The sequence below is a fragment of the Microbulbifer variabilis genome (assembly GCF_020524905.1).
Classification (GTDB): domain Bacteria; phylum Pseudomonadota; class Gammaproteobacteria; order Pseudomonadales; family Cellvibrionaceae; genus Microbulbifer; species Microbulbifer variabilis_A.
Map to the genome: position 1 here is coordinate 57194 of NZ_JAIVKI010000007.1, position 57671 is coordinate 114864.

General features: G+C 50.2%; 50 protein-coding genes (2 of these 50 running past the window's edge). 31 read left to right on the plus strand and 19 right to left on the minus strand.

Annotation, left to right across the window (positions count from 1 at the left end):
• Nucleotides 1-86, plus strand: partial view of a hypothetical protein gene (locus tag LC073_RS10025; RefSeq protein WP_226646616.1) — the end only. It extends 118 nt beyond the left edge of the window; 86 of the gene's 204 nt are visible here — the last part of the coding sequence; its start codon lies off the left edge, out of view; the stop codon is at nt 84-86.
• Between the two features lie 16 nt (nt 87-102).
• On the opposite strand, the gene LC073_RS10030 is transcribed toward LC073_RS10025, so the two are convergent.
• On the minus strand, nt 103-1701 hold the full coding sequence (locus LC073_RS10030) for an isocitrate lyase (protein ID WP_226646618.1): 1599 nt from the start codon (nt 1699-1701) through the stop codon (nt 103-105).
• Nucleotides 1702-1815: 114 nt separating this feature from the next.
• Here LC073_RS10030 and LC073_RS10035 point away from each other — a divergent pair, with 114 nt between their 5' ends.
• From LC073_RS10035 to LC073_RS10070, 8 genes are all read left to right on the plus strand, one after another.
• Nucleotides 1816-2751, plus strand: coding sequence for a LysR family transcriptional regulator (locus tag LC073_RS10035; RefSeq protein WP_226646620.1), 936 nt, complete (start codon nt 1816-1818; stop codon nt 2749-2751).
• Between the two features lie 189 nt (nt 2752-2940).
• Nucleotides 2941-5115 (plus strand): malate synthase G, encoded by a 2175-nt coding sequence (locus LC073_RS10040; protein WP_226646622.1) that lies wholly within the window; start codon nt 2941-2943, stop codon nt 5113-5115.
• 660 nt (nt 5116-5775) lie between these two features.
• Complete coding sequence (locus tag LC073_RS10045) at nt 5776-7956, plus strand: FUSC family protein (RefSeq protein WP_226646624.1); 2181 nt, start codon at nt 5776-5778, stop codon at nt 7954-7956.
• Between the two features lie 17 nt (nt 7957-7973).
• Nucleotides 7974-8186, plus strand: coding sequence for a DUF1656 domain-containing protein (locus LC073_RS21935; protein ID WP_216646325.1), 213 nt, complete (start codon nt 7974-7976; stop codon nt 8184-8186).
• A 2-nt stretch (nt 8187-8188) separates the two neighbouring features.
• Complete coding sequence (locus LC073_RS10055) at nt 8189-9310, plus strand: HlyD family secretion protein (protein ID WP_226646626.1); 1122 nt, start codon at nt 8189-8191, stop codon at nt 9308-9310.
• Nucleotides 9288-10814, plus strand: coding sequence for an efflux transporter outer membrane subunit (locus tag LC073_RS10060; RefSeq protein WP_226646628.1), 1527 nt, complete (start codon nt 9288-9290; stop codon nt 10812-10814). Before LC073_RS10055 ends, LC073_RS10060 begins: the two co-directional genes overlap by 23 nt.
• A gap of 173 nt (nt 10815-10987) precedes the next feature.
• Nucleotides 10988-11872 (plus strand): arylamine N-acetyltransferase family protein, encoded by an 885-nt coding sequence (locus LC073_RS10065; RefSeq protein WP_226646630.1) that lies wholly within the window; start codon nt 10988-10990, stop codon nt 11870-11872.
• Nucleotides 11869-12438: a flavodoxin family protein gene (locus LC073_RS10070; protein WP_226646632.1), complete on the plus strand. Its 570-nt coding sequence runs from the start codon at nt 11869-11871 to the stop codon at nt 12436-12438. The genes LC073_RS10065 and LC073_RS10070 overlap by 4 nt, the downstream gene beginning before the upstream one ends.
• A gap of 90 nt (nt 12439-12528) precedes the next feature.
• On the opposite strand, the gene LC073_RS10075 is transcribed toward LC073_RS10070, so the two are convergent.
• From LC073_RS10075 to LC073_RS10110, 8 genes are all read right to left on the minus strand, one after another.
• The gene (locus tag LC073_RS10075) at nt 12529-13824 is read right to left on the minus strand and encodes an MFS transporter (RefSeq protein ID WP_226646859.1); all 1296 of its coding nucleotides are present in this window, start codon (nt 13822-13824) and stop codon (nt 12529-12531) included.
• Nucleotides 13817-15238, minus strand: coding sequence for an 8-oxoguanine deaminase (locus tag LC073_RS10080; RefSeq protein WP_226646634.1), 1422 nt, complete (start codon nt 15236-15238; stop codon nt 13817-13819). Before LC073_RS10080 ends, LC073_RS10075 begins: the two co-directional genes overlap by 8 nt.
• Before the next feature lie 345 nt (nt 15239-15583).
• Nucleotides 15584-16006 (minus strand): GNAT family N-acetyltransferase, encoded by a 423-nt coding sequence (locus LC073_RS10085; RefSeq protein ID WP_226646636.1) that lies wholly within the window; start codon nt 16004-16006, stop codon nt 15584-15586.
• A 1-nt stretch (nt 16007) separates the two neighbouring features.
• Nucleotides 16008-17162: a JmjC domain-containing protein gene (locus LC073_RS10090; protein WP_226646638.1), complete on the minus strand. Its 1155-nt coding sequence runs from the start codon at nt 17160-17162 to the stop codon at nt 16008-16010.
• Nucleotides 17163-17315: 153 nt separating this feature from the next.
• Complete coding sequence (gene purB / locus LC073_RS10095; protein WP_226646640.1) at nt 17316-18689, minus strand: adenylosuccinate lyase; 1374 nt, start codon at nt 18687-18689, stop codon at nt 17316-17318.
• A gap of 15 nt (nt 18690-18704) precedes the next feature.
• Complete coding sequence (gene hflD / locus LC073_RS10100; RefSeq protein ID WP_152453442.1) at nt 18705-19340, minus strand: high frequency lysogenization protein HflD; 636 nt, start codon at nt 19338-19340, stop codon at nt 18705-18707.
• Nucleotides 19341-19349: 9 nt separating this feature from the next.
• Complete coding sequence (mnmA, locus tag LC073_RS10105) at nt 19350-20495, minus strand: tRNA 2-thiouridine(34) synthase MnmA (RefSeq protein ID WP_226646642.1); 1146 nt, start codon at nt 20493-20495, stop codon at nt 19350-19352.
• A 97-nt stretch (nt 20496-20592) separates the two neighbouring features.
• Nucleotides 20593-21207, minus strand: coding sequence for a pseudouridine synthase (locus LC073_RS10110; protein ID WP_226646644.1), 615 nt, complete (start codon nt 21205-21207; stop codon nt 20593-20595).
• A gap of 149 nt (nt 21208-21356) precedes the next feature.
• Between LC073_RS10110 and icd the strand changes: the two genes are divergently transcribed.
• Entirely contained in the window at nt 21357-22607 is a 1251-nt protein-coding gene (icd, locus tag LC073_RS10115; RefSeq protein ID WP_226646646.1) for an NADP-dependent isocitrate dehydrogenase, read from the plus strand.
• A gap of 111 nt (nt 22608-22718) precedes the next feature.
• Here the strand turns inward: icd and cspD are convergent, their stop codons facing one another.
• A complete protein-coding gene (cspD, locus tag LC073_RS21810; RefSeq protein WP_319004720.1) occupies nt 22719-23021 on the minus strand; it encodes a cold shock domain-containing protein CspD in 303 nt (100 codons plus the stop codon).
• A gap of 280 nt (nt 23022-23301) precedes the next feature.
• Between cspD and clpS the strand changes: the two genes are divergently transcribed.
• On the plus strand, nt 23302-23682 hold the full coding sequence (gene clpS / locus LC073_RS10125) for an ATP-dependent Clp protease adapter ClpS (protein WP_226646648.1): 381 nt from the start codon (nt 23302-23304) through the stop codon (nt 23680-23682).
• 134 nt (nt 23683-23816) lie between these two features.
• Entirely contained in the window at nt 23817-26102 is a 2286-nt protein-coding gene (gene clpA / locus LC073_RS10130) for an ATP-dependent Clp protease ATP-binding subunit ClpA (protein WP_226646650.1), read from the plus strand.
• A 90-nt stretch (nt 26103-26192) separates the two neighbouring features.
• On the opposite strand, the gene infA is transcribed toward clpA, so the two are convergent.
• The 4 genes from infA to trxB all read right to left on the minus strand — a co-directional run bounded on the left by infA (nt 26193) and on the right by trxB (nt 28981).
• Complete coding sequence (gene infA / locus LC073_RS10135; protein ID WP_010130378.1) at nt 26193-26411, minus strand: translation initiation factor IF-1; 219 nt, start codon at nt 26409-26411, stop codon at nt 26193-26195.
• 127 nt (nt 26412-26538) lie between these two features.
• Nucleotides 26539-27258 (minus strand): arginyltransferase, encoded by a 720-nt coding sequence (locus LC073_RS10140; RefSeq protein ID WP_226646651.1) that lies wholly within the window; start codon nt 27256-27258, stop codon nt 26539-26541.
• Nucleotides 27251-27970, minus strand: a complete 720-nt coding sequence (gene aat / locus LC073_RS10145; RefSeq protein WP_226646653.1) for a leucyl/phenylalanyl-tRNA--protein transferase — start codon at nt 27968-27970, stop codon at nt 27251-27253. The genes LC073_RS10140 and aat overlap by 8 nt, the downstream gene beginning before the upstream one ends.
• 69 nt (nt 27971-28039) lie before the next feature.
• Nucleotides 28040-28981: a thioredoxin-disulfide reductase gene (gene trxB, locus LC073_RS10150; RefSeq protein WP_226646655.1), complete on the minus strand. Its 942-nt coding sequence runs from the start codon at nt 28979-28981 to the stop codon at nt 28040-28042.
• 422 nt (nt 28982-29403) lie between these two features.
• Here trxB and LC073_RS10155 point away from each other — a divergent pair, with 422 nt between their 5' ends.
• The 8 genes from LC073_RS10155 to LC073_RS10190 all read left to right on the plus strand — a co-directional run bounded on the left by LC073_RS10155 (nt 29404) and on the right by LC073_RS10190 (nt 38580).
• Nucleotides 29404-30441 carry a class I SAM-dependent methyltransferase gene (locus LC073_RS10155; protein ID WP_226646656.1) on the plus strand — a complete coding sequence of 346 codons (1038 nt, stop codon included), beginning with the start codon at nt 29404-29406 and terminating at the stop codon, nt 30439-30441.
• A gap of 164 nt (nt 30442-30605) precedes the next feature.
• The gene (locus LC073_RS10160) at nt 30606-32948 is read left to right on the plus strand and encodes a DNA translocase FtsK (RefSeq protein WP_226646657.1); all 2343 of its coding nucleotides are present in this window, start codon (nt 30606-30608) and stop codon (nt 32946-32948) included.
• An 85-nt stretch (nt 32949-33033) separates the two neighbouring features.
• Entirely contained in the window at nt 33034-33645 is a 612-nt protein-coding gene (lolA, locus tag LC073_RS10165; protein ID WP_226646658.1) for an outer membrane lipoprotein chaperone LolA, read from the plus strand.
• Nucleotides 33638-34981 (plus strand): replication-associated recombination protein A, encoded by a 1344-nt coding sequence (locus tag LC073_RS10170; RefSeq protein WP_226646659.1) that lies wholly within the window; start codon nt 33638-33640, stop codon nt 34979-34981. Before lolA ends, LC073_RS10170 begins: the two co-directional genes overlap by 8 nt.
• A 44-nt stretch (nt 34982-35025) precedes the next feature.
• Nucleotides 35026-35400 (plus strand): fluoride efflux transporter CrcB, encoded by a 375-nt coding sequence (crcB, locus tag LC073_RS10175; RefSeq protein ID WP_226646660.1) that lies wholly within the window; start codon nt 35026-35028, stop codon nt 35398-35400.
• Nucleotides 35401-35455: 55 nt separating this feature from the next.
• The gene (gene serS / locus LC073_RS10180) at nt 35456-36739 is read left to right on the plus strand and encodes a serine--tRNA ligase (RefSeq protein ID WP_226646662.1); all 1284 of its coding nucleotides are present in this window, start codon (nt 35456-35458) and stop codon (nt 36737-36739) included.
• Nucleotides 36740-36830: 91 nt separating this feature from the next.
• Nucleotides 36831-38216 (plus strand): siroheme synthase CysG, encoded by a 1386-nt coding sequence (gene cysG, locus LC073_RS10185; protein WP_226646665.1) that lies wholly within the window; start codon nt 36831-36833, stop codon nt 38214-38216.
• A 100-nt stretch (nt 38217-38316) separates the two neighbouring features.
• Complete coding sequence (locus LC073_RS10190) at nt 38317-38580, plus strand: hypothetical protein (RefSeq protein WP_226646667.1); 264 nt, start codon at nt 38317-38319, stop codon at nt 38578-38580.
• A gap of 129 nt (nt 38581-38709) precedes the next feature.
• Here LC073_RS10190 and LC073_RS10195 read toward each other — a convergent pair whose 3' ends face one another.
• Complete coding sequence (locus LC073_RS10195) at nt 38710-41010, minus strand: penicillin acylase family protein (protein WP_226646669.1); 2301 nt, start codon at nt 41008-41010, stop codon at nt 38710-38712.
• Between the two features lie 367 nt (nt 41011-41377).
• Between LC073_RS10195 and LC073_RS10200 the strand changes: the two genes are divergently transcribed.
• From LC073_RS10200 to LC073_RS10215, 4 genes are all read left to right on the plus strand, one after another.
• Nucleotides 41378-43930, plus strand: a complete 2553-nt coding sequence (locus LC073_RS10200; protein ID WP_226646671.1) for a TonB-dependent receptor — start codon at nt 41378-41380, stop codon at nt 43928-43930.
• 188 nt (nt 43931-44118) lie between these two features.
• Nucleotides 44119-45402 (plus strand): ergothioneine biosynthesis protein EgtB, encoded by a 1284-nt coding sequence (gene egtB, locus LC073_RS10205; RefSeq protein ID WP_226646673.1) that lies wholly within the window; start codon nt 44119-44121, stop codon nt 45400-45402.
• 1 nt (nt 45403) lies between these two features.
• Nucleotides 45404-46372 (plus strand): L-histidine N(alpha)-methyltransferase, encoded by a 969-nt coding sequence (egtD, locus tag LC073_RS10210; protein ID WP_226646675.1) that lies wholly within the window; start codon nt 45404-45406, stop codon nt 46370-46372.
• Between the two features lie 22 nt (nt 46373-46394).
• On the plus strand, nt 46395-46871 hold the full coding sequence (locus LC073_RS10215) for a DUF411 domain-containing protein (RefSeq protein ID WP_226646677.1): 477 nt from the start codon (nt 46395-46397) through the stop codon (nt 46869-46871).
• Nucleotides 46872-46931: 60 nt separating this feature from the next.
• On the opposite strand, the gene LC073_RS10220 is transcribed toward LC073_RS10215, so the two are convergent.
• Nucleotides 46932-48176: an SLC13 family permease gene (locus LC073_RS10220; protein ID WP_226646679.1), complete on the minus strand. Its 1245-nt coding sequence runs from the start codon at nt 48174-48176 to the stop codon at nt 46932-46934.
• A 118-nt stretch (nt 48177-48294) separates the two neighbouring features.
• Between LC073_RS10220 and LC073_RS10225 the strand changes: the two genes are divergently transcribed.
• Nucleotides 48295-49509: an MFS transporter gene (locus tag LC073_RS10225; protein ID WP_226646681.1), complete on the plus strand. Its 1215-nt coding sequence runs from the start codon at nt 48295-48297 to the stop codon at nt 49507-49509.
• A 198-nt stretch (nt 49510-49707) separates the two neighbouring features.
• Nucleotides 49708-50694, plus strand: coding sequence for a hydrolase (locus LC073_RS10230; protein ID WP_226646682.1), 987 nt, complete (start codon nt 49708-49710; stop codon nt 50692-50694).
• A 39-nt stretch (nt 50695-50733) separates the two neighbouring features.
• On the opposite strand, the gene LC073_RS10235 is transcribed toward LC073_RS10230, so the two are convergent.
• Complete coding sequence (locus LC073_RS10235; protein ID WP_226646684.1) at nt 50734-51780, minus strand: methyltransferase domain-containing protein; 1047 nt, start codon at nt 51778-51780, stop codon at nt 50734-50736.
• 250 nt (nt 51781-52030) lie between these two features.
• Here LC073_RS10235 and LC073_RS10240 point away from each other — a divergent pair, with 250 nt between their 5' ends.
• Together LC073_RS10240 and LC073_RS10245 are read left to right on the plus strand one after the other, a co-directional pair.
• On the plus strand, nt 52031-52663 hold the full coding sequence (locus LC073_RS10240) for an RNA polymerase factor sigma-70 (RefSeq protein ID WP_226646686.1): 633 nt from the start codon (nt 52031-52033) through the stop codon (nt 52661-52663).
• 4 nt (nt 52664-52667) lie between these two features.
• Nucleotides 52668-52862 carry a zf-HC2 domain-containing protein gene (locus LC073_RS10245; RefSeq protein WP_413231444.1) on the plus strand — a complete coding sequence of 65 codons (195 nt, stop codon included), beginning with the start codon at nt 52668-52670 and terminating at the stop codon, nt 52860-52862.
• Nucleotides 52863-52933: 71 nt separating this feature from the next.
• Here LC073_RS10245 and LC073_RS10250 read toward each other — a convergent pair whose 3' ends face one another.
• Nucleotides 52934-53437 carry a hypothetical protein gene (locus tag LC073_RS10250; protein WP_226646690.1) on the minus strand — a complete coding sequence of 168 codons (504 nt, stop codon included), beginning with the start codon at nt 53435-53437 and terminating at the stop codon, nt 52934-52936.
• Complete coding sequence (locus tag LC073_RS10255; protein WP_226646692.1) at nt 53434-54507, minus strand: DUF2092 domain-containing protein; 1074 nt, start codon at nt 54505-54507, stop codon at nt 53434-53436. The genes LC073_RS10250 and LC073_RS10255 overlap by 4 nt, the downstream gene beginning before the upstream one ends.
• A 220-nt stretch (nt 54508-54727) precedes the next feature.
• Between LC073_RS10255 and LC073_RS10260 the strand changes: the two genes are divergently transcribed.
• From LC073_RS10260 to LC073_RS10270, 3 genes are all read left to right on the plus strand, one after another.
• Nucleotides 54728-55135 carry a hypothetical protein gene (locus tag LC073_RS10260; RefSeq protein ID WP_226646694.1) on the plus strand — a complete coding sequence of 136 codons (408 nt, stop codon included), beginning with the start codon at nt 54728-54730 and terminating at the stop codon, nt 55133-55135.
• A 79-nt stretch (nt 55136-55214) separates the two neighbouring features.
• Nucleotides 55215-56525: a TolC family protein gene (locus LC073_RS10265; protein WP_226646696.1), complete on the plus strand. Its 1311-nt coding sequence runs from the start codon at nt 55215-55217 to the stop codon at nt 56523-56525.
• Nucleotides 56526-56539: 14 nt separating this feature from the next.
• A protein-coding gene (locus LC073_RS10270) for an efflux RND transporter periplasmic adaptor subunit (RefSeq protein WP_226646698.1) crosses the window boundary here: on the plus strand, nt 56540-57671 show its 5' portion. The gene runs 119 nt beyond the window's last position; only the first 1132 of its 1251 coding nucleotides appear in the window; the start codon lies at nt 56540-56542; its stop codon lies off the right edge, out of view.

The following is a 57671-nucleotide window of genomic DNA, read 5'->3' on the forward strand; positions in this document are numbered from 1 at the left end:
TCGGCGGATTCATTGCCTCGGGTCAATGGGACCTGGCGGAAAATCCTGAAGAAAAAGGCGGCTTGCGCCGCCTTGAAAATACCTGAAGGGTAAAAGAGCGTCTTAGCTGAACTGGTTCATGGTGTTGTCTTTACCAGAAGCTTTCAGGGCAGCTTCACCAGCGAAGTATTCTTTGTGGTCGTCACCGATATCGGAACCAGCCATATTCTGGTGCTTAACGCAGGCGATACCCTGACGGATTTCTTTACGCTGAACACCTTTTACGTAGCCCAGCATGCCTTGCTCACCGAAGTACTCCTTGGCCAGGTTGTCGGTAGACAGGGCCGCAGTGTGGTAAGTCGGCAGGGTGATCAGGTGATGGAAGATACCGGCTTCACGGGCAGCGTCGGCCTGGAAGGTGCGGATCTTCTCGTCTGCGGCTGCAGAAAGCTCGGAGTCGTCATACTCGGCGCTCATCAGGTTGGCGCGGTCGTAAGCGGATACGTCTTTACCTTCTTCGGCCCAGGCATCGAACACTTGCTGGCGGAAATTCAAGGTCCAGTTGAAGGACGGGCTGTTGTTGTAAACCAGCTTCGCATTGGGAACGACCTTGCGGATTTCGTCCATCATGCCGCCAATCTGGCGAACGTGAGGCTTCTCGGTTTCGATCCAGATCAGGTCGGCACCGTTCTGCAGAGAGGTGATGCTGTCCAGGATACAGCGAGCTTCGCCAGTGCCCTTGCGGAACTGGAACAGGTTGGAAGCCAGGCGCTTAGGACGCAGCAGCTTGCCTTCACGGTTGATTACAACGTCGCCGTTAGCCAAGTCGGCCGGTGCGATTTCCTCGCAGTCCAGGAAAGAGTTGTACTGGTCGCCCAGGTCGCCCGGCTCTTTGGTCACGGCGATCTGCTTGGTCAGGCCGGCACCCAGGGAGTCGGTACGGGCAACGATAACACCGTTGTCTACGCCCAGCTCCAGGAATGCGTAGCGAACTGCGCGGATCTTGGCCAGGAAGTCTTCGTGAGGAACGGTTACTTTACCGTCCTGGTGGCCACACTGCTTCTCGTCGGAAACCTGGTTCTCGATCTGGATACAGCAAGCACCTGCTTCGATCATTTGCTTGGCCATCAGGTAGGTGGCTTCCGCATTACCGAAACCGGCGTCGATATCGGCGATAATCGGCACAACATGGGTCTTGTGGTTGTCGATCTTGTCTTGTACCGCTTTCTCGGCTTCTTTGTCGCCAGCTTCACGGGCGGCGTCCAGCTCGCGGAACAGGTCGTTCAGTTCGCGGGCATCGGCTTGACGCAGGAAGGTGTACAGCTCGTTGATCAGGTGTGCAACAGAGGTTTTCTCGTGCATGGACTGGTCGGGCAGAGGACCGAATTCACTGCGCAGAGCGGCAACCATCCAGCCGGACAGGTACAAGTAGCGACGGTCGGTGTTGCCTTCGAAGTGCTTCTTAATAGAAATCATCTTCTGTTGGCCGATGAAACCGTGCCAGCAGCCCAGAGACTGGGTGTACTTGGAGCTGTCCTTGTCGTAGTTCTCCATGTCTGCACGCATGATATTGGCAGTGTATTTGGCAATATCCAGGCCGTTCTTGAATTTGTTCTGGGCGCGCATACGAGCAACAGATTCGGGATTGATAGCATCCCAAGTGCCGCTTTTGCTGTCACGGAGCTTAGCTACCGCTTCGATGTCTTGAGTGTAAGTGGACATGACAGTGTTTCCTTAAAACGGTGACTGCGATTAGGTGTTGAGTATCTTAGGAGGAGTGGCATAATTTGCCTAATTTATTGATTTTATTTTCACTATCGATCTGGCAAATGTTGTATGCAACTGGAAAGAGCTGACCTGAACCTGCTGGTTTATCTGGATGTACTGCTGCGCGAACGCAACGTGACTCGTGCGGCCAACTATCTGGGCCTGTCCCAACCCGCGATGAGTAATGGCCTCAAGCGCCTGCGCGAACTCTTTGACGACCCCTTATTAGTGCGCACCCGCGAAGGCATGATGCCCACCGAGCGCGCTCTGGAGCTGCAGCCTATGGTGCGCGAGGCATTGTCCAGCATCGACCGTGTGATTCAGCCCAATCGAGACTTCGATCCTGCCAACACCCGTCGTACCTTCCGCATTATGGCCAGTGACTATGCGGAATCCACATTGATTCCGTCCCTGCTCAAGAAGCTGCGCGATGATGCTCCCGGAATCAGCCTGGACATCATGACGCCCAGTGACGTGAGCTTTGTGGATGTGGAGCAGGGCAAAGTGGATATGGTGATCAACCGCTTCGATAGCATGCCCCAAAGCTTCCATCAGGCGACTGTCTGGCGCGATAGCTTTTCCTGCATGATGCGGGCAGATAACCCGATTCTCGAAGACTACAATCTGCAGAGCTATTTGAAGGCCCAGCATATCTGGGTGAGTAAGACCGGCATGGGCGTTGGTGTAGGGGTTAACCCAGAGGATGTTCAGCGCTTGGGCTGGGTAGATGAAGCTATCGGCAAATTGGGGGAAAAGCGGGATATCTCAGTATTTACCCGCCACTACCAGGTGGCTATGTTACTGGCTGAGCAGAGCGACCTGATCGTCACTGTACCTACACGCCTGGCACAGCTCGCCAATGACAATCCCAGGGTAGTACGCCGGGACCCGCCACTGGATATCCCTCCATTGGAGCTGAAAATGGCCTGGAGCCCGCTTTTACAACAAAGCGCGCCACACCGCTGGTTACGGCGCCTGATTCTGGATATTGGCCGGGCTTTATAAGTGACCAGTGAGTAAGGAAGTATGCGCCTTGCGGGTGAATATCGAGTTCTCTAGACAATGTTTCATGCGCCAACTGCATTCATAAAAATTTGATCTATGAATAGTGGAAATTGTGTCTATAAATTAGCGGTATGCCGAAATGGCTGTTTAGAATGCCGTAATTCCAACAATCAGTGAGAGGCCCAGGGTATGACGGAACGAGTCCAAATCGGTGATCTACAAATCGCACCAGAGCTTTACAATCTGGTTTGCGAGGAAGTGATTCCAGGAACCGGGGTCGATGCCGATAAATTCTGGGCTGGACTCGATGCGATCGTTCGCGACCTGGCGCCAGTGAATCGGTCTCTGCTTGAGAAGCGCGATGAGCTGCAGGAAACCCTGGATCGCTGGTACACCGATAATCCGGAAGGCTTCCGCGACTTGGAAGGCTATCAGTCATTTTTAAAAGAAATTGGCTACCTGGTGGATGAGCCTGCTGAATTCAGTGCATCCACTGAAAATGTGGATGAGGAAATCGCGATTCTTGCCGGCCCTCAGTTGGTGGTGCCGGTAATGAACGCCCGCTACGCTCTGAATGCCGCGAATGCTCGCTGGGGTAGCCTATACGACGCCCTTTATGGCACCGATGTCATTAGTGAAGAGGGGGGTGCGGAAAAGGGCAGTGAGTACAACCCTGTGCGCGGAGCCAAAGTTATCGAGTATGCGCGCAACTTTCTCGATCAATCCGCCCCATTAACTTGCGGCAGTCATAAAGAAGCTGTGCAATATCGCATCAATGGCTCTCTGCTGGAAGTGGTCCAAGCCAATGGCGATATTGCCACCCTAAAAGACGGCACTCAGTTTGCCGGTTACCTCGGCGACAGCGAAGAACCCTCCAGCCTTTTGCTCAAGCAGCACGGTCTGCACTTTGAAATCCAGATAGATCGCCAGAGCCCTATCGGTAAAACTGATGATGCGGGCATTAAAGATGTTCTTATGGAATCCGCGCTGACCACCATTATGGACTGTGAGGATTCTGTAGCGGCAGTAGATGCGGAAGATAAGGTTGTTGTTTACCGCAACTGGCTCGGTCTGATGCGAGGGGACCTGAAGGAAACCATCATCAAAGGTGGCAAGTCCATTGAGCGCAAACTCAATGCTGATCGTGAATATATTACCCCGAATGGCAATCAGCTGACTTTACCGGGTCGCAGCTTGATGTTTGTGCGCAATGTTGGCCATCTTATGACCAACGATGCTGTTTTATATGGTGATGGCCAGGAAATTCCAGAAGGTATTCTCGATGGAATGGTCACCAGCCTGATCTCTTTGCATGATCTGCGTGGCAATAATGAATTCAAAAACTCCCGCGAAGGTAGCATCTATATCGTAAAACCGAAGATGCACGGTCCGGAAGAGGTGGCTTTTGCCAACACCCTGTTTAATCGCATTGAGGATGTCCTTGGCTTACCGCGTTACACCGTGAAAATGGGCATTATGGATGAGGAGCGTCGTACTACGGTGAACCTCAAAGCCTGCATTGCGGAAGCCAAAGAACGCGTGGTGTTTATCAACACCGGCTTCCTGGATCGCACCGGAGATGAAATTCACACATCCATGCTTGCCGGTCCCATGATTCGCAAGGGCGACATGAAGCAATCCACATGGATCAACGCCTACGAAGAGTGGAACGTGGATGTAGGTCTTAATAGCGGCCTTAAGGGCAGAGCGCAAATTGGTAAAGGCATGTGGCCGATACCAGATCAGATGTCAGCGATGATGCACGCAAAACTCGCGCATCCGATGGCCGGTGCAAATACGGCCTGGGTTCCATCGCCCACTGCCGCAACTCTGCACGCCTTGCACTACCACAAAGTAGATGTGAACCGCCGCCAGGAAGAAATTCAGCATCGCCACCACGCCAAGCTGGAAGATATTCTCACCGTACCGGTGGCTGAAGACACCAACTGGAGCGCTAAAGAGATCCAGTTGGAACTGGATAATAATGCCCAAGGTATTCTCGGCTATGTAGTGCGCTGGGTTGAACAGGGTGTGGGCTGTTCCAAGGTACCGGATATTAATGATGTCGGCCTGATGGAAGACCGTGCAACCTTGCGGATTTCTTCACAACATATTGCCAACTGGCTCAAGCATGACATCGTCACCGAGAAGCAGGTGCGTGAAACTATGGAGCGCATGGCTGCAGTTGTTGACCGTCAGAATGCCGGTGATGCCAATTACAATAATATGGCACCAGACTTCGACAAGAGCGTTGCCTTCCAGGCTGCCTGTGAACTCGTTTTTGAAGGTTGTGTACAGCCAAATGGTTATACAGAACCGGTTCTGCATCGCCGCAGACGCGAGTTTAAAGCTTTGAATGCTTGATTCTAAAGCTCAAAAGTTCCAAAAGGCCCCTTAAGGGGCCTTTTTTGTTTGAGGTGAACTTTTTCACTATTAAGGCCAGCGATTAGTGGTTCAATCACCAAGTTAATAGTGGATTTAAGGATAATAAAGCGGGATCGGCGTAACAAGAATTAGTGAGATCAATTGATTTAGAATTTTCTTTAAGACCTGAAATTAAATTCTTGGATACTAAAGAAGACCTATATAGCATGGTGATACCCCCTGAGATATAAGCTTATGTGGAGAGTAAATTCATATCAAAATATAAGTTTTACTCTTCATAAATGTCCTTTATGTAAACACTTACATTATCGATTGATTCTTTTTGGCCACTATGACGTTATACCCATTAATAATTGAGTATTCGGCGCAGATATTGTTTTTAAGTATCCAAGATTTTTGTTTCAAAATCTGAATAAGCTTTGTTTGTCCCTTATGCCTCATTTCTTGGCTGAGGCCATTTTGACATCTAATTGAGCCCCTTAGTGATTCTGGATAACCTTGTGGAGCTTTTATTTTACTGCTTACCTATATGCCATACTTCTTCCCGGCAATTAAAGCAATCAATTGATATATAAACTTTGCGACGCCAAAGAAAAATTTAGGCGTTGCTAAGTGGTGAAAATACAATCGGAGAAGGCCTTGCAGTTATCTCGCAATGCAAAGGAGTCGTTCAAACTCGCGACGGCTTTGGTCTCTGTTTATGCCATTGCTATGGGCTTTAATTGGGAGAAACCTTTTTGGGCTGGGTTCGCTGTTATTGTATGTAGCCAGGCAAACCTCGGGCAGTCCCTTAATAGGGCTATCTTGTGGATACTTGGGACGCTTTTTGCACTATTGGGTGGTTGGTTTATCGTCGCATTATTCCCTCAGGATCGTTGGCTCTTTATGATCGCCCTTTCTCTTTGGGTTGCGAGCTGCGTCTATTTCCTACAAAGGTCGCGATATCAGTATTTTTGGATTACATGCGGCTATGTCATTTTGCTGTTGTGGGATGCGACTGGCGGTGACCTTTCTATTTCCTACGAAGAAGGAATTCTACGTGTACAGGAATCTTTACTGGGGATCGTCGTTTACGGTCTTATTGCTGTTCTTGTATGGCCAAATTGTAGCCGAGGAGAGTTAGATAAAGTATCTACTGAGCTTCTCGAAAAGCAACGACTTTTTGCTGAAAGCTGTTTTAACCGCATCCAAAAACAAGAAAAAGTTGAGGTTCGTCCTGATAAGCGAGTCGAGTTGCTGAAAACAGATACACGTCTTCGCACAGCCATTGATGATGCCAGTTCTGATAGTTATGAGATTTGGGAGTGTCGCAAGCAGTGGAATCACTTTGGGTATCGTGCTGAAGCAGTAACTCAGTCACTATTGAAGCTTGAGGAAAGTTTAGCCCTGTCTAGTGAATTAGGTGTATCCAAATACCTCTCTGGGGTAAGTGAGTATATTGAGGATGTACAGCATCGGTTTGCACAGGTAAAACTTGCGATCAGTGGAGGGGAGCTCGCAGATACCGCTGGGGAAAGAAATGTCCAGGGCGATGTAGAAAAAATAAAAGAGTTGTCAACATTTCAGACCGCTGCCTTGGCGATTACAAGGCGATCATTAAATGATCTAGAAGTAGAAACACGTTCATTAATAGATTCTGCGAATGATATACGGAGAATGGGCAGGTCATATTTAAATTTCTCAGATGAAGGGGGCGCCTATTGGCTGGGCCTTCTTATGCCAGATCCAGATAGGCTCGGCAATGTGGTTCGTGTACTTGTAGGTATATGGATTGCATATCTGGCATACCTATTTGTCCCAGGTATGATCGGTGGTCTATTGGTTGTTTTGTTGATTACTGTAATAGCAATTATTGCATCAGTCAGCCCTCAAATCAGACTGTTTGAGACATGCATTTATACAATACTAGTTTGTTTAATGTCGGCGCCCTTATACTTTTTTGTGATGCCTAAATTGCAGGGATTTTACTCTCTGGGGCTGATGATATTTGTCTGGACCTTTATTGTTTGCTACTTTGCCAATCGAGCATTTGGTGCTCAGTCAATGATAAGAACATTGGTGCTTATTTTCCCGCAAATCATTTTTAATTTTAATGATTACCAAACTTATAGTTTTGTCGTGTATACAAATTATATTTTTGTGCTTGCAATTATTTTTTGTATTTTGGCAGTTTCTAGGAATATACCTTTTACTTCACATCCCGAGAGAAACTTTAAAAAGAATGTGAATAGACTTCTTAATAGTTCTGCTTGCTTGATATTGCAGGGTGATATCCCTGAGGCTAAAAGGCATTCAATGCTTTATCGGCTATATATACTTTATCATATTAACGTCGTTTTTATTGCATATAAATGTATCCTCTATTGGATGGATGGCATTGATAAAAGTCGTATTAAAGGTATGTCCAGGTATCAAATGGATAGGGTTATTAGCCTGTTGATGCTGATTGCAAATCAAGTAAAGATTTTGTACAGAATAGATAAAAGTAAAATGAATTTTGTGGCCCCAAAGAGAATGCTGCGAGAAGCTTTTATTTGGCGATGTCTGGCTGGGAAGATACTTTTTTATTTATCCGGTAAGAAAAGAGAGGTGCATATTGATTCGTTAAGGCGGGGGTATCGGAGAATATTTCATCGGGCAAATGTTGATGTAAATGAGCTTATGGAGATGGGGGGATATAGTGAGAAATCCAGGGAGGGAGTGTCAAATTTTTTATATTTTTTAGGTGTTACCCATTGTATCAATAACTACCTAGCTGAATTGTTTCATTTGTCAGAGTCATTGGATTGGGAGCGGTTTTGTGAAGAGCGATTCTTATGATTTAACCAGGTTTGTGGATGGAAAAGATACCGCATGACGTTTCCGTAGGTGGATTTTATCTTTCGCCTATTTTAGTTTCGGGCTTGCTCGGTGTGCTTGCTGCACTACTTACTGCCAGGCTCTTGGATCGTTTTCGACTCTCTAGGTATTTTGCAAATCCTCCTGTAGTTATCATCTCGTTGAGTGTTATTTACTCTGTTTTCTTCGGGGTAGTGTTTGTGGGGATATAAGTATGAAAAAATATAGTAAATATATTCTCACGGGAGGCTTGGTTTTAATTGCTGTTTTGTTATTGGTTTTGCAGTTTTGGAGATATCTTAACAACCCATGGACGAGAGATGGAACGGTTCAGGCAGATATAATCCAGGTTACTCCCAGGGTCTCGGGACAAGTAGTTAAATTACCGATCAGGGACAATCAGTTTGTCAAAGCGGGAGAGCTACTTTTTCAAATTGATCCGAGAACCTATGAAGCCGCTTTGGCTGAAGCAAACGCGCAATATGAAGAGGCTATAGATACATATAATGCCCAAAGGGAAAATATTCTTGCTTATGAAGCCCGGTTGCGAGAATCCTCAGCAGCCATAGATCAGGCTCAAAGTAATATCAATGCACTAGAAGCAGAGATCACAAAGGCTAGGGCGGAATATAAACGTCAACAGGAGTTGCTTCCTCAGCGTGCCACTTCGGTCAGATCCCTTCAGGCCGCTCAGGCAGAATTTGAGTCATCTGTAGAGTATCGTGCTGGGGCAGAGGCGAGACTTGCCAAGTCTCTGGCTTCTTTAGAACAGTCTCAGGCTGAATTAGCGCAGGCTCGAGCTCAACTCGGAGCGTTGGGAATAGACAATCCTGGGGTGCGTGCGGCTCTTGCTTTAGTGCGTCAGGCAGAGCTTAATCTGGAATACACTACGGTTACCGCGCCGGTTTCCGGCTATGTAACGAACCTCGATTTCCGTTTTGGTGATCAAGCGGTTGCCAATCAACCGGCCCTATCCATAGTAGACGTTAGTACTTATCGGGTGGAGGGATATTTTCGGGAAACATTCATCCGTCGTATTTCTCCGGGTGATCAGGCCATCGTGACCTTGATGGCCTATCCCTATAGGCCGCTGCATGGATATGTGGAAAGTATTGGCTGGGGAATAGCGCAAAGAGATGGAACTGCTGGCAATGATTTATTACCAAGGGTAGATCCTACGTTTGAATGGATTAGGTTAGCTCAACGGATACCCGTGAGAGTTCACCTGACCGAAATCCCCACCTCGGTTGAGCTACGGGTTGGCTTCACCAGCTCAGTACTTGTTATGAGTGGTTCTGCGAGCGCCGAAGAAGATGATACGGCGCAAACTCCTTAATTGGTTAAGTCCAAAAAATCTACATCACTCTGTAGTTCTTGGTGTACTTGTCACACTTGTTGGTAGCGGCTGCATGTTGGGTCCCGACTATTTGCCCCCGCCTGTTACAGTGGAAGACTCTTGGATTTACCAAAATAGTAAGAGTTTGGATAGCCTCGAATCAATTAACCCATATTGGTGGCAGTCTGCCTTTGCAGATCCAGTACTGGATGATTTGGTGGCGCAGGCAATAGAGAATAACTTGGAACTAAGATCTGCCGCTTTGAGGGCCTTACAAGCTCAGCAACTCCTCTCGATCGCAATCGGAAATCAATTCCCTCAAACACAGCAAATTGAGGGGTTGGTGGACCGATCAAAATATGTTCGCTCAGGTATAACAGGGAACTTGCAGAGTGAATATTATCTTAATTTTAATTTAACTTGGGAGCTGGATATGTGGGGGCAGCTAAGGAGGCTGGTAAACTCGGGAGCAGCTGACTTTGAGTCTAGCTTGGCTGAATATGATGGACTGCTCGTTTCGATTATTGCACAGGTGGCACAGACATATATTAATATTCGCACTATTAAGCGTCGTCTTGAGGTGGCCAGAGAGAATATTCGAATTCAGAGAGAAGGGCTAAGAATTGCAGAAGTAAAATTCAATGCGGGAGAGGTTAGTGCCCTGGACGCTGAGCAGGCCCAAACCTTATTGAGTAATACTGAGGCTACTGTACCCGGATTGGAAACAACACTACAGCAATTGAAAAATACTCTGTCTATATTGCTGGGTATGCCCCCTCATAGCCTTACTGATATTCTTTCTGTATCTCCAACAGTACCAGATGTCCCCTCAATTATAGCGATAGGTATGCCGCAGGATCTCTTGCGACAGCGTCCAGATATCCGCCAGGCCGAACGTCTCCTAGCTGCCCAGGGAGAGTTGATTGGAGTTGCACGCGCAGAGCTTTACCCAAACTTTTCAATTGGTGGATTGATTGGCGCAATTGATATTAGGGGTGGGCAGCTAAATGGTAGAAGCGATGCTTGGGATCTATTTGTTGATTTTGAATGGAACGTTTTTAACTACGGACGATTACGAAACAATGTACGTTTACAGGATGCAACCTTTCAGCAGCTTGTCTCGGATTATCAGCAGGTGGTTTTGCAGGCACAAGTAGATGTTGAGAATGCAATTGTTGCTTACCTTAAATCTCAGGAGCAGCAATATTTTTATAATATCGCTGCTATGGCTTCAGAGGAAGCAGTTAACCTATCTATAACTCAGTATATTGATGGGCAAATACAATACAATACAGTTCTCACAACTATGGTCTCCAATCTTGCCCAGCAAGATATTTTAGTGGTTGCTCAGGGTGCCGTGGCAGCAAACCTGGTTCAGGTATACCTCTCTCTTGGAGGCGGATGGCAGATAGTGGATGGGTTAACACCTTTGGAGTTGTTACCAGAAGAAACCATAGAGGATATGCTTCGACGGACCCACTATTGGGATAAGCTCTTGGATTAGAGGTTCTATCCCCTTCCTAGCCTTTAAAATTGTATCGTTTCTTCGTTTCTTCGTTTCTTCGTTTCTCCTGATTCGTCAACATAGAAATATAATTAGTAATTCGCCTTGACCTAAACCAAGGTTTAGCTATTAGACTACTCCTATTGTTGATTGGCCAGGAGGAGTAGAGGCAAATGACAGAAAGCACACATCATATAGATTTACATAAATACTTTGAGCGTATCGGTTACTTCAATACGCCTTCTCTGGACCTGGGTACCCTGAAGAGTATCCTCACCCAGCATATTCGTACTCTGCCATTTGAAAATGTAACGTCCTTTCTAGGCTGTCCAGTGAATATTGATTTAGCTGCGATTGAGCAAAAGCTTGTTAATCAGCAACGTGGAGGCTATTGCTTTGAGCAAAATGCCTTGTTACGTGCTGTGTTGCAGCAGATTGGATTTACGGTAACGGGGCTCGCTGCACGAGTTCTCTGGCAGACACCTCCAGGCCATCAGCCTGCCCAATCACATATGATTCTACTTGTGGAGGTCGGTCAGGTACCTTATTTACTGGATGCTGGTTTTGGCAGCAATACGCTTACTGCTCCACTGCGCTTGGATGTGTCTGATCCACAGAGAACGCCTCACGGCATCTATCGATTGACACAGTTAGATGAAGACTACTTATTGGAAGTAAAGGTTTCCGATTCCTGGCAGCCAATGTATAGCTTCGATTTACGACCGCGCACCACAGGTGACTATAAAATCGCCAACTGGTTTTGTAGTACACACCCAGAATCTCGTTTTGTTGAGCACTTGATTGCTACACGAGCATTCCCAGAGGGTCGTCATGCTTTATTGGATCGCCAATTAAGTTATCAACCAATTTCCGGGCCAAAAAGTGTCATTATGCTGGCCAGTGTTGAAGAGTTACGCAAAACGCTTTTAGAAGTTTTTGGGATCGAGACACCGGTGGATATAGGTACTGACCAGAAGCTGGTCAATCTCTTTAGGACTGTACCATCCTCTGAAAATTATGATCACTCTATTACGAATGTCGATCAGGTCGTATCATGATCAAAGTGGGTGTTGTGTACCACTCTGTTTGTGGCAGTACAAGGACTTTAGCGGAAGCCATCGTAGATGGGATCAATAGTATTCCTGGCTGTGAAGGGGAAGCACTTGCGATTAAGGGTGAGCATATTATTCAAGGGCGCTATCACAATCCTGAATTGATGCTTCGACTGGACCAATGTAATGGAATTGTATTTGGCTCGCCAACCTTTATGGGATCGGTTTCAGCTCAGTTTAAAGCTTTTATGGATGCAGCCAGTGAACGCTATAGTGGACGCGGTTGGGTAGATAAGTTATCTGCTGGATTTACCATCGGCAGTAACTTTAGTGGAGATCAGCTCAATACGATTAGCACTTTACAGATATTTGCCGCCCAGATGGGTATGCTGTGGGTACCTTTAGGTATCCTGCCAAACCACGATGTAAAGCGGCGAAATAGGAGTGGGTGCCAGTCGGGCCTAGTTGCTGTTGTTGAGGGTGAAGGAACCGTTCACGAGCTTGATTATCATACGGCTTTATATATGGGGGAGCGAATAGGGCAATTACTAGGCCGCTTACAGCTTCTATAAAGGCAACAATGTACGGTTACCCCGATTAACCTTTGAAGTGTTTTTTTGAGATAACTCGATTCTAGGTAATAAAATAGCCTCTGCAATTTCTCATTGATCTTTGCAGGGGCTATTTTTTTTATTGAAGAATAAGCTGCTAAAAAAGCCAATACAGATAATGATACCTACTAACTGAAAAGCAGACTGATAGGTTAGAAATTTAGCACTACCTTTAGGTAAGAAATTAAGGTGTTCGGTTATTCTATCTATCAACCCCAGCTGTTGATTAGATTCAAGTGATAAGCCTACTATTGCTTGTAAAATCCCACCAAAAATAAATCCGGCAGTAACTACCAGTGCTGTTGCCAGAGTGTGGGTAGATTTTGGTAATTGAGTCTGGATTACTGAAAATGCCAGAATAGATCCACTGAGCCCAATCCCTAGAATAAAGTTAGCCCCTAAACTCCATGAAATAGGAAGGTTAATCAATAGCAAGATCAATGTGATTGTCAGTGCAATTAGGCTAAAAATCCTCGCGGGTATAATATAGTCATTTCTATGTTGGGCCCAGACGCCAACAGTGAGGCTGCCAACAATTACCCCTATCAGGGTCATTGTGTTGCTGATAGTCCCTTGTTGTGCATTTTCGTCAAAAAAATTTACTTGGAACTGTACATTCCATAGGTCGGAGTAGGCGAGCATGCTGCCATAGAAGCAAGCATAAAAAACAAACGCTGCCCAGAATTGTAAAGAAGTGAAACAAACTCTAAGTTGAGTAATGAGTGATAATGTCGAGTCATTTTTTTTATTTCTGATTTCGGCATTACTGCCAGCAATAGCGTAAAGTGCCGCTGCCAAAGCGATAAGAAAAACTCCAGCAAAATAATAGGGTCCGCGAAATGAAGCAATGTTTGCAGATAAACCGAGCAGTATTGATAGAGAAGCAGCGCTAAAGTTTGCTAATCCTTGGCTCAGCGCGCTTAAAAGCGAGAAGTGGTCCGGTAAATCCCTTCCAATAATATAGATGACACCTATAAAACTACAGGACAGACCAAATGCAATTAAGATTTGGCCGGCTAACGCCCATAGAAAATTGGAACTACTTGCAAAAATAATACAGCCACATGAGGCTAGTAAAGCGGTTAGACTGAGGAGGGCTCTTGGGCTTATAGCGCCTAGTTTAGATCCCAGAAGGAGTTGGCCAAGAGAGTAAGCTAAAAAAGAACTGCCGCCTAAAATGCCTATTTCGCTGTGGTTAAGCTCAAGCTGGGTCACAATATTAGGGGATAGTAAGGCAAAGAAAACTGAGAGTACGATACTGGTTGAAAAAAGCAGCAGCGCAACGCTCCAGGGAAGGTATCTTTCCTTTCCTATTAATCCTGCTCCAACTCTTTGCATATCAGGCATCACTCAGAAGTTTTCGACTCCACTTATTATGTTCACGAATGACAGGGGCCATATCAATTGAAGTGATCTCTCCATTACTCACAATCTGGCGACCGTGGATAACCACTGTTTTTGCACACTGGGGAGCGCAGAAGACTACAGCGGCAACTGGGTCTGAAAGGGCGCCCGCGTATTGGATCGTGTTGAGTTCCAGTGTAAAAAAATCTGCGCAGCGCCCAACTTCTAGGGCACCGATATCAGTGCGATTTAGAACACTTGCGCCTCCAATTGTGGCAAGTTCAAGGGCTTCCCGAGCAGTCATCCATTCTGAGGAGCGCAGTGGATGGGATTGGGGGAGTTGGGCGTAACGGTGTGGCCCTTCTGGGGGGCGAAGCCCCATTCTCAACCTTGAAAGCAGCATTGCTTGGCGGGTTTCAAGAAGCATATTGGAAGCGTCGTTACTGGCAGAGCCATCCACGCCAAGGCCCACCTTTATGCCGGCGGCGATATAATCTTTAACTGGCGCAATCCCCGAAGCGAGACGCATATTAGAGCTTGGGCAGTGTGAAATACCACACCCCATACGAGCGAAAGTATTTACTTCTTGGGCGTCGACATGCACGGCATGAGCAAACCAAACATCGGGGCCCAGCCACTCTGCTTCCTCCATCCATTCCAATGGACGTTTGCCAAATCGTTCAAGTGTATGGAGTTCCTCATCAAATGTTTCGCAGATGTGTGTGTGCAACATGACCCCCTTGTCTCGTGCTAACTGAGCGGTTTCCTTTAGCAAGTTTTCTGAAACAGTAAAAGGGGAGCAGGGAGCCAAAACGATTCGGGTTAGAGCGCCGTAATTTGCGTCGTGATAGCGATCGATGACACGGATGCTGTCCTTGAGGATAAATTCTTCGTCTTCGACGCTCTCATCAGGGGGCAGGCCCCCGTTGGATCTACCTAGAGACATAGAGCCGCGACTGGCATGGAATCTCACGCCCAAATCTTTGGCGGCTTCAATATGAAAATCTACTTTGTTGCCACTTTTGAATAGGTAAGAGTGGTCAAATATTGTCGTGCAGCCGGAGAGCACAAGCTCACCTAAACCAATCAGGGCACTGGTGCGGGAGGCCTCTGGGTTTATACGGGTCCAAATGGGGTAGTGAAGCTGCAACCAAGCAAACAGATTCTTGTTTTGGGTGGCAGGCAGATTGCGGGTGAGAGTCTGATTTAAGTGGTGATGAGTGTTCACCATCCCTGGAAGCGCTATCTGCCCGCAGGCATCTATAATCGTGTCTGCACTCCTGGGCAAATCCTTGGATTGCCCAACAGCGGTAATTATTCCGTCCTCAGCATAAATGCCCCCATTGGCAATTTCACGCCTTTCTGAGTCCATGGTTACTAGGATCTCGGCATTTTTAAGGAGCAATGTTTTGGGCATAGTTGGTTGAGCATACTCTTATTCGATTCTCTGGCCCTCTGATATTAGCCCGGGACAACGATAAGTCAGGTAAAAGGGACTGGCCCAAATGATGGGCAGTCTGTTCGGTCTCATTTATAGCAAGAAATTAAAAAGAAAAGATTATAAGAATACACTTACAAAGCCGTTATCAAATTGAATATATCTCACCGCTAGCTATATCTTCTGGAAATGTTAATCAGGAAAGGAGAAGGGGGTGGATGGGATCTACCGAAACAGTGAAGAGGGTATTTTATTTATGGAGGTTTGGATAAGGAGGGAGGGATTGGGCCGGTATACATCTGCATACCGGCATTTCCATGGCCACTAGTTCAACTGCATCACCATCTTGATATGGGGGATACCCGCCTCATAAAAGATCTCACCCTCCGGGCTAAAGCCACCTCTGGCATAGAAGCCCTCAGCGTGTTGTTGTGCATGCAGGTATACATTGAGAAGGCCTCGCTGTTTGGCAAAGTCGCAAATGCCTTTTAGCAATTGGGCACCGAGCCCCAGGCCTCGGGCAGATTGCTTGATTGCCATTCTGCCAACTTTTCCATCTTTAGAGATGCGCCCGGTTCCTACAGGGACACCATCATTAAAAACCAGGAAATGTTGCGAACTTTCCTCCAGGTTATCCCACTCCAAGTCTGCGGGTACTTTCTGTTCTTGCACAAACACGGCTTCGCGGATAGCTCGAATGTTTTCTTGCTCTTTTTGCCAGTCCGCGGGGCGTATTAGTACGGCCATTTCAGAAATCCTCGGGAGGATAAATTAGTGTGCCCTGGGCTACCAGCTGATCGATGAGCCCATCATTGCTGGCAATTTCTGGGAAAGCCTCAATATCGTCCCAAGAAATTTCGTGCGATTCAGCAAACTGCTGGGCAAATGTAATTGGTGCAGGCAGTGCTTCACCATCAACAAATAACGTGGCTGGCTCCCGGGAAAAGGCTACACGTGATGCGGGGTTTAGCACCAATGGCATCCCCTTTGGCATTTGCTCACGCCAGTCTGCGGCCTCATCAGCGTCTAGTGCGACGGTATCAGGGTATTTTGCTTCAGTCATCACTGCGCCAAACCACTGGGTAATTTTTTCTGGTTGCTTCAGCCACTCGACCAGTTGTTGTTGTAAGCGAGCTACGGACTGAGGATCAATTTCCGCCGGGCACTTTGCCGGTTCCATACCGGCATCGGTATAGCGCTGGCTATCCGGTAGCCCCATGGCTACTTCCGCGGCGAGGTCTTCCAGTATGACTGAGGCAGAGGGTGCTCGGAAGCCAATGGAAATCGTGGTGCAGCCGCCCTCGGCGATCCCCCAGTGGCTGTATTGTGGTGGAAGATAGAGCATATCACCGGGCTCTAGAACCCAACTGTTTTCTGCGGAGAACTCTTTCAAAATATTGAGGGGAGTGCCTTCCAGGCGTGGGCTGGTTTCATCTACTTTTACTCCCTGCTGCCAAAGGCGCTTGCCTTCGGCTTGGAGCAGAAAGACATCGTAATGGTCATAGTGAGGCCCGACACTACCCTGGTCGGCCGCGTAACTAATCATGACGTCATCCAGGCGCCAGTCCGGAATAAAACGAAAATACTCTTTTATTTCTGCCACCTCTGAAAGCCACTGATCTACAGCTTGTACAAGTAGTGTCCAGTGAGTGCGGGGCAGTGAGAGGAAATCTTCTTCTGTAAAAGGGCCGGTACGTAATTCCCAGGGACCGCTCTCACCATTTTCCAGCACCAGGCGTGATTCGACCGCTTCCTCCAGTGCCATGCCTGCAAGCTCTTCACCTGATATGGGCGATTCGAAGTTGGGGAAAGCTTTGCGAATCAGCAGGGGTTTTTGCTGCCAATAATCGCGCATAAAAACTTCAATTGGCATATCGCCGAGATGGGTAAGGGGGCTTGCCACGGTAACTCTCACTGTTAGTTGGGCTGGGGAAATGTTCTCAAATCTGCCATTGACTGTAATTCAGTGTGAAATTACAGCTATGCAGATTAGAGCGATGGTAATCGGCTTGAATAAACTTCCGGCCACGGAGATGTAGCCGGAAGCATTGCTCACTTAAATTTTGCGAGCTTGCTCGATAGCATTACCGATATAGGATGCTGGGGTCATTTCCAGCAGTGCGCTCTTGGCTTCTGCGGGAATTTCCAGGTTTTCGATAAACACTTTTAAAGTTTCGCGGGTAATACCCTGGCCGCGGGTAAGGGCCTTCAGTTTCTCGTAAGGCTCTTCGATGTTGTAGCGACGCATAACAGTCTGGATCGGCTCAGCTAGGACTTCCCAAGAGTTATCCAGATCCGCTGCCAGGCGTTCACGATTGATTTCCAATTTGCCCAGCCCCTTCATGGTGGCGGCATAAGCAATGGCGGAGTAACCGGCACCCACGCCCATATTGCGCAGTACGGTGGAATCGGTCAGGTCGCGCTGCCAGCGGGAAACCGGCAATTTCGCGGCCAGGTGCTGGAATACGGCGTTGGCCAGGCCCAGGTTGCCTTCAGAATTTTCGAAGTCGATAGGGTTGACCTTGTGTGGCATGGTGGAGGAGCCCACTTCTCCGGCAACGACTTTCTGCTTGAAGTATCCGAGGGAGATATAGCCCCAGATGTCGCGGTCAAAGTCGATCAGGATGGTATTAAAACGCGCAATGGCATCGAACAGTTCGGCAATATAGTCGTGGGGTTCGATCTGGGTGGTGTAGGGGTTCCAGGTCAGGCCGAGAGAGGAGATGAACTCTTCCGCGTTCTTTTCCCAGTCGATAGTTGGGTAGGCCGACAGGTGGGCATTGTAGTTGCCCACAGCACCGTTGATTTTACCCAGCAGTGGTACGGCCTTTACTTGGGCTACCTGGCGGCGCAGTCGCGCAACCACGTTGGCAAGTTCCTTACCGACAGTAGTGGGGCTGGCGGTTTGGCCATGCGTGCGGGAGAGCATTGGCACATCGGCGAAATCCTGGGCGAGTTTGGCGATCTTTTCTACCAGGTCATTCATTGCGGGCAACATGACGTTGTCGCGGCCAGCTCGTAGCATCAGGGCGTGGGACAGGTTGTTGATGTCCTCGGAGGTGCAGGCGAAGTGAACGAATTCGCTTACTTTTGCCAGCTGTGCATTGCCGCTGATTTTTTCCTTGAGGAAGTATTCAACCGCTTTAACGTCGTGGTTGGTGGTGCGCTCAATTTCCTTGATACGCCCGGCATCTTCCAGGGAGAAGTTGGCCACAATGCTATCGAGCAATTGGTTGGCAGCTTCGTCGAACTGTTCTACCTCAGCGATTTCCGAGTGAGCGGAGAGTTTCTGAAGCCAGCGCACTTCCACTTCAACACGGGCGCGAATCAGGCCGTATTCACTGAAAATTTCACGTAGGGGGGCAGTCTTGCTCTCGTAGCGACCATCAATAGGGGATACCGCTGTGAGTGCGGAAAGCTCAACTGTCATAGTAAATCTCCGGGATTAGTTTTTTATTGATTCGATCTGTGCGATCAGCTCGTCGGTCGCACGCAATAGTTTTTTGCGTTGAAACAGAAGGTGCAGGCGCCTGCCGCCCAATTGTCGCCAAAGCGTGGCTGAACGAATACCGGCAAACAACATGGAGCGGATCTGGTTGGCGACGCGCTGTTGCTGTAGGAAATTGAAATCTCCCAGAACCTGGATGCGAAAGCGGAAAGTGCCGAGAGTATCGCTATAAATACTGGCAAGATTGGAAAACACATTCTCGTGAGTAGGGGCGAAGTGCTCCGCTTGAGTCTTGGCTTTTTCCAGGCGACTGCCAATAATGGAGAGCAACTCTCCTTTCTTACTTAACTGTCGCTGTAGATAGAGCACCGATAGTGCGTAGCGCAGGCAGTCTGTATATTCAGGGTGTTGCCGAGACTGCAGTAACTGCCGTGAAACCTGTAAGCCGGGCAGCAGCTTCTCTGCGCCGGCAAACACATCTTCGGTGCGATCTGGGTTGAGCTGGAAGAGGCTATACACCCCTGTTTCCAGTTGGGCCTGGGGAGCAGTGCCCGTCTTGGCCAGGCGCTCTACCAGTGTTGCGGATTGAAAAATTCCGGCCAGTGCCAGAGCCTGGTCCCGCCAGTTATTCAAAGTCACTCCTTAGTGTTTCTTGTACTTTTCTGGTACGGCGGTGCCTATACCGGTTGCTCGTTCAATCACTGCGCCGCCGAGGCATTTTTCACCATCGTACAGGACCAGAGATTGCCCTGGAGTTATTGCACGTTGAGGCTCATCAAATTCAACAACCAGGTTTCCATCTTCCTGTACCTGTACGATGCAATCCTGGTCCGGCTGGCGATAGCGAGTTTTCGCCTGACAGCGGAAAGACTCCCCTGGTGCAGCACCATTGATCCAGTGGGTTTGGGTTGCCGTCAAACCCGTGGCGTAGAGCAATGGGTGATGCGCCCCTTGGGCAACAATCAATACGTTGCGCTCCAGGTTTTTACCCACAACATACCAAGGTTCTTCGCCAGCACCTTTGACTCCACCGATACCAAGTCCCTGTCTCTGTCCGATGGTGTGATACATCAGGCCGGCGTGACGCCCCATAACTTCGCCTTCGGGGGTTTCCATGTCGCCCGGTTGGGCAGGCAGGTATTGTTCCAGGAAATCCTTAAAGCGGCGCTCTCCGATAAAGCAGATGCCGGTGCTGTCTTTCTTGTTGTGGGTGATAAAGCCATTTTCCTCGGCGATGCGCCGCACTTCGGGTTTCTCCAGTTCCCCTAATGGGAACAGTGAGCGAGCAAATTCTGCCTCCCCAACGGCGTGGAGGAAATAGCTTTGATCTTTGTTGCCATCCAGCCCCTTGAATAAGTAGGTGCGACCTTCCATATCGCGGCGGCGGGCGTAGTGCCCGGTGGCAATGGCATCCGCCCCCAGAACTTCAGCATATTCCAGGAAGACCTTAAATTTGATTTCCCGGTTGCAGAGGATGTCTGGGTTCGGCGTGCGGCCGGCTTTGTATTCTGCCAGGAAGTATTCGAATACATGATCCCAATACTCGGCTGCAAAATTGGCGGTGTGCAGCTTAATGCCCAGTTTTTCACAGACAGCCTGGGCATCGGCCAAGTCCGCTTTCGCGGTGCAGTATTCGGTGCCGTCATCCTCGTCCCAGTTCTTCATAAACAGACCCTCCACCTGGTAGCCCTGCTGCATAAGCAGAAGTGCGGCTACAGAGGAGTCCACACCGCCGGACATACCGACGATGACGCGCTTTGGCTGTTTGTTGTGCGTGGAATCAGGCATAAAAAGGACAGTCACTACTTCACTGAGATGGAAAGGGGGCGAATTTTACCTGTGAATCGTGCTTCTGACCAAGGCCGCTTTCATCTTGGTTTATAGCTTACTGCCCCCGGCGGGGGCGATTGCGCTTCTGAGGTGGTTTCGTTTTGCGATAGGGCCTCGGTTTAGGCGCAGAGAAAACCTCCTCCGAGCGGTACTGCCCCGGCTGCAGAGCATCAAGCTTCCAATTGCCGATAGCCATTCGCACCAGGCGCAGGGTAGGGAAGCCAACTGCGGCGGTCATGCGCCGCACCTGGCGGTTTCGCCCCTCGTGGATGATAAGTTCTACCCAACTGGTGGGTATGGACTTGCGCTCTCGGATTGGAGGGGTGCGCGGCCAAAGGTCGACCTCGGGGAGTCTGCGGGCTTTCGCCGGAGCGGTGCGCCCATCTTTCAAATCTACACCGTGGCGCAGAAGCATCAGGGCATCATCGGTGATGTCTCCCTCAACTTGGGCCCAGTAGGTTTTCGCCATCTTTCTCTTTGGATGACTGATTTGATGTTGTAGCGCTCCATCATCAGTGAGGAGTAGGAGGCCCTCGGAGTCATAGTCGAGCCGACCGGCGGCATAGAAGCCCTGGTGAGGGATGTAGTCCGCAAGTGTGGCGCGACCCTGAGGGTCTGTGAATTGGCTTAACACGCCAAAAGGTTTGTTGAGGAGAATAATCTTGGGCATAAGAAAAATTGAGTATTGTAATCCAACTACAAAAATTAGCCGATGCTGCTATAATCCCGCCGATTTTTATCCCCGCCCAATGGTCCCGGGGGAGCGGTGCAAGCAACGCTGGACCTAAAAAGTCATAGAATTTTGGGAGTTTACGCAATATGGGTCACATCCAAGTGCCGGCAGACGGCGAAAAAGTTACAGTCAATTCCGACGGTTCGCTGAATGTTCCGAATCGCCCGGTAATTCCATTCATCGAGGGTGACGGCATCGGTGTGGATATCACCCCGGTAATGCGCAAAGTAATCGACGCGGCAGTAGAGAAAGCTTTCGGCGGCGACAAGAAAATCGAGTGGATGGAAATCTACTGCGGCGAGAAAGCAGCAGAAACCTACTCTGGCGACTGGTTCCCGGCTGAAACCCTCGAGGCGATCAAAGAGTATGTTGTCAGCATCAAGGGCCCTTTGACCACCCCGGTTGGCGGTGGCTTCCGTTCCCTGAACGTTGCTCTGCGTCAGGAATTGGACCTGTATGTATGTCAACGCCCGGTTCGCTGGTTCAGCGGTGTACCTTCCCCGGTTAAAGAGCCGAATAAGGTAGACATGGTGATCTTCCGTGAAAACTCTGAAGATATCTACGCTGGTATCGAGTGGAAAGCGGACACTGACGAAGCTAAGAAAGTCATCAAGTTCTTGCAGGACGAGATGGGTGTTAAGAAAATCCGCTTCCCAGAGCACTGCGGTATCGGCATTAAGCCGGTTTCTGCCGAAGGTACCAAGCGCTTGGTGCGCAAGGCTATCCAGTACGCCATTGACCAGGATCGCGATTCCGTAACCCTGGTACATAAAGGCAATATCATGAAGTTCACCGAAGGTGCCTTCGCCGATTGGGGTTACGAGCTGGCTCGCGAAGAATTCGGTGCCGAGCCTCTGGACGGTGGTCCTTGGCACAGCTTTAAAAACCCGAAAACCGGCAAAGAGATCATTGTTAAAGATGTGATTGCCGATGCTATGCTGCAGCAGATCCTGCTGCGTCCAGCGGAGTACGATGTCATTGCCACTCTGAACCTGAATGGCGATTACCTGTCCGACGCACTGGCCGCGCAGGTTGGTGGGATCGGCATCGCTCCAGGTGCAAACCTGTCTGATGACGTTGCCCTGTTCGAAGCTACCCACGGTACTGCACCCAAGTACGCTGGTCAGGACAAGGTAAACCCTGGCTCCCTGATTCTTTCCGCTGAGATGATGTTGCGTCACCTGGGTTGGAATGAAGCTGCTGATTTGGTCATCAAGGGTATGGAAGGGGCTATCGAAGCCAAGACCGTGACTTATGATTTCGAACGCCTGATGGATGGTGCCGAGCTGAAGTCCTGCTCCGCGTTTGGTGACGAAGTTATCAAGCACATGGCCTAATTGGCCGATTGGGGCTTGGATTGTTTAATCCGGCCCTAACTTAAAAAAGCCCTTTGCTGTATGGCAAAGGGCTTTTTTTTGTGTGGACCTGTCAGCACCGCCTCGAAAAGGTTAGTCGAGCGCTTCTGCCTCTTTCTCTCTGATTGTCTCAGAGTGGCTGAGATCTTTATTGGCGCTTGCGCTCTGGTTGCCAGTCGTCGTTTCTGCCGACGCGGCGGTAGAAATATTTGCGGCGTGATAGCCTTTGTCGCCCCTGACGATGTCAAAGGTAACTTGTTGACCGGCCTTCAGGGTTCGGTAGCCTTCCATCTGAATTGCGGAATAGTGCGCGAACAGATCCTCCCCTCCTTCATCTGCAAGAATAAACCCATATCCCTTAGCGTTGTTGAACCACTTCACGGTACCAGTAGGCATAACGAACTCCCTCTAATTGCCTGAGTGACCTATTGGTCACCTTACAGAGTTTTTATATTTATTTGACCTGCGGATTAATCGACTGCAATCCTATCTGCGACTAATAGCTGTGAATGAGCAGGCACTACCTCTTGTAGTCAACTGCTATAGGAATGTCAAGAAGCTGCGCACACGACTGTGTTGTCCCTGTGTCGTTGGTCAAATAAGGTTACAATGGCAGGTCGTTGATGGTTGAGCATGTCGTGCTACTTAAGCTCGTTAGAACACATTGATAATTGTTATGAGTATTTTGCAGGTCATTAAACTAGGCTCCAGTGATTCTGGAGGAGACTATTTGGATGGTGAGGGTTCCGATGGCGGGCTCGCACTGGAAGAGGCGCCGCTTCGGCTCAAACGCCCGCCTATGTATAAGGTCATCATGTTGAATGATGACTATACCCCCATGGACTTTGTGGTGGAGACTCTGGAATTGTTTTTTGGGGTCAACCGGGAGCGCGCCACACAGTTGATGCTGCAAGTACACACGCGGGGAAAAGCAGTGTGCGGTGTCTATACTCGGGATATAGCGGAGACAAAGGCCGCGCAGGTTAATCAGTTCGCCCAGGAGAATGAGCATCCATTGTTATGTGAGATAGAGGCGGACGAGAGTAAAGACGATTGATTTATATTAGAGCTGCTTTAGCACAAGGGTCCCGTCACCTGAAAGGAATCAGCCAGGAGATAGATGCCGGCAAAGGGTGCGCGCCTACCAGCGGAGTCGGCGGGGAATATTGGCGATTAGGGTTTGAGGTTTAAATGCTCAGCAAGGACTTAGAGGTAACGCTCAATCTGGCGTTCAAGGGTGCACGAGCGAAGCGGCACGAATTCATGACTGTGGAGCACCTGTTACTAGCGCTCCTGGACAATGAGTCGGCTGCTGACGTGTTGCATGCCTGTGGGGCCGACCTGAGCGCATTGCGCCGCGAACTGTTGGAGTTTGTGGACTCAACCACGCCGTTAATCCCGGAGGCAGATACCGATCGCGAGACTCAGCCCACCCTGGGGTTCCAGAGGGTATTGCAGAGAGCCGTTTTCCATGTTCAGTCATCGGGTAAAAAAGAGGTCACCGGAGCTAATGTACTGGTCGCCATTTTCTGTGAGCAGGAAAGCCAAGCCGTTTACTATCTGAAGCAGCAGAGTGTTGCGCGTATCGATGTCGTCAATTACATCACCCATGGAATTTCCAGGGTCGGTTCCAGCGGCAACAACCACAATCACCACCATGGCTCAGATGCCACCCAGGAGCAGGTGGAAGAGGAGATCAGTACCGGTACCGAGCCCGGAGGCTCTGACCCCCTGGAGAGCTATGCAACCAACCTGAATCAGGAGGCGATCCTTGGTCGAATCGACCCACTAGTCGGGCGCGGTCCCGAAGTTGAGCGGGTCACCCAGGTTCTTGCGCGACGCCGCAAAAACAACCCCCTGTTGGTCGGTGAGTCCGGCGTTGGTAAAACAGCCATCGCTGAGGGCTTAGCCAGGCGAATTGTGGACGAGGATATTCCCGAGCCACTAAAAGACAGCACCATTTATTCTCTCGACCTCGGATCTCTACTCGCTGGAACCAAGTACCGCGGCGATTTTGAGAAGCGTTTTAAAGCACTGTTAGCTGAGCTGAAAAAGCGCGAACACGCAGTCCTGTTTATCGATGAGATCCATACCATTATTGGAGCCGGCGCAGCATCCGGCGGCGTTATGGATGCTTCCAACCTGCTGAAACCGCTGCTGTCCAGCGGTCAGCTCCGCTGCATTGGCTCCACCACCTTTACCGAATATCGCGGCATCTTCGAGAAAGATCGCGCGCTCTCTCGCCGCTTTCAAAAAATCGATGTCAGTGAGCCCTCGGTTGAGGAGACTGTTCAGATACTGCAAGGGCTCAGGAGTTGCTTCGAGGATCATCACAAGGTGCGTTTCACAGATGCCGCCCTCGATGCCGCCGCTCAACTCTCCAGCCGTCACATCACCGAGCGTTTCCTACCCGATAAGGCCATCGATGTAATTGATGAGGCGGGGGCCTATCAATCCCTGTTGCCCGTAGAGGAGCGGACAGAGGTGATTGGTGTTAGTGAGATTGAGGAAGTCATTGCCAAGATGGCTCGCATCCCGGCGAAAAGTGTCTCTGCGTCTGATAAGGAGCAATTGTCGAGGCTCGATGACAACCTCAAGATGGTGGTCTTTGGTCAGGATCGAGCGATTGAAGCTCTCAGCACGGCGATCAAACTGAGTCGTGCGGGTCTCGGTGCCGAGGAGAAACCCATAGGTTCGTTCCTGTTCTCTGGTCCCACAGGGGTTGGTAAGACTGAACTCTGCCGCCAACTGGCCAAGGTGATGGGGATTGAGCTGATCCGCTTTGATATGTCTGAGTATATGGAGCGTCACACGGTTTCCCGTTTGATTGGTGCGCCTCCAGGCTATGTGGGCTTCGATCAGGGCGGGTTGTTAACCGATTCAGTGACCAAGCATCCGCACAGTGTGGTGTTGCTCGATGAGATAGAGAAGGCCCACCCGGAAGTATTTAACCTGCTTCTCCAGGTGATGGACCACGGGACTCTGACGGACAATAACGGTCGCAAGGCAGATTTCCGCAATGTGATCTTGATTATGACTACCAATGCAGGTGCTGAGCTGATGAGTCGCCGATCTATCGGTTTCTCCAGTCAGGACCACTCCTCCGATGGTATGGAGGAAATTAAGAAGATGTTTACCCCAGAATTCCGTAACCGCCTCGACAGTATTATCCAGTTTGGTGCTCTTCCATTGGATGTGGTTAAGACTGTGGTAGATAAGTTTATTGTCGAACTTCAGGCGCAGTTGGACGACTCCCGTGTAACCCTGGTCGTGGAGGATGAGGCTCGAGAGTGGCTGGCTATTCGCGGTTACGATGAAAAAATGGGAGCTCGCCCAATGTCTCGTTTGATTCGAGATAAGTTGCGTAAACCCTTGGCGGAGTCCGTTCTATTTGGGGAATTGGCGGAAGAGGGTGGCCGTGTAGTGGTCGTCATAGAAAATGACGAGATATCCATAAAGACGGCGGTTCCTGCCTGAATTTGCTTGTAAACGCATCAAAAAAGCCACCGCAAGGTGGCTTTTTTGTATCCCTGCAAATCGCCTTGGGGCTTTTGCTTGGCGAGCGAATTAACGGGCGCGGTACGTAATGCGGCCTTTGCTCAGGTCATAGGGAGTAAGCTCTACTTTGACCTTATCGCCAGTGAGGATGCGAATGTAGTTTTTACGCATTTTTCCTGAGATGTGCGCAATGACCACGTGTCCGTTTTCCAGCTTTACGCGGAAAGTGGTATTTGGCAGGGTGTCGATCACCTCGCCTTCCATTTCAATATAATCGTCTTTTGCCATGCGGCAGCAACCTTCAAATAAACTTGATCAGACCTGTACCCCGGAGGCAATCTTGCCTAGCCGCGGCTCGACGGGCGAGCATTTTGCACGAAAAGGGGGAATAGAGCAAAGGGCGCGTGCAATTGGGCTAGAGAGATTTCAAGCTCCAGCGGTTCTCAGTGAGCATTTCAATCGGCTTGAACTGGCTTTTGTAGGCCATTTTGTGGCACTTCTCAATCCAATAGCCCAAATAGAGATTGGGGAGGCCAAGTCGCCTGGCCCATTCAATCTGATAGAGAATGCAATAGCTGCCGAGGCTGCGTTTGTCCTCATCCGGGTCGAAGAAAGTATAGATGGCCGACAGGCCTGCAGTAAGGAGGTCAGTAACCGCTACTGCCACCAGACGACCCCGTGCGCGCAGCTCAAAATAGCGAGTGGCCCCCCAGGCTGGGCTCAAAAAGCTGCGATATTGCTCGCGACTGGGAGGGTACATTTCACCGTCGGCGTGGCGTTGTTCGATATAGCGGGCGTACAGCTCGTAGTGTTCGTCCGTGTCGATGGATTCAATATGGAAGATATCCAGGTCCCTATTGCGCTTCCAGCAGCGTCGCTGGTTGCGATCTGGCACAAAAAGGCCGACTGGCACACGGGCGGGTACACAGGCTCTGCAGGCGGCGCATTGTGGACGATAGAGGTAGGCTCCACTGCGGCGAAAGCCCAGCTCTGAGAGCCGGTTGTAAAGACGTTGGTCTACCTCTGTCTGCGGGTCTACAAATACCGTTGTCGCCTCCCTGTCCGGCAGGTAGCCGCATGGGTGGGGCAAGGTTGCCAATAGGCGGACCGAGTCGAGCTGAGAGTATTTACCCATAAGTCCACGAAAGTTTCCAAGGCTGCGGGAAGGCGGGTTGTGCCAGGCCGCATTCCAGCAAGTGTTCGAAGTCCCTGCGACATAATTCAACGGCCCCAAGACTGCTTAGGTGGGGGTTACCTACCTGGCAGTCGACTAGAGGGCAGCCCCACAATTCTAATTGGCGAATGAGGTGGACAAAAGCGACTTTGGAAGCATCTGTCTCCCGGTGAAACATTGACTCACCAAAAAATACCCGCCCAATGGCTATGCCATAAAGCCCGCCTACCAACTGTCCGTCGCGCCATACTTCGACTGAGTGGGCATGGCCCAGGTGAAACATATCGACATAGGCCTCAATCATCTCATCGGTAATCCAGGTGCCATCTTCAGAGGCTCTAGGGGCACGGCAGCCTTCGATCACTTGTTCGAAGGCCTGGTCAAATGTGACCGAGAATATACCTCGGCGCAGCACTTTACGCAGACTGCGGCCTACACGAAATTCACTGGGTATCACTACACAGCGTGGCGAGGGGGACCACCAAAGGACGGGCTGGTCATCAGAAAACCAGGGAAAGATACCGCGTTCATATGCCGCTAACAGCCAGTCAGGGGTCAGGTCTCCGCCTGCTGCGAGGAGCCCATTGGGATCGTCGAGCGCTGTCTGGGTGGGAGGGAAATCGATATGGTTATGGTCGAGCCACATCAGGCGGCTTTGGGTATTCCTTGCCACAAAATGATACCTGTCCTGGGCCTGAAGAGGTCCGGGTACCTTATGGATACCCGGGGAGGGAAGCGCTTATCAGGCGTCGAGGAAGCGCTCAGCATCCAGAGCCGCCATACAGCCGGTTCCGGCGGAAGTGACTGCCTGGCGGTAGATATGATCAGACACATCGCCAGCTGCAAACACACCGGGCACAGATGTCTGGGTAGCGTTACCCTCCAGGCCACTCTGCACGATGATATAGCCGTTGTTCATTTCCAGCTGATCCTTAAAAATATCGGTATTGGGCTTGTGGCCAATCGCGATAAACACACCGGAGACTTCCAGCTCCTTGGTGGAGTCGTCCTGTGTGCTGCGAATGCGCAGACCGGTTACACCGCTGTCATTCCCAAGAATCTCGTCGAGGGTATGGTGAAAGCAAAGTTTGATATTGCCACTTTCCACCTTAGCCATCAGGCGATCCTGCAGAATCTTTTCCGCGCGAAGTTCGTCGCGGCGGTGAATCAGTGTGACTTCGCTGGCGATGTTAGACAGGTATAAGGCCTCTTCAACAGCGGTGTTACCGCCACCGACTACCGCCACTTTTTGATCGCGATAGAAGAAACCATCACAGGTAGCGCAGGCACTGACGCCGCGGCCCTGGAAGGCTTCCTCGGATGGCAGGCCCAGGTACTGAGCAGAGGCGCCAGTGGCAATGATCAGCGCGTCGCAGGTATAGGTTTCATTGCCCTTCAGGGTAAACGGGCGATTGTTCAGATCTACAGATTCGATGTGGTCGAAAATAATCTGAGTGTCGAAGCGCTCAGCGTGTTGCTGCATTTGCACCATCAGATCGGGACCTTGTAGGTCGGCGATACCACCGGGCCAGTTTTCAACTTCTGTGGTAGTGGTCAGCTGTCCGCCCTGTTGCATGCCGGTGATCACTACGGGGTTCAAATTCGCGCGGGCTGCGTAGATGGCTGCTGTGTAGCCTGCAGGACCTGAACCGAGAATAATCAGTCGATGATGATTGTTGCTCATGAAACTCTCTTTAAACCTGTCTGTGTGCAAAGTTTACCCAGTGAACTGGGGGTCCACCTAGTTGGCCATATTTTGATCAGCCAAAGCTATTAGATTGGCCGTTATGATAGGCGATAGTGACAATTCGACGAAATAGTTTGCCTCAATTTACGCCATTGGGAAGTGCTATCTAGGCTGCCCCGGTATTTTTTTGGCTGCCCGAGTGGGGTTTTACTTTCCAGAAAAGACATCAAATTATCCACATAATTCATTGTTTTTATTGAAAAAAATCAACTTTATTTTTAGCTGTTCCATGTGAACTGGAGGTGTTGGTGTTTATAAAGTAATTGTATTTAGCCAAAAGAGGGCTCGGAGGAAGTGTTTTCATCCTTTTGGTAAATTGCCAAGTGTTGGATGGATGACTACGGCCAAAGGGCGAAGTCATGAGGCAAGGTAGAAAAATTGTACCGTTAAACCTGAGCAACGACCTGGTTGGCCACCCAACGTTTACTTTTAGTCTCAGTAATGAAGCGCAGGTATTTGTCTCAGAAATTCTGGATGACACTTTTTCTTTGAGGTTATCCATTGATCTGGGGCCCGATGGTAGCCACATCGCGAGTTTGCATGGCCCCCCCGATCTAGTGGAATTGTTTGCATCTCTAAAACTGCAGGTCAGGTGCGAGATTGTGGCAGATGGGTACAATGTCCTTACTCAGGATGCTATTGACGCCTTCGTAGTTTCACCGGAATCGAAAGCAAAGTTGCTCGAAGCGTTGGATCTCAGGGAGGGTGACAAGGTACTGGATTTGATGAGTGGGAATGGGGCAGTCAGCCAGTTGCTACTGGAGTATGCCGATGAAAAAGCAATGGAAATTGCCCTCAGCCTGTGCGATACCCACTATTCACAACTCAAGCGCATTGACCCCAATGTGCGAGAGAGAGTGGTCGATGTCACTGTGGGTGATGCGAGGGCTCTGCCTTACGAGAGGGAATCTTTTGATACGGTGGTGCTCAAAATGGGGCTGCATGAAGTGCCCCAGTTGGATCAGCCATTGGTGATGAGGGAAGTATTCCGGGTCTTGAGGAAGGGGGGGCGCTTTATTATTTGGCAATTGCTGCCAGCCTCCGGTGTGATGCAGGATGTGTTTACCGATATTGTACGGAAATCCAGCATGTTGGCCCGCTGCGAGTCCCAGGCTTTCAATCGCTACTTCCCAAGACAGGACCAATTAGCCTGGCTTTTTAAGGGCGCTGGGTTTAACGAATGTGAGGAGATTTTTCGGGCTGAGTTTGCCTACAGCACTCAGGCAAGGCTGAGTGCTGAGTTAGGTGGAGACAGCAGCAAACTGGAAATACTGAATCGCTTTGCTCGCGACAGGGCTCCCCAAGAGGTGCGAGACTCAATGTTTTGGCGGGATACAGGCGAGGATATCTCTCTAAAAGTCCCGGCTTGTATTTATCGCACATACAAACCATCGTAAATCTAAGATAATTAAGCCATCGATAAAATCGCTTTGAAAGCGATTCCCATTGAGTAGTAAATTTCAGGTTGTGAGATAAGCCTGCTGCTACAGGGACAACAACTAAGAACAAAGTAACTACAAAGTAACTAAAAAGTAACAACAAAGATTATTGAGGTAAGCCATTGAAGGCCGAGAGCGCAACCGAAGAAAATTCCGCGAAGAGCGGTGTATTGCCGGATTCACTCGTTGCCCGTTTGGTTCGCGAGGGTGCTTTGATCAGTCTGCTAGCGGGTGCACTGCTATTGGCGATCAGCCTACTGAGTTACGATTCCCAGGATCCGGGTTGGTCCCATACCGGCCAGTTAGGAAAAGTGCACAACGCCATTGGTCCAGCCGGAGCCTGGCTTGCCGATGTGTGTCTTTCGCTGTTGGGTTGGATGGCCTACCTGTTCCCCCTGTTGATCGGCTTACGTGCCTATAAAATCTTGCGCGATCGCAATGCGCGTTTTCATGCTCCACTACTTGCACTAAGAGTCTTTGGTCTGACACTTCTGTTAGTCAGTGGCGCCTCTCTGGCGACACTCTGTTTTTCCCCTGCGGACAATCCACTGCCTTTTACTAATGGCGGAATTATTGGTGAAGCGCTGTCGAGTTCCCTGGAAGGTAGCCTCGGATATGTTGGCGCGACAATTTTATTGCTGGCGATTTTCGCTATTGGCACCACCGTGTTTACCGGCCTTTCCTGGCTCAAGCTGGTGGAGTCCATTGGACGAAATGTGTTGGGGCTTATTGCCTGGTTGGCCAGTTATTACAAGCAGTGGCGTCAAAAACGCACTGAGCAGCGGGTGGCGCGAGAAGCCATAGTAGTACGCAAAGCCGCCGTGGAAGAAGAGAAACAGCGCACAGCAAAACGCATTCCTCCGAAGATCGAAGCGACGGTGCCGAAGCCGAAGCAGAGCCCTCGGGCGGCAAAAGAAAAGCAGGGTGAGCTATTCAAGGGAGGACCTGTTACTGGAACCTTGCCACCTCTGGGACTTCTCGATCCCTCCGATCAGAATAAGAAGCCGGGTTTTTCCCGGGAGTCCCTCGAAGCTCTGTCGCGTTTGCTGGAGTTGAAGCTCAAGGATTTTGGTGTGATAGCCGAGGTTGTATCGGTATTGCCTGGCCCCGTGGTTACCCGCTTTGAGATCCAGCCGGCGCCGGGGGTCAAGGTGAGTAAAATCTCAAACCTGGCCAAGGACCTTGCCAGATCCCTGGCGGTAATCAGTGTCCGTGTAGTGGAGGTGATCCCGGGTAAATCGGTGGTGGGTATTGAGATTCCCAACGAGAATCGGCAGATGGTACGCCTCAGTGAGGTGCTTTCCGCCGATGTCTATGAAAATGCCAAGTCACCCCTGACTCTGGCGCTCGGTCACGATATTTCCGGTCAGCCGGTAGTGGCAGATCTTGCTAAAATGCCCCATCTACTGGTAGCTGGTACCACCGGTTCCGGTAAATCTGTAGGCATCAATGTGATGTTGCTCAGCCTGCTGTACAAGTCCACACCTGAAGAAGTCCGCCTGATTTTGGTGGACCCGAAGATGTTGGAGTTATCGGTGTACGAGGGTATCCCCCATCTGCTCACGCCGGTGATCACCGATATGAACGACGCGGCCAATGGTTTGCGCTGGTGCGTTGGGGAAATGGAGCGTCGTTATAAATTAATGGCGGCGATGGGAGTGCGCAACCTGGCGGGCTTTAATCGCAAGATAAAAGAGGCTGAGGAGGCTGGTGAGCCGATTCTGGATCCTATTTGGGAACCAGATCCGGCCTCCAGAGTTCCGGCGGAAGAGCAAACCGCTCCAGCGCTGAAAGCACTGCCCGCTATCGTGGTTGTTATCGATGAATTTGCCGACATGATGATGATTGTTGGCAAGAAGGTTGAGCAACTGATTGCCCGTATCGCACAGAAAGCCCGTGCTGCAGGTATTCATCTGCTGTTAGCTACCCAGCGGCCCTCGGTGGATGTAATTACCGGGTTGATTAAGGCCAACGTGCCAACCCGTATTGGTTTTCAGGTCTCCTCCAAAGTGGATTCCCGCACGATTCTTGACCAAGGTGGTGCCGAGCAGCTGCTCGGTCACGGCGATATGCTCTACCTGCCCCCGGGCAGCGGTGTACCAGTGCGGGTTCACGGTGCTTTCGTTGACGATCACGAAGTGCATAAAGTCGTAGCAGACTGGACTCGTCGGGGTGAGCCCGAATACATCGACGGTATTGTCGATGACAGCAATAACAGTATTCCGGTACCCGGGTTACAGTCCGAGGGCAGTGATGAAGATGATCCCGAGTCGGATGCTCTTTACGATGAAGCGGTTGCTTTCGTCACCAAATCGCGCAAGGCGTCTATCTCCTCTGTGCAGCGCCAGCTCCGCATCGGCTACAATCGCGCGGCGCGTATGATCGATGCTATGGAGGCTGCCGGAGTTGTGTCGCCCGCTGGGCATAATGGCAATCGTGAAGTCTTGGTTCCGCCCTCCGCCTAAGAGGAATCGATACCAATTGCAGTTAAGCTACGGTTCACTTCCCGCTAGCTAATCTTTAGGGAAATCAACACACTGGAACTCAATGATGAAGAATATTCTACGCAACTTGCTGGTGGTATTGACGGTTGTGGCCAGTGCAGCCTGGGCCGATGCCACTGAAGATCTCGGCAAACTACTGCAACCACTGACTTCTCTTTCTGGAAACTTTAAGCAGACTTTGATTGATGAGCGCGGCAAGGTTTCGCAAAAAAGTAACGGCAGCTTTTCTGTGCAGCGGCCGGGCAAGTTACGCTGGAAAACGGGCGAGCCTTATGCCCAATTATTGGTGACTAATAATAAAACTTTATGGCTCTATGATCCGGATCTTGAGCAAGTCACCATACGTCCGGTGGATGAGCGCATGAAAGAAACCCCAGCGCTGTTACTCGGTGGCAAGGTTGAGGATATTCGTAAATCTTTCGATGTGACCTTAAAAGACGGCGTTTACCAGCTGGTGCCAAAGAATCCAAAGGCGCCGTTTAAGTCAATGGAAATTCGCTTCGCTAAAGATGGTCTGCCGTCCGCTATGAAAGTACGCGACAGCATGGGGCAGACAACCGAGATCGCCTTCAGCGGTATGAAAGCCAATCCCAAACTTTCTGAGTCCCTCTTTAATTTCAAGCCACCCGCTGGTACAGACATAATCAAAGATGAGTGACCTGTTTCAAACTCCACCGACGCACCAACCACTGGCCGCGAGAATGCGGCCCGATTCCCTGGCCCACTATGTGGGCCAATCACATTTATTGGGGAAGGGAAAGCCTCTGCGGGAGGCGGTTGAGCGTGGCCAGTTGCACTCGATGATCCTGTGGGGGCCGCCGGGCGTCGGCAAGACCACATTTGCCCGGCTGTTGGCGGCAGAGTGTGATGCGCACTTCGCCACTCTTTCTGCAGTGTTGGCGGGAGTGAAGGATATTCGGCAGGCAGTTGCTGAAGCCGAACAACGGCGAATACAGTCAGGCCGTAACACCATTCTTTTTGTCGACGAAGTACACCGTTTCAACAAAGCGCAGCAAGATGCTTTTCTTCCTTATGTGGAAGAGGGCACTGTGACTTTTGTTGGTGCCACTACTGAAAACCCAGCCTTTGAGCTGAACAATGCGCTCCTGTCCCGTTGCCGGGTTTATCTACTGCGCAGTATTCCCGTAGAAGATTTGCTCGGGCTACTGCAGTATGCGCTGCAGACGGATGATCAACTACGCGAGCGAAGTGTTCATGTGCCAGAAAATGTTTTGGGCAAGATTGCCCGCGCGGCCGATGGCGATGCACGCAGCGCCTTGAACTTGCTCGAAGTCGCTTGCGACCTGGCCAGGGAAGAGGGCGGTAAACTTCTGGTCGATGAAGACGTACTTAGCGAAGTACTTAGCGCCGATGTGCGCCGATTCGACAAGGGCGGTGATTATTTTTACGACCAGATTTCTGCCATGCATAAATCTGTGCGTGGCTCAGATCCCGATGCTGCACTGTATTGGTTTGTGCGCATGCTCGATGGCGGTTGCGATCCCTTGTATATCGCCCGCCGGGTAGTGCGTATGGCCAGTGAAGATATTGGTAATGCCGATCCACGCGCGTTGCAGCTGGCTCTGAATGCCTGGGATGTCCAGGAGCGTCTCGGTAGCCCGGAGGGAGAACTGGCTATTGCTCAGGCAGTTACTTATCTTGCAGTCGCGGCTAAAAGCAACGCAGTTTATAGTGCTTATAATCGCGCAGTGGCTGATGTGCGCCGGGAACCCAGTTACGAAGTCCCCATTCATTTGCGCAATGCCCCCACTAAGTTGGCGAAGAGCCTGTCTCACGGTGCTGAGTACCGCTATGCCCACAATGAGCCTGATGCTTTCGCGGCAGGAGAGAACTACTTCCCCGAAGAGATTGCAGACAGGCAGTATTACCAGCCGGTACCCCGCGGGCTGGAACTAAAGATTTCTGAAAAGTTACAGGTGCTGCGACGCCTTAACAGTGAAAGTGCCGAGCAGCGCTATAAAAACAAACCATAGCGTTAGGCAAAAGAGCAAGTCGAAAAGATTAGAAGGAAAAATCTATGCAGTGGCTGGCCATCGCCATAGGTGGTGCCTTGGGGGCAATACTTCGTCACCAGATTACTGTCTGGAGCTACCCGGTATTCAACGGGAAATTTCCACTTGGTACATTGATAGTGAACGTGCTGGGATCATTCCTTATCGGTATTGCTTACATATTGATCACTCACAGGGCAATGCTCGGGGAGGAGTGGCGTCTGCTGATTATGACAGGTCTGTTCGGTGCATTGACTACCTTTTCCACTTTCTCCCTAGAGAGCCTGATACTGTGGCACAATGGCCAGCCTTTGATGGCTCTTGGCTATATTGCCGGCAGTCTCATTTGCTGTCTGGCGGCTACGGGAGCCGCGGTCGCCCTGGCGACGCGTTATTTTTAACCAATATTTACTTTAATTTTGTTGTAGGAGCCTGATTACAGGCGAACTGGAAACGATGCTCGATCCCAAACTGATTCGCACGGATATGGACCAAGTGGCCGCGGCCCTGAAAAAACGCGGCGTGGAACTGGATACTGCCAAACTGGAAGCCCTCGAGGAGCGCCGTAAAGAGCTGCAGGTGCGCACCGAGAGTTTGCAAAACGAGCGCAATAGCAAATCGAAAAATATCGGGCGGGCCAAGGCTGCCGGAGAAGATATTGCTCCTCTGCTTAAAGAAGTCGAGTCCCTCGGGGGCGAGCTGCAAAATGCCAAGCAGGCGCTATCGGAGTTACAGGAAGAGTTGGATGCGATTCTGTCCGCGATTCCCAACGTACCAGATGCTTCTGTCCCCGAAGGCGAGAGCGAAGATGATAACGTGGAGGTACGTCGCTGGGGGCAGACGCGTACTTTTGATTTTGAAGTTAAAGACCATGTGGATCTGGGCTCTCAGCTCGGCGGTCTCGATTTCGAGATGGCGGTAAAACTCACTGGGTCGCGCTTTGCGGTGATGTCCGGTGAGGTGGCTCGCCTGCATCGCGCCCTTGCCCAATTTATGCTCGACACGCATATCGAAGAGCATGGCTATAAAGAGACCAATGTACCGGTGATCGTCAACAGTGACTCCCTGTACGGAACCTCCCAGTTACCAAAGTTTGAGGAAGACCTGTTCAAGCTCACCGATGAGCGCGGCTTTTACATGATTCCTACCGCGGAAGTGCCGCTGACCAATATGTATCGCGATCATATTGTCGAGGACAGTGACACCCTGCCGCACAAACTCGTAGCACACACAACCTGCTTCCGCTCCGAAGCCGGTTCACACGGTCGTGACACCCGCGGCATGATTCGTCAACACCAGTTTGAGAAAGTAGAGCTGGTATGGGCAGCACGCCCGGATCAGTCCGAAGAGGCGTTGGAGACTCTTACCCAAAATGCTGAGGCGATCCTGCAAAAGCTGAATTTGCCTTATCGCACCGTAGTGTTGTGTGGTGGTGATATCGGATTCGCCGCGCGCAAGACTTACGATATCGAAGTCTGGATTCCCTCTCAGGACAAGTACCGCGAAATCTCTTCTTGTTCCCTGATTGGCGATTTCCAGGCCCGCCGTATGAAGGCGCGCTGGCGCAACCCGGAGACTGGTAAGCCTGAGTTGTTGCACACACTAAACGGCTCCGGTTTGGCAGTAGGGCGCACCCTGATCGCGGTGCTGGAAAACTATCAGCGCGAGGATGGCAGTATCGAGGTGCCCGAAGTGCTGCGCCCCTATATGCGCGGCCAGGAGGTTATCTCCGCTGCCTAAATGCGGTGATTTAAAAGGGCGAACATTATGTTCGCCCTTTTTTCTTTGCTGGGTAGAATACAACCCACCGGCCTGTTTGATGGATTAATCCGTGCGTTATCTCCCGCTTGCATTCGATATAAAAGATCGCCCCAGCCTGATTGTTGGAGGCGGTTCTATTGCCACACGCAAGGCCCGTCTACTGCAAAAGGCGGGGGCTCGAATACTGGTGGTATCTCCGGATATCACAGAAGAGCTAAACCAGTTAGTGATCGAATCCAAAGGAAAGTGGCATCGGGTAACCTATTCTGCTGAGTATCTGGATCTGGCCGAGTTGGTGATCGCTGCAACGAATTGTCCTGAGGTCAATGGCTGTGTTTCCAGAGATGCGCAGAAGCGCCGCTTGCCGGTGAATGCTGTAGATGCCCCGGAGCTTTGTACCTTTACCTTTCCGGCGATTGTCGAACGCGGCGATCTCTCTATCGGAATCAGTAGTGGTGGGGCGGCCCCAGTTCTGGCTCGCCGTATTCGAGCCCAGCTTGAGGCACTGCTTTCGCCGGGGCTCGCTTCACTGGTGGATTTTGCTTCACGAATGCGCTCTCGTGTGAAAGATGCATTGCCGGAAACCCGGCGTAAGAATTTTTGGGAGTGGGTCTTTGCCGGACCTGTAGCCCGCCAGGTAGAGGCGGGTCAACTGGTGGATGCAGAGAAGGAGTTCTTAAGTGCTTTGCAGGACTGGCAGGGGAGTCCAAATCCGCCAGGGGAGGTCTACCTGGTTGGAGGTGGGCCGGGAGATCCAGACTTATTGACCTTTCGCGCACTGCGCTTAATGCAGCAGGCTGACGTAGTGCTCTACGACCGGCTGGTTTCTCCTGAGGTTTTGGACCTGGTGCGCAGAGATGCCGAGCGGATCTATGTCGGCAAAAGAAAGGCGTTTCATGCGGTGCCGCAAGACGATATCAATCAGCTATTGGTTGATTTGGCCAAGCAGGGTAAGAAAGTGCTGCGTCTGAAAGGTGGAGACCCCTTTATTTTTGGGCGTGGTGGAGAGGAAATCGACAAACTGGCTGACGCTTCGATTCCTTTTCAAGTGGTACCGGGAATAACCGCTGCAGCCGGATGTGCTAGTTATGCGGGCATTCCATTAACCCATCGGGATCATGCTCAATCTGTGCGATTTATTACCGGTCACCTCAAGGAGGGAAGCCTCGACCTGCCATGGAAAGAACTGGCTTCCGGCAGTCAGACACTGGTTTTCTACATGGGGTTAACAGGGCTGGAAAAAATTTGTGCAGAGCTTGTTCATCATGGTTTGCCGCAAAGTACACCTGCGGCGCTGATTGAAAAAGGCACTACCCAGGCACAAAGGGTAATAGTTGGTGACCTCAGCACTTTACCCACTCTTGCACATGAAAAAGCTGTGCGGGCGCCTACGCTCACCATTATCGGTGGTGTTGTCAGCTTGCATGAGAAATTGAGCTGGTATCAACCGGGCTAATACCCACAATTTTTGATTGGCCTTCAGCTTCTGGTGTTGGCACTGAACCTACCCTGACAGAAACTATACTGAAAAGGTCTTTCCGTCAGGTATAAGTGCCATGCTGCTGGCGATTATTCGCTTTTATTGCACCAATTTTGTGCGATTCTTTCTCCCGCAACAACCGGAGCTTCCGCAGAATGGCCCATTGGATTGTGATACCCGCCGCTGTAGCAATGAGTATCGTCAAAAGAAGGGGCTGGTGCGCTGGCTGTGGACCGGGGTTTCTCTGGTTATGCTGTGTTTTCCGCTTTTACCGTTAGTACTTGGCCTAACTTTTTTTACCGCTTTCTTATCCTTCGCAATTTTGGATGAAACTGCCTGATACTTTTTTATTCATCCAGCAATTCAGCCTTTGAGCTAAAGTGACATAACCTTGTGTCGTAGTGGGTGTAAGAATGCAGCTAGCCGCTAAGGCTAACGAATCAGATTTTCTAGTCTGGCCATTTATTAGTTATTGCAGTTTGAGCCGATAACGACTTTCTCCCTCTTTCAACGGAGAGGGATTTCCTTTTACCCAGTCGACATGGCCTTTACCGAAAAATGGGGACAGCGGGTGGCTGCTTTGCCCTGTAGCCATATGGAAAATACCGTGCTCCTCCCGCCCAGGTGACATAACCATTCGCTCTGAGGCGCCGTGAGTTGGGGATTGAAAACGGGGCATATGGGTATCCCCAGGCAGTTGGTCCTCGGGCATTGCGGTAAACCAATCTATGATCGAGACAGCTTTCGCTAGTGGGTGCCGGATCGAAACCGTGTTTTGTTCCCCCCAGGTTTGCTGTAACAGGGGTAATCCGCTTACCGACATCTTTTCCAGTACTTGATCAAGGGCGGCTAATTTAAGGGCTGTCCAGGATTCAAAGTCGGGGTTGAGCAAGTGTTGAGGCTCTTCTTGCGCGAGCGTCCAGATCGGATACTCGAATTGGCGTTTTAATTGACCGAAAGAAAAGTTGGGCTGAGACTTGCGCATAAAGGTAAGGATGGGGGCGGTGCTCAACTCCATGAACTTAAGGCGATAGTTTCGAACAATACGATATCCAACCGAATCGGGGCTGGCGCGTCCCCCCCAGTCCCGTACTAATTGGTAAGCCTCGCTGTAACCTTCCCGGTCTTGTAGGAATTCTGCCAGGTGCTGTTGCCAGCGCTGAAGAAAAATGGCGCGATCATCCAGTTGAATATCCAACAGTAACTGTTCATCAAACTGTTGACGGGCGAGTAGGTTATCGCGAATTTGCTGTTGGCGGGCTCCAAGGGCATAGCCGTGATCGCCCATAATTTTTAGCCAGTTACCACCTACGGTTCGGGCGTTAGCACTCCACAGGCGATGATTGGCAGGGTTGTAAATTCGCGGCTGTTCTTCCTTGGTGAGATAGCCATCCCAGTAGGTCTTACCTTCGGCCCAACTTACCGAGCGACTGCCATCAAAGCCAAATCGCCTGGGGATAGGCCCGGCGATTGTCCAGCCAATATTGCCTTCCCGATCGCCTACAAGAAAATTCTGGTGAGGTATGCCGATTGCCGGGCCCAGGTTTAATGCTTTCCTGGTGGTGGTAACAGACTCCATCTGTAATAAGTTCATATTGCCAGCGGGGATATCGTGGGCAACCCAACGATAGGCGAGAGGGATTCCACGGTGGTCTTTTCCGATAACAGGTCCCCAAATAGTTTTTTTCACTATGAGCGTTTCATCAGGGGCGCCTTTTACTTTGATAATTTCCTGTTCGGTAGCGAGATCCCGCCAGCCATCTGGGGTCAGGTATTGGGTGGCATCTGGGTTTAATACCAGTGGAATAAGGTCACCCCAATCTGCCCCGGTATTGGTGAAGCCCCAGACTACTGCGCCATTGCTTCCGGCGACTACGATTGGACCTCCGGGCAGGGTCACCCCACGAATAACCCTGTTGGTTCCGGGAATGTTCCAACCCGCGCGAAACCAGATATTGGGTACACTCAGCCCCAGATGCATATCGTTCGCGAGGATGGCGCCACCGTGTTCGGTTAATGCCCCACCAACAACCCAGTTGTTACTGCCATAAACTTTGTCATCGCTTTCCATAGCCTGGTAGGTAATAGGATCAGTTTTACCCAATAAAGAAGAGATAGGCGTTTCTGGAATGGTATTAACAGGTTCCTCATCGCCAACTAGCGGAGCATCCCAGATACCTCCGGCAGGGAAGTAGAATGCATAGAGGTCTTGCGGTAAGAGATCAGCGAGAGCGGTATCGCGCCTTTCGAATTTTCCCTCTTCACTTTGTAGTGTTAAGTACATGCTAAAGGTGGTCAGCAGGCTGTCGGCGGCATTCCAGGGCCTGGGTTCCTGCCCTAAAAGTAAATACTCCCAGGGCTTACTGCCAAGATGAAGCAGGCCGAAGTTTACCCCGCGTACATAGTGATCGAGTAGTTGACGCTGTGCCTCGGGCATTGCCTCAATATTTCTCTCGGCCCGCTTGCGAAACTGATGCCTGCGCACCTTTTTATCTTTTGGCAGCGCTGCAGGACCTACCAATTCAGATAGCTCTCCAGCAGATCTTCTCCGTAATAGGTCCATCTGGAAGAAGCGTTCCTGGGCATGTAAAAAACCTAAAGCAAAGGCGGAGCTATTGCGGTCAGGTGACTGGATCAAAACCACACCCTGTTCATCCCGGTGAATGAGTGCGGGTTCAGACAGTTGCCCGGTGACGATAATACCTTCGAGCTGGGGCAGGCTCTGTCTCCACCAGCCCCAGGCTGTAAGCAGGAGGATAGTAATGAACATCATAATTGCAATGTTTAAATACATTGTGCGGTTTTTTAAAAAAGACGAACTTAAATAAGACGAACGCACCATAGTTTTTTCCGTGCAGCGGTTACTTAAATTAATGTCCATTAAATCGTGTCTGTTTTGTCACGTTAAATAAGCCAGTTACCAGAGAACACACGTTGGTAACTTTTAGTGACGGTAATAACTTGCTTTTTGCGCCTTTGAACCTGTCTTTTCGCGCAATCCTTCACAAAACTGACCAGTCAAAAGAAAAAGGTCATATCGGGGTTTTAAAACCAAAAACGCAATCGTAAGATGGCGTGGAATAACAAAAATAATAAACCAGAACATCACGCTGTATAACAATAAATGCGAGGACGCGATGATGCACGATGTTGGTAACACCGTAAAAAACCGTCAATTTAATCTCTCCATCCTCTCTGGTGCTATAGCCTTCCTCACCGCTGTGAGTGCTGGTGTTCAAGCCGCTGAAATCGAGGAAGTCGTGGTTACAGCACAGAAGCGCGCGGAAAACTTGCAGGAAGTACCCATCGCGATTTCTGCATTTACCGGGGACAATATAAAAGAGTCCGGTGTCAAAAATCTGACGGACCTGGGGCGGTATACGCCAGGCGTTGAAATGCACAACGACACCGCCTTGCAGCCAACCTATAGCATTCGCGGTATTCAAACCAACGATTGGACTGTGGGGTCTGATCCAGCTGTTGCCGTCTATGTGGACGGCGTTTATACCGGCCGCGGTGCTGGTGCCGAAATTCCCCTGACAGATATAGAAAGGGTAGAAGTCCTTAAAGGTCCGCAGGGTACGCTCTTTGGGCGCAATGCCACTGGTGGGGCCATTCATATTATTACCACTAAGCCCCAGGCTGATAACTCGGTTGAGCTAAATCTCACCGCTGGAAATTATGGGCGCCAGTCATCTGATCTGCTTCTCAACCGCCAGCTCACCGATAATCTATATGCCCGTTTCTCGGCATCCACTAACCGTCGCGATCCCTTTGCGGATAACTTAGCGGGTGGTTTCTCGGTAGGAGACCAGGATACCCAGACCTACCGGGCATCGGTTTTATGGGAGCCCGCAGAGGATACCGAGGTGTTATGGCGTGCTGACTATGGCGTTATGGACCAAGGCAGCGCTTTGCGTACAACCATCGTGCCAAGCTTGAAAGGGGAGACGGATGTATTTGGGGATTTCGCTCTGGATACGCCCACGATTGAAGACAGAGATTCTTTCGGTACCTCCCTGACTGTAAGTAAAGATTTCGATAATTTGACCTTCACCTCGATTACCGCTTATCGAAAATTTGATGCGCACTTGCAGCAGGATGAAGATGGCACCGCCAACCCAGACCATATGTTTGGGTCGGCCAATATCGATGACCAGAGCCAGTTCTCGCAGGAATTCCGCCTTAATGGCGCCACCGATACGATTAAATGGACTCTGGGAGCCTCATATTCCCAAGAAAAGCTGGATCACACTACTTACGCCTATTTCACTACCGGCTCTGTTGAATCCTTTGCTGTTTATGAAGGGGTTAAAGCGCTCTATCCAGATCTGACTCAGACCCAGCAGGAGGACTTGGCGGTTATTAATCGGCAGTATTATGAGTCGATGGGGCTAGAGGGCGCCGCTAGTGCGACTTTTGTCTACGACCTGATGTTGCAAAGTGGGCAGGTGGATGAGTTGTTATTTGCCTTGGGAGCGCCAGACTATGTCACTGGCAGTATGCTGAATGCGGAACAAGTAGTAGGGCAGATGATGGCGGGCTTCCAGCCCTGGATAGCCTCTGATGCCCCCTGGAACGAGAATGTCCGCAACACCGGTGATTACCGCTCCACTGCTATTTATGGTGATATGACCTGGAGCATCACCGATAAGATGGATCTGACGGTGGGCGCTCGTTACACCTACGATAAGAAAGATTTCACTATCCAAACCGCCTATGGCAACAGCATTCCCCTGTCACTATCAGGTGGAGAGGTTGATCTGCTCGATGAAAAAGGCAATAAGATTGGCAGTATAGAGTTACCAGCAATTGACTTGGGCTCACAGCTTTTCGGAATCGCTTTCTACAACAATGGTCAAGCGGAGCTTAATTCCAAGCTGAGCGATAGTTGGAGTGATATTTCCGGTCGCATCGTGCTCGACTATCGCTGGACTGACGAGATGATGACCTATATCTCCCTGGCGGATGGTTTTAAAGCCGGTGGATTTAACAGTCTTAACTTTGGTCCGGGCGTTGAGTCGTCTTTCGATCAGGAAGATGTGGTCAACCTGGAAGTGGGGCTGAAGAGCAGCCTGTTCGACAACCGCGTACGTCTGAATGCATCCGTCTACACCTATGAATATAAAAACTTACAGGAGTTGGACCTAGTTGGTTATCCAATTCCCAGCTACAACCTGAGAAATGCTGATGCGGAAGGTACCGGTGCCGAGATTGAAGTGCAGTGGGCCGCTACTGATAGCCTATTTATTGCTGGTAACTACTCCTACCTGGACACCGAATTCACGGACTACCAGATAATAACGGCTATTGGCGAAACCGAGGAGGACTCGAAGGTTGGTCAGGCCAGGGTTTCTACCCCTGAGAGCAAGATCAATCTCATGGCAGAGTATACCTTTGACTTGGCTTCCGGCGGGGAACTCGTATTCCGGGGAGATTACAACTGGACTGATGAGCGGATCGGCTCTATCACCGATAGAACCCGCATAGTGGATGATTATCAACTATTTAACTTGCGAGCAGCCTGGAATAGTGACTCAGATAACTATTCGGTAGCCCTTTGGGTGCAGAACTTAACTGATGAAGAAATCGCCGGTGGTTACGGCGGTACCGGCGCTGCCATCGGGGCTAGCCCGGCATGGCGCTTTATGCCAAGGATGTATGGTGCAGATTTCACTGCGCGATTTTAATTCGTTTTTCATGTCAGCATGACGAGAGTGTGGGCCGGTTTTCCGGCCCTTTTTTTTGAGCGGTTTCTTCTTTAAGAAATAAAGTGGCGTGGATTAGATCATGTAGTTCTGCAGGCTCATAGGAATACACCTAAAACTGCGTATGATGATTTCAATAGAACTGAATTCTATCGTAGTTGATTATTGATATGACAATATTCGTAGGTGAAGCTTCCCTGGAAGAGTTTCAGCAGGAGGTTCTTTCAACTTATCAAAGGGTGCGGGGGGAGACAGAATGTCTTGCTGCGCCTCTGTCCGCAGAGGATATGCAGCTGCAGTCAATGCCCGATGCCAGTCCAACCAAGTGGCACTTGGCGCATACCAGCTGGTTTTTTGAAACATTTATACTCGCTCAGTACCTACCCAAATACCAACTCTTTGACCCACAATTCCACCACCTCTTTAATTCTTATTACAACAGCTTGGGCACACCCTATTCCAGGCCACAACGGGGCTTTATATCCCGCCCAGGAATTGAGTGTATCTACGCCTATCGACAATTTGTAGATACAGCCATTGAGCAGCTACTCAATGACCACCCTTTTACCTCAAGCATTAATGGGCTATTAGACCTCGGTATCAATCACGAGCAGCAACACCAGGAATTACTGCTGACGGATATCAAGCACGCACTTTCGATGAATCCAATGGCTCCCGCCTATAGTGACAGTGTTCCCGAAGATGAAGCAGAGAACGTCGCTGTACTGAGCTGGCTGGAAATTCCCGGTGGGTTTTATAGTATCGGCACTGATGGAGAGGATTTCTTTTTTGATAATGAGGGGCCCGCACATCAACAGTTTCTGCCTGATTTTTCCATAGCTTCACGTCTAGTAAGTAATGCCGAATACCTTGAATTTATTGAAGATGGCGGCTATCAACAGCATCGGCTTTGGTTATCTGATGGCTGGTCACTGGTGCAAAAGCACACCCAAAAACACCCTTTATATTGGCGTAAAACTGAGAATGGTTGGCAGCAATATACTTTACACGGTTTGCAGCCGATTAATGGTTTTGAACCTGTGCATCACCTGTCTTTTTATGAGGCGGATGCATTTGCAACCTGGGCCGGTAACAGATTACCCACTGAGTTTGAGTGGGAGGCGGCTGCCTGCCATCTACGTCAATTAAATCAGCTTGCCAGTGCCAATCTGCTGGAGAAGCGTTATTTGAAGCCTTTGGCTGCGCAAAATGGTCAAACCCAATTTCTAGGAGATCTGTGGGAATGGACTTCTAGTGCCTATTTGCCATACCACGGTTTCAAAGCTCACAAGGACGCGGTTGGTGAATACAATGGCAAGTTTATGTGTAACCAGAAAGTCTTGCGTGGTGGTTCTTGCTTAACCCCATCTGACCATATCAGGATCAGTTACAGAAATTTCTTTTACCCACATCAAGCGTGGCAATTTACCGGTATCCGATTGGCAGGAGATTAAAGTGAAGGCAGCCCTATCGTCAGTTACGGAAAATCAACTCCAAGATAACGAATTTTTGAGAGATGTATTGGAGGGATTGGGGGGGAGTAGAAAAACACTGCCCTGCAAGTACTTATATGACGAAGTAGGCTCTCGTCTTTTTGAGGAAATCTGCGATTCAAATGATTACTATCTGACCAGAAATGAGGCAGATATATTCGCGATTCATTTAGATAAAATTGCTGAGCGAATTGGGCCTGAAGCTTTGCTAATAGAGCCGGGGGCTGGTAACTGTGAAAAGGTAGAATCACTGCTTGCCGCATTGGATTCTCCCAAGGGCTACTACCCTATTGATATATCCCCAGAGATTTTGCTGGATGCCGAAAGACGAATAAAAAATGGACTACCTGGGATGCAGGTGTGGAGTGAAGTGGGGGATTTTACTCTGGCAGAGGTGTGGGACAATTTGATTAGTGTTCCCTCTCGCAAGAGGGTTGTTTTTTTTCCTGGCTCGACAATAGGTAACTTTGAACCTCTGGAGGCAGAGCGTTTATTGGAGTTATTTGCCTCTAACCTGAGCCCTGGTGATGGCTTAGTGATCGGTACAGATTTGGTCAAAGATTCAGTGACTTTGGAGCGGGCCTATAACGACAGTGATCATATTACTGAGAAATTTAATTTGAATATTCTGCAGAGGATTAATAACGAGCTAGGGGCGAATTTTGATCTATCTCTGTTTGCGCATCGTGCATTTTACCACTCGTTGCGTCAGCGGGTGGAAATGCATCTGGTTTGCCTTAAGAGTCACAGTGTTTCTATTGCGGACACAAGAATAGATTTTATTGAAGGGGAAACGATTCACACTGAAAATAGCCATAAGTATTCTATTGCTGGGTTTAATAGTTTGCTCACTCGTAGTGGATTTGAGCCAGTGTGCTTTTGGCAAGATCCCGCTGAGACTTATGTGATTCATTATGCCCAAGCTATATAGGATCAAGATATTGGAGTGGTGGTTGAAAAAAGCTATCTTGCCTCTAGTCTTCGTTGCCTCACTGGCCGGTTTTGTTGCCGCTGAAGGTACTGATGATACTGCCGCTCTGATTGTTTATAAACATCCATTGTGCTTTTGTTGTAACAAATGGATTACTCATTTAAAGGAAAACAATCTAGAGGCTACCTCCGTTTTTAAAGTAAATATGCAGGGAGTTAAGCGTAAGTGGGGTATCCCCAGGGGACTGGAGGGGTGCCATACGGCAGTTTGGCATGATAAATACATCTTTGAAGGACATGTGCCGGCCTTGCATATACAGAAGTTTCTGGCCGCACCTCCAGACGGTAGTGTGGGTTTGATGGTTGCGGGGATGCCCGTTGGAAGCCCCGGAATGGAGATGGAGGATGGAGAAAAATTTGAACCCTACAATATTTACTTGCTGCTAAAGAACGGTGATTACCGTTTGTATGCTCGTATTGAAAAGCCGGATGAAACCTAGCTGCTTAGACCTTTCACTTAGAAAAGCTTAAGTCTTAAGGTGTCATTCTTGTGAAACTATTTACATAGTTGCATACAATATAATCCAAAAATAGCTTACCAATACGCTGATAATACTGACAGGCAGCATTAGAAAGAAAAACTGCCAAAAGTTAAAGGGTTTAACTCCAAATTTTTCTGCTTGTTGTAATACAATCACATTACTGGCAGCGCTAATTATGAATAGATTGCCGGCCACTGTTGATATGGCAGAGAGCATCATTAATATCTGGGTATCCTGTTGGTGCAAGAGGTTAAGGTAAATCTCAACTACTGGCACATTGGAAAATAATTGGCTGGCAAAGAAGCTGACAAAAGCAACGGTTTCTGGTTCGGCCAAATCAATATTGGTTACCTGAAGGAAATGTTGAAGTGACCCCGATTGAAGCAAGGATCCCGTCACTACAAACATGGAAATAAAAAAGAATAGGGTGGGCCAGTCTACTTCTCTTAATATGCGCCTGCGCTCGTGACTGGCAATATAGATAGGTAGGCAGGCAGCCAGACCAATTTGCCCAATAGTGGGGTGATAGATTCCGTCTACATTGTGCAATATACTTGCAAGAATAATGAATATTAATAAAAGAGTGGCAGATAGAAGCGCTGGCCACTTCTGAGTAACTTCCTCTTCCCCTTTGTATTCTCTTGTGGCTTCATAATTAATGATATCACTGGTTTTGAAGAAACGTTTCAACCATATTATTGAAAAAAGCATAATGATGATGGCGGGAATGAGAATCCACTGCGTAAAAACGACAAACATATTGTCGAAATTCCCGGCGTTGGCTATCAGTATGTTTTGTGGATTACCCACGGGAGATACCATGCTGCCGATGGTTACAGTTGCGCACAGAGTTATCAGGAGAGGGATCAGTCCCCATTTCATATTTCGTGCTAAGACTATCGCAATGGGGACACCAATCACTGCGGCGGCGTCATTGGTAAGAATGGCTGCGCATAATGCCATCACAAGGATATAGCTTGTCAATACTAAACTTGGATGTTTGATTGAGAGAATTCGATGGCTGATCTGTGCGGATATACCGGTATCATATAGGGCTGAAGCAATAGAGAAAACAGAAAATAAATAAAGTATTAGATCCCAATCTATGGCAAAAAAGGCTTCATTTAAACTAATCTGGCGCATTAAAAGTAAAGCAATTGCGCCAAAGGTCATGATGTGCCAAATGCGAATGATGGATGGAAGCCACTGCCGCACGGCAATCAATATAAAAATGATTGCCGATACAATTAGGCTAATGGACATTGGCACAGCCTCGGACTACGTCTCTGCTAACTGCTACTCTGAGAATCATTGAACGGTTCTTTTGGTTGGTATTAGGGTTCCTATCTGGGCAGAGAAACCACAACAATAAGACTTATTTATGAGTTTAAACAAACCTCTTCTCTTTACGAACTTCTTCGCAGGAGATGTGGTTGCAGGTTTGGGTCCCTATTTGGCGATTTATCTGTTGTCGGCCATGCACTGGAAGACCGGAGATATCGGCATTGTTCTGGCAATCGGTGGCATTACAACTGTTTTGCTACAAACTCCCGCCGGTGCATTTATCGATAGCACCCGATTAAAGCGTGCACTGATCGCCTCTTGCGGCGTCATTATAGCGATTGTCTCTGTCGCTATTGTTGCGCTAACCAATCACAAGCCTGTCATCTATGGCTCCCAGGTATTAATGGGGGCGGCAATCGCTTTTGTAGCTCCCTCTATTGCGGCGATTACTCTGGGAGTCTGTAGCGATAAAACTTTTACCTTACAAACCAGTGCCAACCAGGCTGCTAATCATGCGGGCAATGTTTTTGCCGCAGCAATTGCCGGAATTGTGGCGCTGACGATTGCAGCTGAAGGGGTTTTCTGGTTGATGGCCATTATGGGTGTGTTAATGGCTATTTCTGTTGCATTTATTCCCGCTAATTCTATTGACCATATACGCGCTCGGGGCGGTGAAAAACGCGATGCTTCTGGAAAAAAGGAGCCAGCCGGGTTTTCCGTGCTGCTCACCGATAAACGCCTGATCGCTTTGGCGGTGAGCGTCTTCCTGTTTCATTTTGGCAATGCGGCCATGCTACCTCTGGTTAGCCAGAAGCTTTCACTGAATTCGAACGTGAATCAAGCGATTGCCTTTACCTCGGCTTGTATTATTGCTGCACAATTTTGGATGATGTTGATGTCACTTATGTGTGCGGCCAAGGCAGATGACTGGGGCCGTAAAGTTATCTTTATGATTGGGTTCTGTATTAACCCAATTCGCGCAGTCCTATTTATGTCGACAGATAATCCATTCTTTCTGGTGGCAATACAGTCATTGGATGGTGTTGCCAATGGGATCTTCGGGGTGATTATCATCTTGATGTGTGCCGACCTTACCAGGGGCACGGGACGCTTCAATATTACTCAAGGAGCCATGGCCGCTCTGGTGGGGATAGGGTCTGCTTGTAGCAACTTCTCGGCAGAATATGTTGCACAGTTCTTTGGGTATGGTGCAGCCTTTCTGACTCTGGCGGGGATAGCCACCATTGCTGCGATTTTCTTCCTGATCTTTGTTCCGGAAACTATGCCTAAAAAAGAGGATGGTCCTCAGTAATAGCTGGCGTTACTTGGCGCTTATCCCAACATATACCGGAGTTGGTTATATACTGATGATATTCGTGCAATTTTATCGGGGTTCAATAACCCCGCGCGTTTCGCGAAATCCGCTCTGCCCGGATGGCTCGGGGCAGCACCAGGCCCGGCACCCAGAGGGAGAGCAGGGCAGGTCATTAGCAATAGCGGGGCCCGGTATATGACTGATCAGTTTACCCCCGCCATAGGCCTTGGAAACTGTCATATTCAAACTATTTTTGGCCGTGTACACCGTCCAGTTCCATGGATAGAAACCCGGTGCCGCTGGTATGAGACCCCGGACGGGGACTGCCTCGCTTTACTTACCCCACGCCCATTGGTGGATGACCCGGATCTTCCACTGGTTCTGATTCTCCATGGTTTAGGTGGCTCTGTGGCCTCTCCCTATGTTCAGGGCATGATGGATTCTCTTCTCTCGCACCACTACCAGGTTGCGGTCATGCATTTTCGCGGCTGTGGCGGGGTGCCGAACAGATTACCGAGGGCATATCACAGCGGTGATAGCGAGGACCCTCGCTGGATGGTTGAGCAGTTAAGGGGAGAACTACCCGCGACACCCATTATGGTGGTCGGATACTCACTGGGTGGTAATGTGCTGCTTAAAATGCTGGGCGAGGATGGAACCTGTAGCCCGGTTGCCGCTGCCGTGGCGATTTCTTCGCCAATGGACCTCCATGCCTGTAGCCGTAAAATCAATACTGGCTTGTCCAAGCTGTACCAGCGCCATCTGCTGAGTTGCCTGCGTCTCACCCTAAAACAAAAGGCTCAAGACCCCTGTATCGCTGCAGCACTACCCAATGTGGATGATGCCACGCTTTTTGCCAATTTCCGTTGTTTCGACGATACCTTTACTGCGCCACTGCATGGATTTCGGGATGTCGATGACTATTACACCAAGGCTTCGAGCAAACATCTGGTACGAGAAATTGGGGTGCCGACATTGATCATTAATTCCGTAGATGACCCCTTCGTTTGCCCATCTGCCATCCCTGAAAAGAAAGAGGTGAGTTCTATGGTGCAGTTGGAGGTTACCCTGCAGGGAGGGCATGTGGGATTTGTCGGGGGATCTCTGTGGCGGCCAAGTTATTGGTTGGAGCACAAAGTTCCGAAATTTTTCGACTCTGCCATTTTGCGGGATAAAGGCTGAAAACTCAGCGCCGCTGTCGCGACGCCGATAAGCCCCCCCTTAGCAACACTGGCTTCCAGTTGCAGCCTGATCACCGACACCTTCCGAGAAAGGCATTTCGCGGCCACAACCGGGAAATAATCCGAAGTGCTGTGAAAAGTCGCCGATAAAATCAAAGTGGGGGGCCAGTCGTGTTTTTGCCAGCATTTTCCAGGTATTACCACATACGGGGAAAACCCGCCCCTTTTCTATCCGGTGGTGCCCATCCAGAGTAAAAGCGGATGGCTGTCCTGAAATGGTGCCCTTATATATCACTGCCTGGCCGTAGTCCTCACAGTCCTTCTCCAGCCCCGATAATTTGAACAAACGGTAGGTGGCGGAATAAAAACGGACGGCGCCACAACGAGCGAGTAGAGCCTCATTGGTTACTTCTAAAGGGCGGCTTTCAACCAGGCGGCTGTCGCGGAAGCCATTGACTTGAGCAAGCTCCAAAAAGTCATTCCAGTAAAGTGCACCACCCAGGCACTCACCCACCAGCTCAGGGTCTGTGCACAGCGAATCGGGGACACGGCGATCGGCATAAACATCGGAGAAGTAAAATTCACCGCCCTCTTTGAGTAATCGATGCAGGCCCCGAAGTACCGCGCCTTTGTCTGTAGAAAGATTCACAACACAGTTGGAGACGATCACGTCAAAGCTGCCGGGTTCCAGACCGAGTTCCTCAAGCTTTTCGATATAACCGTGCAGAAAAGTTACATTGTTATAACCAAATTTTTCTGCGTGGTAACCCTGGTGTTGTCGGGCAACCTGCAATTGCTCATCGGTCATATCCACACCGACCACTTCGCCGCTCGGCCCCACCAGCTGCGAGAGTAAATAGACATCGCGGCCGGAACCGCAGCCGAGATCAAGCACCCTGCAACCCTCTAAAAGTGGGGGACACACAAGCCCGCAACCGTAATAGCGGGATAGGACTTCCGGGTGGATACTGGCCAGCAGTGGTTTCAACCAGCCGGGCACGGCACTGGCATCGCAGCAGGCATCGGTTTTTAGATCCGATGAGCTTTTCAGTTGGCGGCCGTAGTAGTCCTGAACAATATCGTGCATTGGGGCATACCTTTCGCAGAGTGATTTTCCTTTCGGGCGCTGGGCGCCTTTGCGGGGCAATTTTTACCTCTCCTTCCTCTTTGTAACAAGTGTCGTCTTTCTACGACTAAGTATTTTCTTGGTTTAGATTATTAGTGTGTAGCGAGGTCTTAAAGTTGCCTTTTGGTGTCAAGGTGGGCTGGTTGTTAGATAATCTTCGCTTTTTGGTTAATATCGCCGGTTTCCGCTTCGATTTTATGAGGGACCGTAATTGAGCGATTTCCTTGCCCCTGATACTTCGTCTGAAACGAGACCCGAAACGAAAGTTGAGGACTCTTTGCAGAATCCCCAGTTTCTCGTGGACTTGCGCCAGCAGATGCTTCGCTTTGCCAGCCTGCAGTTGCAGGACGCTCAACTGGCCGAAGATGCGGTGCAGGAAGCTCTTATGGGAGCCCTAAAAAATTCCCGCAGTTTCACTGGCCGTTCGGCCCTTAAAACCTGGGTGTTTGCCATTCTAAAGAACAAAATTGCCGATATTCTACGGCAACGGCAGCGTTTCGTTGATGCGGACCAGCTAGTGCGCGGTGATCGCGAGGAGCACGATCACAATGAGCTGTTCGATCAAACGGGCCATTGGCGAAAGGATGAGCGCCCCAAAAAATGGGCCGATCCTGAGTCCGCTATTCACGACAAGCACTTTTGGCGGATCTTCGATGCTTGCCTCAATCACCTGCCATCTCGCCAGGCGCAAATATTTATGATGCGGGAGTTTATCGAGTTGGACAGTCACGAGATCTGTGCTGCGGCGGAAATCTCGGTGAGCAACTTAAATGTAACACTGCACCGGGCGCGCCTGCGGCTGCGAGAGTGCCTTGAGGACAATTGGTTTGGTGTGGAGGGCTAAGTTAATGAAATCGTGTCGGGAAGCAACGCGGTTGATGTCCGAGTCCCAGGAGCGAAACCTGTATTTCAGTGAGCAGGCCGGTCTTAAACTGCATTTGGCTATGTGCGCTCCGTGCCGGAACTTTGGCAAGCAGCTCCGAATTCTTCGCCGTATCAGCAAATCCTATGCCGAGGGCGGGCCGGAAAAAGCTGAAGATTAATACTTTCTGTTAACTTCCAGCGCCATTAACCTAGTTGAGTGGATTAGTTAGGCGCTGGAAGAGGTTCACCGCTACCTCCGCGGAGCGGCTACATGCCGATAGGCAATATGCCCTCCGACAAAGTGGGGTTCATACCAATAGGTTCCGCAACGCTCGTAGGTCACATTGCCGATCGTCACTCTGACACAACTGGGTGGCAGGGTGTACAACCAACCACCCACACCCACTGCGGTCACACCCCAGTAAGCCGGGCCTGGATAGGGCCAGTGGCGCGGGCGCCAGGGTGGGGGGTAGGGTGGGTGATGATGTCCCGGGCGAACTGGATAAAACGGTGGATGGCCCGGGAACCTCCGCTCAAAGTCCCCCCTGGCAAACTCACCGTGGAAGCCACCACCGGGCATAGGGCGAACGGCATTGAAATGCCCTCCTACATTGAATTGGGCACCGCCCCCGCCAAAGTGACCTCGCGCCTCCACCTGTGGGCTGAATATAGTGGCGAGGAAAACTCCAGAAAGGAGCAATGGCGCAGCCCATAGTGACAAGGCTCGCGACTTGCGATACTTAATTTGGATCATTGTGGGGCCTCCTGCTTGTTGGGCTCGGCCTTCTTAAACTTGATCTGCTTGAGCTTCTCGATGGCGGGAGTGAACTCTTTTGCCGCTTCTGGCTTAGCCTGCATCCACTTTAGCGTCGCGATAAAACGCGGTTTGGCTGGGTCGCGGGTATTGACCGTGGAGATGCGCAGTGGGAGAGGTTTATCTCCAACCTGGATCCAAATCTCCCAGTCCAGGTTCTCGGAGCGGAAGGCCCAGTGCTTGGTGCGCTGCCCGTAGATCATAGGAGAGTTAACCAGGAAACCTTCTTTGATCCCGGCCCAGGCATCCGGTTTACGGCCCCACTCGAGCAGATCCGCAAATGGCACTTCAATACCGTAGTCTTTCGCCGCCTTGGTGAGCACTTGGTTGGTCGGCTGCGAGGCCTGCATTTCAGCAAAGTAGCCATTGCGTGGGGCGATCATGGTGAACTTGTCACCGTTGTGAATGAAGTTGCGGGTGATCGAATCTGTAGTCAGGTCTACCCGCAGCTTTTTGGGAGGCATGGCCAAATATTTGACTTTGCCGCCAATTAGCAACTTCTGTTCATTCTCAAGGACTACATCGGCAAAAATCCTGGCGTTAAACATCAGCGTTTTCATGCTTGCCAGGTATTTCCCCATTGCCTTCAGGGCCTCCATGGCTTTGGGATCGATCGCCTCGCCATTTTGTGCAACACCCGCCAAGGGCTGGGTGTTCTGACCCTGTTCGCTTTGGCCCTGTCCATTCTGACCTTGTCCGGTTGTGCCATCTGTCGGCGCGGGTGTTTGGCCTTGACCACTAGTGCTACCCGAGGGTGGCTGGGGTTGGTCCTGTTCGGTTGCGTTGTCTGAGGGCGCGGGGGGCTGGCCCTGCCCGGTAGAGTTGTCAGTGGGGGCAGAGGGTTGATTCTGCTGTGGATCGCTAGAGCTATCCTGTGGGTCCTGAATAGGCGCGCTGCCTGGCTGAGGCGGTGGGGGAGTGGGCTGTGCGATTGCGGCCGGAACCAATGCCATCGACACCGCGAGAAGCAGTGCCCTGGTGTGGTAGCCAAATAGGTGAGGGGCAAGCATATACGGATACCTCCCAGTACAAGCTCAAGTTAGTGGCATCAAAATCAGTGTAGAGGAGATGGGTGTGACCAACTGGACAGGATTGCCGGCTTTGCTGACTGGTGCTTCAGTATTTAGGGGCTATGCGCTGAGAGGTAAGTTTGGTTGCCGGGTTTCTATTTGAGCTATGCTAACTTGTTTGCTAGAGTCCAAAATAAGATTTTGTGGTCCCGTTGTTCTTATGAACCTAGTCAGGCTGTCTTTTTTATTGATCGCGCTGCTGGTCTTCCAGACCGCAGGTGCTTTCTATGACAGTCACGAAGAACTACAGGATGTTACCAGCCACCTTCCGCCCCACCATCTGGACCAGTCCGACAGCAACGGTGAATCTGGGGCGTCAGACTCAAATCCCGATCTAAATGTAGTTGCCAAAACGTTGCTCCCTGCCGATGAATCAGGCTCCAAGGCACCGCTTCTAGATTTTTGTAATCACTGTTGTCACTGCCATGGCAGTACCGTTGCCGGCCTGCTTGGTCAGTCATTCCAACCCCTTCTCTGGGGTGTTATTTCCTATCGTGAAGTATTAAGTGCCGCTGTTCCCAGTGGTTACTTTTCTCCCTTGCTGCGCCCACCTATAACCCAAGTCTGATTGCTCAATTGTTGCGCGAGTAAAGGCAGAGCTTAATAAACCTGCTTGCGCCTGTGAGATGTGATTTTGGGAGATATCCATGGAATTTTTTCGCACGCTCTTTGCGAGTGTGATCTGTCGCTGTGCCCTATGGCCGCTCGTGGCGACAGTTTTATTTGTTCCTGTGCAGAGTTTGTCTGCACAGAGGGGGGAAAAGCTGACACTGTCGGATGCAATCGAGTTAACACTCGCGCAGAACCCACAGCTGGCAGTATTCCCATTGCAGCGTATCGGCTTGACTGGTGCGGCACAGACAGCGGCACTGCGCCCGGCTATAAATCTGGGTTTGGAATCGGAGTATGAATACTACGGCCCTGGAGATGGCTACTCCGCAGAAAAAGAGCTGGAACTGACCGTTTACCTGTCATCGGTGATTGAGCTGGGTGGAAAGCGTCAGGCTCGAATAGATGCGGTTAATGCCCAGCGTGATTTGCTGATTGCCGATGAGCAGGCTAAGGCACTGGAGCTGCTGGCCGAGGTGCTTCGTCGCTACGCGGAAGTATTGGCCGCAGAGGAGCTACTGGTTCTTGCTAAAGAAAAGGTCGCTTTGGCGGAAGACACCCTGGATGCTGTGTCGACTAGGGTAAGTGCTGCGGCTAGCTCTGTTTCTGAGCGAATGCGCGCGGAATCGGCCCTGGCCAATGCCAAGCTAGCCGAGGAGGGTGAGCAGGCCATGCTCGGGTACTACAAGCATGCTTTGTCGGCGCTGTGGGGAGATCCCGGAATGGAATTTGAGGTGGACTCCAGTGAGCTCTACCGTTTTGGTCCCGGCGCCAGTTTTGAAGAGCTTTATGCCCGAGCTCAAGATAACCCCGCGATTGCCCGATTTGCCTCTGAGGAGCGGGTACAGGCCTCTAAGCTGCGGATTGCTCAGACCAGATCCAAACCTGATGTGGAGTGGTATTTGGGCTATCGAAAAAATAACGCCGAGAAAGAAACCGCAGTGATGGGGGGTGTTACCGTGCCCCTATTTACTGCCCAGCGCAGCCGGGGTTCCTTGCTCACCGCAATGAGTGAACTGGATGAAGTTGTTCTGCGCCGCAATGTGGCGCTTTCACAGCTGTATCCGCAGCTCTACCTGACCGTAGTCAGCCGCGAGCAGGCACTCAGAACTTTTTACACTCTGCAGGATTCTGTCATTCCAAAACTTCGCGAGGCCTTGAAAGAGATCGATCGCGCATACCGCCGTGGGCGGGATTCCTATGTGGAATTGATTTCCGCTCGGGAGGAGTTGCTCGCCGCCGAGCGGTCTCGAATCCAAGCGGCGCAAACCGTGTTGTTGTACGGCGCAGAGATAGAACAGCTGACCGCTGGGCCCCTCGGGCCTCCCGGTACTGAAGGCAGCAAATGATTTTGGTTGGAATTATGAATAAATTAGCAAAAGCGATTCAGTTGGTTTTCCTTTCGCTGCCCTTTCTTATTTTGGGGCTTTGTATCGCGGGCCAGGTTTATGCAGGAGGGGACCACGGTGGACATACCTATGATGCAGATTCCCATATTGAACAGGGCCCGAACGGTGGCCGACTATTGAAAAAAGGTGATTTAACGGTAGAGCTGCTTATTGATGAAAGCGGAGTACAACCGGAATTTCGTGCCTGGGTTACTCGTGATGGCAAATCGCTCAACAATGCCCGTCTCACGGTGACTTTGGAAAGGCTCGGTGGTGATCTTGAGCAAATTCCTTTTACGTGGGAATCCAGCACTGGGTATTATCGGGGCGAAGGCATCGTGGTGGAGCCTCATTCCTTCGATGTCGTGGTCTCTGTTTTTTATAACGGTAAGCGTAGTGAGTGGGAATATGAATCCCACGAAGGACGTGTGCAAATCTCAGCACCGATGGCAGAAAAAGCCGGAATTAAAACGGCGGTCGCTGGTCCCGGTACAATTAAAGAAAGCGTAACTCTGTATGGCAAAACCGCGATTGATCACCGCAGTATCAGCCATGTGCGGGCGCGCTATCCCGGAACCGTTGTCAGTATTGAAAAAGCGCTGGGAGACTTAGTAGAAAAAGGGGAAAAGCTCGCAACTATTGAATCCAATGACAGCCTGCAAACATATTCCTTAGTCGCACCGATCAGCGGGCAGATCATCGATAAGCAGACCAGTCGTGGTGAATTCAGCGGTGAGCGGGTGTTATTCACCATCGCAAACTACACCCAGTTGTGGGCTGAACTACAGGTATTTCCCACCCGCCGAAGTCAGATCAGCCGAGGCCAAAAGGTTTCCATCGTCGCTGGGAACCGCACCTTCGATTCAACGATTTCCAGTCTCGCTCCCGGCGGTAACGGCCAGCCCTTTGCAATCGCAAGAGTTGCTATTGAAAATCCCAATGATCTCTGGACTACGGATCTCATGGTTCAAGGGCAGGTGATAACCAGTGAAAACCCTGTGCCTCTTGTAGTGGAAAACCGAGCCCTACAACCATTTCGAGATTGGACGGTGGTGTTTATCAAAGTGGGGGATGCCTACGAGATACGTCCGCTGAAGTTGGGAAGAA

What these genes read in the sequence shown, in the direction of transcription:
- LC073_RS10030 (WP_226646618.1), bottom strand. Translation starts at nt 1,701, where the DNA reads ATGTCCACTTACACTCAAGACATCGAAGCGGTAGCTAAGCTCCGTGAC.
- LC073_RS10035 (WP_226646620.1), top strand. Translation starts at nt 1,816, where the DNA reads ATGCAACTGGAAAGAGCTGACCTGAACCTGCTGGTTTATCTGGATGTA.
- LC073_RS10040 (WP_226646622.1), top strand. Translation starts at nt 2,941, where the DNA reads ATGACGGAACGAGTCCAAATCGGTGATCTACAAATCGCACCAGAGCTT.
- LC073_RS21935 (WP_216646325.1), top strand. Translation starts at nt 7,974, where the DNA reads ATGGAAAAGATACCGCATGACGTTTCCGTAGGTGGATTTTATCTTTCG.
- LC073_RS10055 (WP_226646626.1), top strand. Translation starts at nt 8,189, where the DNA reads ATGAAAAAATATAGTAAATATATTCTCACGGGAGGCTTGGTTTTAATT.
- LC073_RS10060 (WP_226646628.1), top strand. Translation starts at nt 9,288, where the DNA reads ATGATACGGCGCAAACTCCTTAATTGGTTAAGTCCAAAAAATCTACAT.
- LC073_RS10065 (WP_226646630.1), top strand. Translation starts at nt 10,988, where the DNA reads ATGACAGAAAGCACACATCATATAGATTTACATAAATACTTTGAGCGT.
- LC073_RS10070 (WP_226646632.1), top strand. Translation starts at nt 11,869, where the DNA reads ATGATCAAAGTGGGTGTTGTGTACCACTCTGTTTGTGGCAGTACAAGG.
- LC073_RS10075 (WP_226646859.1), bottom strand. Translation starts at nt 13,824, where the DNA reads ATGCCTGATATGCAAAGAGTTGGAGCAGGATTAATAGGAAAGGAAAGA.
- LC073_RS10080 (WP_226646634.1), bottom strand. Translation starts at nt 15,238, where the DNA reads ATGCCCAAAACATTGCTCCTTAAAAATGCCGAGATCCTAGTAACCATG.
- LC073_RS10085 (WP_226646636.1), bottom strand. Translation starts at nt 16,006, where the DNA reads ATGGCCGTACTAATACGCCCCGCGGACTGGCAAAAAGAGCAAGAAAAC.
- purB (WP_226646640.1), bottom strand. Translation starts at nt 18,689, where the DNA reads ATGACAGTTGAGCTTTCCGCACTCACAGCGGTATCCCCTATTGATGGT.
- mnmA (WP_226646642.1), bottom strand. Translation starts at nt 20,495, where the DNA reads ATGCCTGATTCCACGCACAACAAACAGCCAAAGCGCGTCATCGTCGGT.
- LC073_RS10110 (WP_226646644.1), bottom strand. Translation starts at nt 21,207, where the DNA reads ATGCCCAAGATTATTCTCCTCAACAAACCTTTTGGCGTGTTAAGCCAA.
- icd (WP_226646646.1), top strand. Translation starts at nt 21,357, where the DNA reads ATGGGTCACATCCAAGTGCCGGCAGACGGCGAAAAAGTTACAGTCAAT.
- cspD (WP_319004720.1), bottom strand. Translation starts at nt 23,021, where the DNA reads ATGCCTACTGGTACCGTGAAGTGGTTCAACAACGCTAAGGGATATGGG.
- clpS (WP_226646648.1), top strand. Translation starts at nt 23,302, where the DNA reads ATGAGTATTTTGCAGGTCATTAAACTAGGCTCCAGTGATTCTGGAGGA.
- clpA (WP_226646650.1), top strand. Translation starts at nt 23,817, where the DNA reads ATGCTCAGCAAGGACTTAGAGGTAACGCTCAATCTGGCGTTCAAGGGT.
- infA (WP_010130378.1), bottom strand. Translation starts at nt 26,411, where the DNA reads ATGGCAAAAGACGATTATATTGAAATGGAAGGCGAGGTGATCGACACC.
- LC073_RS10140 (WP_226646651.1), bottom strand. Translation starts at nt 27,258, where the DNA reads ATGGGTAAATACTCTCAGCTCGACTCGGTCCGCCTATTGGCAACCTTG.
- trxB (WP_226646655.1), bottom strand. Translation starts at nt 28,981, where the DNA reads ATGAGCAACAATCATCATCGACTGATTATTCTCGGTTCAGGTCCTGCA.
- LC073_RS10155 (WP_226646656.1), top strand. Translation starts at nt 29,404, where the DNA reads ATGAGGCAAGGTAGAAAAATTGTACCGTTAAACCTGAGCAACGACCTG.
- lolA (WP_226646658.1), top strand. Translation starts at nt 33,034, where the DNA reads ATGAAGAATATTCTACGCAACTTGCTGGTGGTATTGACGGTTGTGGCC.
- LC073_RS10170 (WP_226646659.1), top strand. Translation starts at nt 33,638, where the DNA reads ATGAGTGACCTGTTTCAAACTCCACCGACGCACCAACCACTGGCCGCG.
- crcB (WP_226646660.1), top strand. Translation starts at nt 35,026, where the DNA reads ATGCAGTGGCTGGCCATCGCCATAGGTGGTGCCTTGGGGGCAATACTT.
- serS (WP_226646662.1), top strand. Translation starts at nt 35,456, where the DNA reads ATGCTCGATCCCAAACTGATTCGCACGGATATGGACCAAGTGGCCGCG.
- LC073_RS10190 (WP_226646667.1), top strand. Translation starts at nt 38,317, where the DNA reads ATGCTGCTGGCGATTATTCGCTTTTATTGCACCAATTTTGTGCGATTC.
- LC073_RS10195 (WP_226646669.1), bottom strand. Translation starts at nt 41,010, where the DNA reads ATGTTCATTACTATCCTCCTGCTTACAGCCTGGGGCTGGTGGAGACAG.
- LC073_RS10200 (WP_226646671.1), top strand. Translation starts at nt 41,378, where the DNA reads ATGATGCACGATGTTGGTAACACCGTAAAAAACCGTCAATTTAATCTC.
- egtB (WP_226646673.1), top strand. Translation starts at nt 44,119, where the DNA reads ATGACAATATTCGTAGGTGAAGCTTCCCTGGAAGAGTTTCAGCAGGAG.
- LC073_RS10220 (WP_226646679.1), bottom strand. Translation starts at nt 48,176, where the DNA reads ATGTCCATTAGCCTAATTGTATCGGCAATCATTTTTATATTGATTGCC.
- LC073_RS10225 (WP_226646681.1), top strand. Translation starts at nt 48,295, where the DNA reads ATGAGTTTAAACAAACCTCTTCTCTTTACGAACTTCTTCGCAGGAGAT.
- LC073_RS10230 (WP_226646682.1), top strand. Translation starts at nt 49,708, where the DNA reads ATGACTGATCAGTTTACCCCCGCCATAGGCCTTGGAAACTGTCATATT.
- LC073_RS10235 (WP_226646684.1), bottom strand. Translation starts at nt 51,780, where the DNA reads ATGCACGATATTGTTCAGGACTACTACGGCCGCCAACTGAAAAGCTCA.
- LC073_RS10245 (WP_413231444.1), top strand. Translation starts at nt 52,668, where the DNA reads ATGAAATCGTGTCGGGAAGCAACGCGGTTGATGTCCGAGTCCCAGGAG.
- LC073_RS10250 (WP_226646690.1), bottom strand. Translation starts at nt 53,437, where the DNA reads ATGATCCAAATTAAGTATCGCAAGTCGCGAGCCTTGTCACTATGGGCT.
- LC073_RS10255 (WP_226646692.1), bottom strand. Translation starts at nt 54,507, where the DNA reads ATGCTTGCCCCTCACCTATTTGGCTACCACACCAGGGCACTGCTTCTC.
- LC073_RS10260 (WP_226646694.1), top strand. Translation starts at nt 54,728, where the DNA reads ATGAACCTAGTCAGGCTGTCTTTTTTATTGATCGCGCTGCTGGTCTTC.
- LC073_RS10265 (WP_226646696.1), top strand. Translation starts at nt 55,215, where the DNA reads ATGGAATTTTTTCGCACGCTCTTTGCGAGTGTGATCTGTCGCTGTGCC.